Source organism: Bartonella sp. MM97QHHN (assembly GCF_042194285.1).
In the GTDB taxonomy this organism is placed as follows: domain Bacteria; phylum Pseudomonadota; class Alphaproteobacteria; order Rhizobiales; family Rhizobiaceae; genus Bartonella.
The window spans coordinates 173,014-230,684 of sequence record NZ_JBHIMS010000082.1; the positions used below are offsets into that span (position 1 = coordinate 173,014).

At 36.9% G+C, this 57,671-nt stretch carries 40 protein-coding genes, 1 tRNA gene and 1 pseudogene (2 of these 42 only partly in view); 22 read left to right on the forward strand and 20 right to left on the reverse strand.

The genetic code is table 11. The features are described 5' to 3' along the window. Window positions 1-182, reverse strand: partial view of a DNA topoisomerase (ATP-hydrolyzing) subunit B gene (gyrB, locus tag ACFIJW_RS06215; RefSeq protein ID WP_375617480.1) — the 5' portion only. It extends 2,251 nt beyond the left edge of the window; 182 of the gene's 2,433 nt are visible here — the first part of the coding sequence; it begins with the start codon at window positions 180-182; the stop codon falls past the left edge of the window. Between the two features lie 1,257 nt (window positions 183-1,439). On the opposite strand from gyrB, the gene ACFIJW_RS06220 reads away from it, so the two are divergent. After that, window positions 1,440-2,345 (forward strand): transporter substrate-binding domain-containing protein, encoded by a 906-nt coding sequence (locus ACFIJW_RS06220; protein WP_375633665.1) that lies wholly within the window; start codon window positions 1,440-1,442, stop codon window positions 2,343-2,345. Between the two features lie 11 nt (window positions 2,346-2,356). On the opposite strand, the gene ACFIJW_RS06225 is transcribed toward ACFIJW_RS06220, so the two are convergent. After that, the gene (locus ACFIJW_RS06225; RefSeq protein WP_375633666.1) at window positions 2,357-3,889 is read right to left on the reverse strand and encodes a YifB family Mg chelatase-like AAA ATPase; all 1,533 of its coding nucleotides are present in this window, start codon (window positions 3,887-3,889) and stop codon (window positions 2,357-2,359) included. 408 nt (window positions 3,890-4,297) lie between these two features. On the opposite strand from ACFIJW_RS06225, the gene ACFIJW_RS06230 reads away from it, so the two are divergent. From ACFIJW_RS06230 to ACFIJW_RS06240, 3 genes and pseudogenes are all read left to right on the forward strand, one after another. Beyond that, window positions 4,298-6,262, forward strand: coding sequence for an autotransporter assembly complex family protein (locus ACFIJW_RS06230; protein WP_375633667.1), 1,965 nt, complete (start codon window positions 4,298-4,300; stop codon window positions 6,260-6,262). Continuing rightward, a complete protein-coding gene (locus ACFIJW_RS06235) occupies window positions 6,262-10,920 on the forward strand; it encodes a translocation/assembly module TamB domain-containing protein (RefSeq protein ID WP_375633668.1) in 4,659 nt (1,552 codons plus the stop codon). The genes ACFIJW_RS06230 and ACFIJW_RS06235 overlap by 1 nt, the downstream gene beginning before the upstream one ends. A gap of 455 nt (window positions 10,921-11,375) precedes the next feature. After that, window positions 11,376-11,653 (forward strand): annotated as a pseudogene (locus ACFIJW_RS06240) (Arm DNA-binding domain-containing protein); the annotation flags it as partial. A 1,239-nt stretch (window positions 11,654-12,892) separates the two neighbouring features. Here the strand turns inward: ACFIJW_RS06240 and ACFIJW_RS06245 are convergent. The 3 genes from ACFIJW_RS06245 to infC form a co-directional block, all read right to left on the reverse strand. Next, window positions 12,893-13,030, reverse strand: a complete 138-nt coding sequence (locus ACFIJW_RS06245; RefSeq protein WP_375620869.1) for a hypothetical protein — start codon at window positions 13,028-13,030, stop codon at window positions 12,893-12,895. 151 nt (window positions 13,031-13,181) lie between these two features. Continuing rightward, window positions 13,182-14,948 carry an ABC transporter ATP-binding protein gene (locus ACFIJW_RS06250; protein WP_375620868.1) on the reverse strand — a complete coding sequence of 589 codons (1,767 nt, stop codon included), beginning with the start codon at window positions 14,946-14,948 and terminating at the stop codon, window positions 13,182-13,184. Between the two features lie 597 nt (window positions 14,949-15,545). Next, window positions 15,546-16,064 carry a translation initiation factor IF-3 gene (gene infC, locus ACFIJW_RS06255; RefSeq protein ID WP_375617486.1) on the reverse strand — a complete coding sequence of 173 codons (519 nt, stop codon included), beginning with the start codon at window positions 16,062-16,064 and terminating at the stop codon, window positions 15,546-15,548. A 196-nt stretch (window positions 16,065-16,260) separates the two neighbouring features. Between infC and ACFIJW_RS06260 the strand changes: the two genes are divergently transcribed. From ACFIJW_RS06260 to dapE, 3 genes are all read left to right on the forward strand, one after another. Continuing rightward, on the forward strand, window positions 16,261-17,040 hold the full coding sequence (locus ACFIJW_RS06260; protein ID WP_375633669.1) for an alpha/beta hydrolase: 780 nt from the start codon (window positions 16,261-16,263) through the stop codon (window positions 17,038-17,040). Window positions 17,041-17,071: 31 nt separating this feature from the next. Further along, complete coding sequence (locus ACFIJW_RS06265; protein ID WP_375611379.1) at window positions 17,072-17,818, forward strand: M48 family metallopeptidase; 747 nt, start codon at window positions 17,072-17,074, stop codon at window positions 17,816-17,818. A 222-nt stretch (window positions 17,819-18,040) separates the two neighbouring features. Beyond that, on the forward strand, window positions 18,041-19,213 hold the full coding sequence (dapE, locus tag ACFIJW_RS06270; protein WP_375617489.1) for a succinyl-diaminopimelate desuccinylase: 1,173 nt from the start codon (window positions 18,041-18,043) through the stop codon (window positions 19,211-19,213). Between the two features lie 1,624 nt (window positions 19,214-20,837). On the opposite strand, the gene hemW is transcribed toward dapE, so the two are convergent. Then, window positions 20,838-22,037, reverse strand: coding sequence for a radical SAM family heme chaperone HemW (gene hemW / locus ACFIJW_RS06275; RefSeq protein WP_375633670.1), 1,200 nt, complete (start codon window positions 22,035-22,037; stop codon window positions 20,838-20,840). Beyond that, on the reverse strand, window positions 22,034-22,681 hold the full coding sequence (gene rdgB / locus ACFIJW_RS06280) for an RdgB/HAM1 family non-canonical purine NTP pyrophosphatase (RefSeq protein WP_375633671.1): 648 nt from the start codon (window positions 22,679-22,681) through the stop codon (window positions 22,034-22,036). Before rdgB ends, hemW begins: the two co-directional genes overlap by 4 nt. A gap of 514 nt (window positions 22,682-23,195) precedes the next feature. On the opposite strand from rdgB, the gene hrcA reads away from it, so the two are divergent. Continuing rightward, window positions 23,196-24,266, forward strand: a complete 1,071-nt coding sequence (gene hrcA, locus ACFIJW_RS06285) for a heat-inducible transcriptional repressor HrcA (protein ID WP_375633672.1) — start codon at window positions 23,196-23,198, stop codon at window positions 24,264-24,266. Between the two features lie 124 nt (window positions 24,267-24,390). Then, on the forward strand, window positions 24,391-25,053 hold the full coding sequence (grpE, locus tag ACFIJW_RS06290) for a nucleotide exchange factor GrpE (protein ID WP_375633673.1): 663 nt from the start codon (window positions 24,391-24,393) through the stop codon (window positions 25,051-25,053). A gap of 106 nt (window positions 25,054-25,159) precedes the next feature. Here the strand turns inward: grpE and thpR are convergent, their stop codons facing one another. From thpR to ACFIJW_RS06320, 6 genes are all read right to left on the reverse strand, one after another. Continuing rightward, a complete protein-coding gene (thpR, locus tag ACFIJW_RS06295; RefSeq protein WP_375633674.1) occupies window positions 25,160-25,699 on the reverse strand; it encodes an RNA 2',3'-cyclic phosphodiesterase in 540 nt (179 codons plus the stop codon). 625 nt (window positions 25,700-26,324) lie between these two features. Beyond that, window positions 26,325-26,618: an HPr family phosphocarrier protein gene (locus ACFIJW_RS06300; protein WP_012754483.1), complete on the reverse strand. Its 294-nt coding sequence runs from the start codon at window positions 26,616-26,618 to the stop codon at window positions 26,325-26,327. A 17-nt stretch (window positions 26,619-26,635) separates the two neighbouring features. Next, the gene (locus ACFIJW_RS06305; RefSeq protein WP_375606142.1) at window positions 26,636-27,034 is read right to left on the reverse strand and encodes a PTS sugar transporter subunit IIA; all 399 of its coding nucleotides are present in this window, start codon (window positions 27,032-27,034) and stop codon (window positions 26,636-26,638) included. Between the two features lie 136 nt (window positions 27,035-27,170). Continuing rightward, complete coding sequence (locus ACFIJW_RS06310; RefSeq protein ID WP_375633675.1) at window positions 27,171-27,635, reverse strand: HPr kinase/phosphatase C-terminal domain-containing protein; 465 nt, start codon at window positions 27,633-27,635, stop codon at window positions 27,171-27,173. Between the two features lie 23 nt (window positions 27,636-27,658). Further along, window positions 27,659-29,443 (reverse strand): stimulus-sensing domain-containing protein, encoded by a 1,785-nt coding sequence (locus ACFIJW_RS06315; protein ID WP_375617497.1) that lies wholly within the window; start codon window positions 29,441-29,443, stop codon window positions 27,659-27,661. Window positions 29,444-29,482: 39 nt separating this feature from the next. Continuing rightward, a complete protein-coding gene (locus ACFIJW_RS06320; protein WP_005774392.1) occupies window positions 29,483-30,205 on the reverse strand; it encodes a response regulator transcription factor in 723 nt (240 codons plus the stop codon). A gap of 386 nt (window positions 30,206-30,591) precedes the next feature. On the opposite strand from ACFIJW_RS06320, the gene lysM reads away from it, so the two are divergent. Then, window positions 30,592-31,047, forward strand: a complete 456-nt coding sequence (lysM, locus tag ACFIJW_RS06325; RefSeq protein WP_375606145.1) for a peptidoglycan-binding protein LysM — start codon at window positions 30,592-30,594, stop codon at window positions 31,045-31,047. Between the two features lie 110 nt (window positions 31,048-31,157). Here lysM and ACFIJW_RS06330 read toward each other — a convergent pair whose 3' ends face one another. Then, complete coding sequence (locus ACFIJW_RS06330; RefSeq protein ID WP_375633676.1) at window positions 31,158-31,712, reverse strand: copper chaperone PCu(A)C; 555 nt, start codon at window positions 31,710-31,712, stop codon at window positions 31,158-31,160. A 959-nt stretch (window positions 31,713-32,671) separates the two neighbouring features. Between ACFIJW_RS06330 and dnaK the strand changes: the two genes are divergently transcribed. The 5 genes from dnaK to lepA all read left to right on the forward strand — a co-directional run bounded on the left by dnaK (window position 32,672) and on the right by lepA (window position 42,442). Next, window positions 32,672-34,564: a molecular chaperone DnaK gene (dnaK, locus tag ACFIJW_RS06335; protein WP_375633677.1), complete on the forward strand. Its 1,893-nt coding sequence runs from the start codon at window positions 32,672-32,674 to the stop codon at window positions 34,562-34,564. A 158-nt stretch (window positions 34,565-34,722) separates the two neighbouring features. Beyond that, window positions 34,723-35,865, forward strand: a complete 1,143-nt coding sequence (dnaJ, locus tag ACFIJW_RS06340; RefSeq protein WP_375611466.1) for a molecular chaperone DnaJ — start codon at window positions 34,723-34,725, stop codon at window positions 35,863-35,865. A gap of 1,730 nt (window positions 35,866-37,595) precedes the next feature. After that, window positions 37,596-38,501 (forward strand): acetylglutamate kinase, encoded by a 906-nt coding sequence (gene argB / locus ACFIJW_RS06345; protein ID WP_375633738.1) that lies wholly within the window; start codon window positions 37,596-37,598, stop codon window positions 38,499-38,501. Window positions 38,502-38,533: 32 nt separating this feature from the next. Beyond that, window positions 38,534-39,448: a DMT family transporter gene (locus tag ACFIJW_RS06350; RefSeq protein ID WP_375617501.1), complete on the forward strand. Its 915-nt coding sequence runs from the start codon at window positions 38,534-38,536 to the stop codon at window positions 39,446-39,448. Window positions 39,449-40,636: 1,188 nt separating this feature from the next. Next, window positions 40,637-42,442: a translation elongation factor 4 gene (lepA, locus tag ACFIJW_RS06355; RefSeq protein WP_375633739.1), complete on the forward strand. Its 1,806-nt coding sequence runs from the start codon at window positions 40,637-40,639 to the stop codon at window positions 42,440-42,442. 571 nt (window positions 42,443-43,013) lie between these two features. On the opposite strand, the gene dapD is transcribed toward lepA, so the two are convergent. Next, window positions 43,014-43,862 carry a 2,3,4,5-tetrahydropyridine-2,6-dicarboxylate N-succinyltransferase gene (gene dapD, locus ACFIJW_RS06360; RefSeq protein ID WP_375633678.1) on the reverse strand — a complete coding sequence of 283 codons (849 nt, stop codon included), beginning with the start codon at window positions 43,860-43,862 and terminating at the stop codon, window positions 43,014-43,016. Window positions 43,863-43,968: 106 nt separating this feature from the next. Between dapD and ACFIJW_RS06365 the strand changes: the two genes are divergently transcribed. Further along, complete coding sequence (locus tag ACFIJW_RS06365) at window positions 43,969-44,832, forward strand: LOG family protein (RefSeq protein WP_375633679.1); 864 nt, start codon at window positions 43,969-43,971, stop codon at window positions 44,830-44,832. 32 nt (window positions 44,833-44,864) lie between these two features. Here ACFIJW_RS06365 and truA read toward each other — a convergent pair whose 3' ends face one another. Genes truA through def form a run of 3 tightly spaced genes read right to left on the reverse strand, consistent with a single transcriptional unit; the run spans window position 44,865 to window position 47,075 of the window. Next, entirely contained in the window at window positions 44,865-45,608 is a 744-nt protein-coding gene (gene truA, locus ACFIJW_RS06370) for a tRNA pseudouridine(38-40) synthase TruA (RefSeq protein WP_375633680.1), read from the reverse strand. A 1-nt stretch (window position 45,609) separates the two neighbouring features. After that, the gene (gene fmt / locus ACFIJW_RS06375; RefSeq protein ID WP_375633681.1) at window positions 45,610-46,539 is read right to left on the reverse strand and encodes a methionyl-tRNA formyltransferase; all 930 of its coding nucleotides are present in this window, start codon (window positions 46,537-46,539) and stop codon (window positions 45,610-45,612) included. Then, window positions 46,539-47,075, reverse strand: coding sequence for a peptide deformylase (gene def / locus ACFIJW_RS06380; RefSeq protein ID WP_375620854.1), 537 nt, complete (start codon window positions 47,073-47,075; stop codon window positions 46,539-46,541). Before def ends, fmt begins: the two co-directional genes overlap by 1 nt. A 90-nt stretch (window positions 47,076-47,165) precedes the next feature. Between def and ACFIJW_RS06385 the strand changes: the two genes are divergently transcribed. Beyond that, window positions 47,166-48,347 carry a DNA recombination protein RmuC gene (locus tag ACFIJW_RS06385; RefSeq protein ID WP_375612812.1) on the forward strand — a complete coding sequence of 394 codons (1,182 nt, stop codon included), beginning with the start codon at window positions 47,166-47,168 and terminating at the stop codon, window positions 48,345-48,347. Window positions 48,348-48,458: 111 nt separating this feature from the next. After that, on the forward strand, window positions 48,459-49,046 hold the full coding sequence (locus tag ACFIJW_RS06390) for a hypothetical protein (RefSeq protein WP_375612813.1): 588 nt from the start codon (window positions 48,459-48,461) through the stop codon (window positions 49,044-49,046). Between the two features lie 1,599 nt (window positions 49,047-50,645). Here ACFIJW_RS06390 and ACFIJW_RS06395 read toward each other — a convergent pair. Together ACFIJW_RS06395 and ACFIJW_RS06400 are read right to left on the reverse strand one after the other, a co-directional pair. Next, window positions 50,646-50,721: transfer RNA gene (locus ACFIJW_RS06395), tRNA-Ala, on the reverse strand. Window positions 50,722-50,838: 117 nt separating this feature from the next. After that, the gene (locus ACFIJW_RS06400) at window positions 50,839-51,219 is read right to left on the reverse strand and encodes a TIGR02300 family protein (protein ID WP_375611400.1); all 381 of its coding nucleotides are present in this window, start codon (window positions 51,217-51,219) and stop codon (window positions 50,839-50,841) included. A gap of 187 nt (window positions 51,220-51,406) precedes the next feature. On the opposite strand from ACFIJW_RS06400, the gene aroA reads away from it, so the two are divergent. The 4 genes from aroA to ACFIJW_RS06420 form a co-directional block, all read left to right on the forward strand. Continuing rightward, on the forward strand, window positions 51,407-52,735 hold the full coding sequence (gene aroA, locus ACFIJW_RS06405) for a 3-phosphoshikimate 1-carboxyvinyltransferase (RefSeq protein ID WP_375633682.1): 1,329 nt from the start codon (window positions 51,407-51,409) through the stop codon (window positions 52,733-52,735). Next, window positions 52,732-53,379 carry a (d)CMP kinase gene (cmk, locus tag ACFIJW_RS06410; RefSeq protein ID WP_375633683.1) on the forward strand — a complete coding sequence of 216 codons (648 nt, stop codon included), beginning with the start codon at window positions 52,732-52,734 and terminating at the stop codon, window positions 53,377-53,379. Before aroA ends, cmk begins: the two co-directional genes overlap by 4 nt. A gap of 133 nt (window positions 53,380-53,512) precedes the next feature. Beyond that, on the forward strand, window positions 53,513-55,213 hold the full coding sequence (gene rpsA, locus ACFIJW_RS06415) for a 30S ribosomal protein S1 (protein WP_026500132.1): 1,701 nt from the start codon (window positions 53,513-53,515) through the stop codon (window positions 55,211-55,213). A gap of 226 nt (window positions 55,214-55,439) precedes the next feature. Next, on the forward strand, window positions 55,440-57,671 hold the beginning of the coding sequence (locus tag ACFIJW_RS06420) for a GH36-type glycosyl hydrolase domain-containing protein (RefSeq protein WP_375633684.1). The gene runs 6,339 nt beyond the window's last position; only the first 2,232 of its 8,571 coding nucleotides appear in the window; its start codon is at window positions 55,440-55,442; its stop codon lies off the right edge, out of view.

The following is a 57,671-nucleotide window of genomic DNA, read 5'->3' on the forward strand; positions in this document are numbered from 1 at the left end:
AAAGCTTCATCGATAGCATTGTCTACAACTTCATAGACCATATGATGTAACCCCGATCCATCATCAGTATCACCGATATACATACCAGGACGTTTGCGTACAGCATCAAGACCTTTGAGAACTTTGATAGAAGCGGCATCATAGTTATTGCTTTGTGCTGGTGAGGTTATTTCATCACTCATAAGTTAGTCCATTCCTGTGTTCAATTTACAATATTTTATCCGCTTTTTTTAAAGCTCAATGTTCTGATCAGTTATTTATGGAATAACCACATTAAATATTTACCGTATATCAGATCTAGATTCAATATCTGTCGATATATAATGGAGAGAATGATAAAATGATAGTGTACTGTTATGCTGTAAAACACTAGGGCGGTGATATAAGGCGAATAAACACTTATGACTTATACAAAAAGCTGTTTCATAAACGATGCTATTTACTTTGTTTATTTTTGCATATACGTTCTGTTTCAGAATTAGTTATGCATTTTGTGTTACACTAATAAAGGTCTCACTTGTTTTATCCATAAATCAATTTTTCAATCCTAATTCTACCATATATTTAAAACAAAGGTTGCGAGCTCTCTAAGCAGTTCAAACTTTTGTATGTTAGATTGAGGCGAAAATATTATGTATATTGGTTTGTGTCATCTTTAAAATGTGAAAAAAGCTTTATTTGAGGAAAATATAAATGCGTAAATGTAAAAACATGTTTCCACGATCATCTTTATATTCAACTTTACAATTTAAAAAAAACGTCTTACGGTGATGTTTTTGAATAAGGAGGGTAATGACGCATTATCTTACGCTTTTGTTTCTTGTATTCTCGTGAGGTTGCATCGCTCATTCAAAACAAAACGCCATTGTACTGTTTATTCACGCACTTTTTTAAGGAGCATCTCTCAATGTTCCCAAACTCATTTTACAACGATATTTGAATAGTATAACGCAAAATACCCTGTGAATACTACAAGATTTATGTCCCCCATCTTTCCCATCGTGACAATAAAGTGCAAATCAGAATCATCATTTTATTTTTCAGCTCTTAAATGTTGGTGCAACCTTAATGTTGAGAAAACCCTCGGCATTTGAGGGGTGTTTTTACTCTTTTCTTCAATAGTATCTATATACTTCCCAGGTTGTGATACGCAAGGAAATGGTCTTAATATTTTAAGGTACGCGGGATATTTTGATAAAATAAAGTGTACCACTAAAGTATATACAGCTTATTTCTTATATTAAAAAATTAAATCGCTTTTCTCTAAAATTACTTTTTATATATTCATTTTGGAAAATTAACATCAGAAATCTAAGCATTTTCAATGGTTTCAAAAATAGCAAGAATTTTATTTATTAAACGCCAGATATTTTGGTGAAGTGCGTTAGATAATAGTTAAGAAGTGTTGCATCTTAGTTTTGAAAAATGGGGGAGAGATTTTGAAAATAAAAAAATCTATATATGTGAAACATCTTCAATTGCGTTTACAGTACTTTTTATTCAATAATCCATACAATATTTTTATTCGTATTTTATTTGTAGCAGGGGGGATTCTATTTTCCTCTTACGCAGAAGCTGAAAGGCTGCCTTCTTTTTTTGATTCGCATGAACATTTGGTACAACCTGATACAACGGATATCTTTCGTTTGCGTTTTGTAACAAGTTTTGATTTTCCTCCTTTTAATTTTATTGATCAATCGGGGTATCTTGCAGGTTATAATATCGATTTATTGCGCGCTATTTGCTCAAAATTAAAATTAGAGAAGCTTTGTGAAATAGAAGTGATTCCTTGGAAAGAGCTTGTAGAACATGTTAAAAATGGTGGTGCAGAAGTCATTATTGCGGGTTTAAAAGAAACAAGTAAAACCCAGCAAGATCTTGTTTTTACAAAGTCATATTTGCGCTTTCCAGCGCGATTTGTTGCTTCTCGACGTTTAAATCTCGATGAGCCAATAAGCGATCAATTGATACATTTAACCAGTGGTGTTTTGTCTAAAAGTGTTCACGAAAAACTCTTTCAACATTATTTTCCTAAAGCCAAATGGCAAGGGTTTAAAAAGAGAGAAGAGCTCTATAAAGCATTACAAGAGCGTAAAATTGACCTTATTTTTGATGATGGATTTGCTTTATCATTATGGTTCAAAAAACAAAAATCTGTTGATTGCTGCCATTTTGTTGGGGGGGCATATATGGCGCCACAGTTATTGGGGCAAGGAATGCAGCTTGCTGTTGCAAAAAAGAATGAAAAATTGGTTGATATACTCAATTATGCGCTGAAATCTCTAGAAGAGGATGGTAAACTTACAGAACTTTATTTGCGTTATTTTCCAATAAGTTTTTATTGATGAGTAGTTTTTTAATTAAGGGCTGTTAATCTTTCTGCGCCTAGTCGATAGGAAATAGCTTCTGCGAGATGATAGCGTGAAAGAGTATCTGATCCGTCAAGATCAGCAATTGTGCGTGCAACTTTGAGAATGCGATGATAAGCGCGTGCAGAGAGGTGCATTTTTTCACTCACATCTCGTAAGAGTATGGTCGCACTTTTATCAGGAATGGCAATCTGTTCTATAATTTTGGCAGGGCAATCGCCATTGGTACGAATATGATCAAACCCCATTGTTGAAAAACGTTTAGCTTGAATGGTACGGCACCGTGCGACGCGTTTGGCAACGTCACAGCTTTTTTCTGATTGTTCTGGTTGCATAAGGTCCATAGCCGTCAAAGCAGGGACATCAATCCGTAAATCAATTCGGTCAAGCAGAGGACCAGAAATACGGGACTGATAATCGATTTGACAGCGTATCCCTTTAGGGCAAACATGGTCTTTTTCGCCTGCCATACCACAACGGCAAGGATTCATTGCGGCAATAAGTTGGAAGCGAGCAGGATAGCTAATATGGTGATTAGCGCGGGCGATAACTGACACCCCACTTTCTAAAGGTTGACGAAGAGAATCAAGAACCTGTGGAGAAAATTCAGGCAATTCATCAAGGAATAACACACCATTATGAGCAAGGGAGATCTCTCCTGGTCGTCCTTTAAGCCCTCCACCAATCATTGCGGCCATGGAAGCAGAATGATGTGGGGAACGAAAGGGGCAATGAAGTGAAATGGTATTATGAACCGTTTCTCCTGTAATAGAAGCAATCAGAGAGACATCTAAAAGCTCACGGCTATCAAGAGGTGGCAAAATGGAAGGTAAGCGTTGCGCTAGCATAGATTTTCCAGCACCAGGGGGACCTACAAACAAAAGGTTATGGCGTCCAGCAGCACAAACTTCTAAGGCACGTTTGGCTGTTTTTTGTCCTTTGATTTCGCAAAGATCTGGAAGTCCAGTTTCGATAGTATATTGGCGCGGTTGTGGACGTTTTTGAATTTGGGTTCCTTTGAAATGGTTGACTATAGTGAGCAGAGTCTCTGGGGCAAGAATATTTATTTCTGCATTTGCCCATGCTGCTTCAGGTCCACATTGGAAGGGACAAATCAGTCCTTTATCGAGTGATAAAGCTGTCATGGCAGCTGGTAAAACACCATTAACAGCGGTAAGTGAACCATCCAGTGATAATTCTCCTAAAATGATATAGTCTTGAGCTACTTCGGGAGGGAGGATTCCCATAGCAAGCATTAAGCCTACAGCGATTGGCAAATCATAATGCGATCCCTCTTTAGGCAAATCAGCTGGTGCAAGATTAATCGTAATTCGTTTAGTAGGCATAGAAAGTCCACAAGCGTGGAGGGCTGCTTGTACACGTTCACGGCTTTCTGCAACTGCCTTATCAGCTAATCCAACAATAGCCATTCCTATTTTACCAGACGAAATCATAACCTGTACATCGACAGGTACTGCTTCTAGACCGCGAAAAGCAACAGTTGTAATACGTGCGATCATTTATTTATTTTCCCCCTTTAGACTTGGTAGAGACAATCATATCTATTTATAAAAATCAAGAAGCATCTCTATAGCTTTTTTTATAGAGAGAACTATATACGTGGGCAGTTTTTTAGCATTCCCATGGAAAGTCATTTGTACAAATTTAACCATGATGATATGGGACGCAATAAAACATTTATAATAAGCTAAATAAATATGTTAAGAAAAAAAGAATGAGGCTGTTCGTGTTATACAACAGTGCAGAATTTTATGAAAATATAAGGGGAGGATAACGTTATGTATCGCAGAGTGTTATTTGATGTGATAAAACGTGTAAAATGTGCAAAGTAATTATATTTACCTTTCTTATTTTTATATTATTTAAAGCGTAGTAGATGCAAAGTGTATTATAAGGTATCTGATTTTATGGTATACCAGACAAGAATTTTGTTAAAATCAGGGACTGTGCGCTGTGTATTTATAGGCTTGTGTTTTGCTTTTTCTTTTCCACAGCCACTTGCTGCATTTGATTTTTTCGGCATCCCTCTTTTTGGTCAAAAGAAAACAAATTCTTCTTCACATTATGCCAAAAGTACAGAGAAATTTTATAAAGTTGATGTTGTTGCACCGCCAGGTGCACCATTAGAAGGTATAAAAATAGTTAAATCTGTTTCTTCTCTTGTTGCTGATAAAGAGAAAGCATCCGCCAGTTCTTCTGGTTTGCTCGCCAAGGCGCGTTCAGATTATCGAGCAATTCTTTCTGCTCTTTATGCTGATGGACGCTATGGTGGTGTTATTAGTATTAAAATTAATGGCTTAGAAGTCGCTGATTTAAGTCCGGTAACTCAACTTCCAGCACGGTCTAATATTGTTATTACAATTAATGCTGGTCCACAATATGTTTTTAGTATTGCAAATATTGATAAAGTAGCTCCGTTTGAAAAACGTAAAGCGCATAAAATGCCCACAATTGAAGAATTGGGCTATAAAGTTGGGGCTATTGCTAAATCTGAAACCATTTTGAAAGCAGAAAAATGGGCGATAGAAGGATGGCGGCAACAAGGTTATGCTAAAGCTAAAATTATGAAGAGTGAGGTCGTGGCTGACCATGCTGCGTTGCGTGTTGAAGGACGGATTGTTGTTGCTCCTGGACAAAAGGCTTATTATGGTCCTTTAAGTGTGCGTAATATAAGTAAGAAACCACGTGTAGATTCAGCTTATATCGCGTGGATGACCGGATTGAAACCAGGGCAGATATACGATTCTGATGCGTTAGCTAAGGCAAATGAACGTCTTGCGCGCCTTGGTGTTTTTCGTGCTATCAATATACGTGAGGCTGATACTATTAATCTAGATGGTAGTTTACCGCTTGCACTTGTTGTACAAGAACGTAAACCGCGTCGTTTTGGTGTAGGCGGTAGCTATTCAACTTTAGACGGTGCTGGTTTTGAGACTTATTGGATGCATAACAATCTTTTTGGTCATGCAGAGACTCTTAAAATTGAAACAAAAATAAGTGGTGTTGGTAGCAATAAAAAGCAATCATATAATTTTAAAAATTTTGATTATCTTTTCGGTGGCACATTTATAAAGCCCGGTGTACTCACGCCAGATACAGATTTCAGGTCAGAATTAAAAATACAACAAGATGTTTTAGAAAATTATACGACAAAAGCCATCAAAGGAAAATTAGGTATTACGCATATTTTTAATGGTAATCTATCGGGACAGGCTGCTGTAGAAGTTTCAAATGGTTATTCACGCGATATCTATTTTGGGAGCCGTAATTTTACAACAATCGGTTTCCCTAGCGGTTTGATTTACGATAGTCGTAATAATAAGTTTAATGCAACAAAAGGTTTATATGGTGAAGTTTTCATTGAGCCTTTTTATGAGATGCGTTTTAGCAACTTTGTTGCAAAAGTAACAGCAGAAGGTCGTTCTTATTGGGCGTTGGATGAAGGGGATCGTTTTGTTGTTGCTGCGCGGGCAAAGCTTGGTACAATTCTTGGGAATGATACAGCACAAGTACCCGCAAATACGCTTTTTTTTGCTGGTGGTGGGGGCTCTGTTCGTGGTTATGCTTACCGTAATATTGGTATCAAAACAGAAAATGATGGGGTTGTTGGTGGACGGGCGCTTATTGAGGGGTCAGCAGAATTGCGTGTTTCTTTAAATGATAAAATAGGGTTTGTCAGTTTTCTTGATGGAGGTTTAGTAGGGGAAAAGACGAATTTTGATTTTTCTCAAAAAATTAAATGGGGAGCCGGTATAGGAGGTCGTTATATGACGGGTCTTGGTCCTTTACGCGTTGATTTAGCCTTTCCTTTAAAGAGAGAGAAGGGTGACCCTCGCATTGGTTTTTATGTGGGTATAGGGCAAGCATTTTAATGAAAAAAGGTGTACGTTTATCAGCTTTCTTCTTTGTATTTTTGTTTTTTTGGGTGGGTGGTTTTGTTTTTGCGCAAAGAGGAGACATTCTTCCCTCTAGCGAAATGAAAACAGATGATCGCTCATGGTTTGTTTCTTTAATTGAACGAAAGCTTTCAGCACCTAATCGTCAAGTTCGTTTACACAATATGCAAGGGACACTGTCTTCTCAAACATCAATTGATACTATTACTGTCAGTGATAAAAAAGGGGTTTGGCTTAAAATTACCAATGCTAAAATGGATTGGAATCGTCTAGCGTTGCTGAGAGGGCGGATGGATATTAACCAGCTTTCGGCAGAACAGGTTACATTTTTACGCAAACCGCAAGGCAATTCTTCTTTTGTTTCTTCCCTTGAGACGGGTAAGTTCTCTTTACCAAAATTGCCGCTTGCTCTTTCTATCAATACGCTTACAGCTCAACATGTGACATTTGAACAGAATCTTTTTGGTTTTTCTGCTGATATGTCCTTAAAAGGCAATTTCACCTTGGCTGGTGGTAATTTTGATGTCGATATAGCGGCGCATCGTTTAGATGCACCGGGTTCTTTTTCTGTTCTCACCAAGATATCTGATAGTAATCGTACAGCTCAAATTGATATTTCTGCTAACGAACCACAAAACGGTATTTTGGCGAATATTTTTAACATTGAACAACGTCCAGCATTAAGTCTCGTCGTGAAAGGTGATGGTACTTTTGATGATTTGGTTATCAAACTTTCTTTAGAGTCCGATCATCATTCTATTTTAGATGGTAATGTTATTCTTGCAAGTGTTCCAGAAGGACAGAGTTTTTCTACGAAATTAGAGGGAACACTGAGCCCTTTAATACCTGTTCAATATCGTAATCTCTTCGAATCTGATATAACATTAAAAGCAAAGGCAAGAAGAACAAAAGAAGGTGTGACACACCTTGATCAGATGGTTATTCAGAACAAAGCAATGAATGTTATAGCCAATGCTGAAATAACCGCCGATGGATTCTTGCGACGGCTTTTTGTTGATGGCAAAATGGCTCTTGATAACGAAAAGGAGTCTGTTCATTTACCTATATCAGAAGTGCCAAAACATGCGAATACTCTTGCTTTGAACATTGACTATGGTCGCGAAGGTCAACAATCTTGGAATGGGCGGTTGGTTGTAAATCATTTAAGCAATAAAAATATTTATATTCGCGATGCAATTTTTGATATGGGAGGAGTAAGCGAAAATCTTGATAATGCAGCTTCTCGTCATGTTGGTGTTCAGGTTAAAGGGACGCTTCAAGGGGTTAAAAAGATTAAGGGAGCGTTAGTAGAAAATTTAAGCCAAGCGGTTCATGTGCATTTAGATACGGATATTGTTTCGAACAAACCAATTTTGATTCATGATCTGAGTGTTACGGCTCAGGGTTTTTCTTCTTGGTTAAAAGGGACAATGGAGAATTTTGTTTTTAAAGGCGATCTCGGTTTAAAAGCTCAAACATTAACTCCTTTGGAAGTGTTCAGTAAACAATCACTTTCTGGTAGTGCAGATATTAAAGCCAAAGGAACGATCAATTTATTGAGTGGCATTTTTGATCTCCAATTATCAGGAATGGCTGACGATATGAAAATAGGCGTGCAGTCTTTTGATCGTTTATTCAAAGGAAATACTACTCTTTCAGGTGGCGCTGCTCGAAATACGAAGGGCTTCACTTTACGTCATTTTAATTTGAAAAATCAATATACAAACATAAAGGCTAATGGTTATTTTTCAGATGAAAGCGCTAAAATGGATCTATCTGCTCAAATATCTGATTTGTCCAAATTAGACTCAAAGATAAGTGGTGCACTTACAATTCAAAGTACGGCGAGAGGGCGCAATAGCCATATAAAACTAAATACACGTGCCCATATTTCTGAAGCATTAATTGTAGGGAAGAAACTTCAAAACACAACATTTAACATAGATGCATTTGTAGATAATACAGCACCAGTTACTGCTTTAACGGGGGTGGTAAAGGGTGAAGGAATTTTTGCTAAGAAACCTTTGCATTTATCGGCCTCTTTTGAAGATTCTCATAAAATTCGAAAACTTGAAAATATTGATATTAGAGGGGGAAGTGCAAAAATAACGGGTGATCTTTCTCAACAACTTGGCGGTTTTTTGAAAGGAGCGCTGCATATTGATGCCGATGATATTTCCGTACTTTCAGCGTTATTTTTGCAGGATGGTAGTGGAAAAGTAAAAGGAGATTTTATTTTTGATGAACAAAATGGCAGACAAAAAACCAATGTGAAGGCGCATGTTAACCATTTGAATTTTTCCAAGAATAAAATAAAAAAATTGGCAATAGATGCTGACATATTCGATCCTTTTGGCATGACTCAGTTTGAAGGAGTTATCAATGCAGAACATATTCAAACACCTTTGGTAATGGTCAATCGTTTAAATGCTCACGCCGATAGGAATAATGGACAAACGGTTTTTACTGTCCAAGCGATGTTGCATGATACTCTCAATGCAAGGCTTTCTGGTCGTTTAATGGTTGAGAAACTTCCAGAAAGTATAAAACGAGAAGTGCAAATTGAAGCTGTGGACTTAAAACAACACACTTTTCATGCAACATTGCCGAAGCCATCTATAATTTCTTTTGATAAAGATGGAATGACAATCAATGAATTAGGAATTGCAATAAATGGGGGCAACATCATCTTAGCAGGAAATATTCAAGATACCCTGAATTTACAACTTACAATGAATGCCCTTCCTGCTACTTTAGTTAATTTGTGGAAATCCGATCTTGGAGCAGCAGGGAGTGTAACAGGGCAGGTTATGATTCGTGGTCATTTAAAAAAAACTGATATAACTTACGATATAAAAGGTGAGGGACTGACAACCGTTGCTTTTCAAGATAAAAAAATTATGCCTTTTTCTTTTTCTGCTACGGGAAACACTGTAGATCAAAATCTTACTTTGAATGCAAATTTAACAGGAGAAGGAGTACAAGCACAAGCTCAGGGGCGTGTATCTCTAGAGAAAAATGCGCTTGATCTTCATATTAATTTGCAAAATTTATCTGCACGTTTGGCGAATGGTTTTATTGCAGGACAAGCGCTTGATGGGACAGTAATAGGTAAAGTTGATATTGATGGAACAATGAAGGATCCATCTGCTCATTTTGAGCTTTCTAGTCAAAATTTAACCGCTATGACGCATAAAGGACCGATGTCAATCAATATAAATGCTCGTGGTTCTTATAAAAAATCGACATTTCATATTGAAAATATGATAGCTACTGGAGATAAAGGATTAGATCTTTCCATCCATGGGCCTTTATCTCTTAATGGTTCAGAGGCAAAATTAAACGTTAAAGGGATAATGCCTCTTGATTTTGTTAATCTCTTATTAGCTAAGCGTGGTGCACATATAACGGGTACAGCAAGAATTGATACAGCTCTTAATGGGTCATTATCAAAGCCACAATTGATAGGAAATATTTCTATAGGCGACGGTAGCTTTTTTGATTCACAAACAAATGTAGGATTGAATAATATAACGATTGAAGGCAAATTGAAAGGTGATCATATCCTTATAGAAAAAGCTTCAGCTTCTTCGTTTGAGGGGGGAGGAATTTCTGCTTCAGGTCGTATCTCTAATGGTCTAGAGACAGATTTGATATTTCATCTTGATAATGCCAATTATAATGATGGTTCTATGATTCTGGCAACATTATCAGGTGAGATGACAATGACAGGTCATTTTTTAAATAGTCTTGTTCTTGGTGGTGATATCATCGTTGAAAAAGCTGAAGTTTTTGTTCCTGATCATTTTAAAAGTGCCAAGTTTCTTGATGTTAGAAATAAGAATTTAACTAAATCGATTCAAACAACACTTGAACGTGCTGATGTTAAGAACACGAACAAAAGCAAAAGCCGTATAGTTACACAAGAATCTTCATCTGTCGTGCTATCAAATATGCGTATTACAGCACGCAATCAATTTTTTGTACGCGGAAAAGGCTTAGATGCTGAACTGGGAGGACGCATTAATCTAGCAGGTCCATTGAATGATGTGCATCCAGTTGGTGAATTTAGAATGATTCGTGGACGTTTTGATATCCTGTCGCAACGTCTTAATTTTGATCAAGGACAAGCGAGTTTTAGTGGTAATCTTAATCCTACGGTTTATTTTGTAACCAACAATAACAGTGGTGATATTCGCGTCACTGTAACTGTAAGTGGGACGGTTGATAATCTTGATATTAATTTTTCATCACAACCAAATTTGCCTCAGGATGAGATTTTGGCGCGTTTGATTTTTAATCGCTCTCTTAATGAATTATCACCATTTCAGATTGCTCAACTTGCAGCAGCAGCGGCTGATCTTGCAGGTAGTTCTAATACATCTTTGTTGAATACTTTACGAACTAAAATTGGACTTGATGATCTTGATGTTATCGTTAATGAGAAGGGGAATACAGGCTTACGTATTGGACGCTACATACACAATAATATTTATTTGGGCTTTGAAGCAGGGTCTGATGGAACGACGAAAGGGACAATTAATTTAGATATTTCGCGTCATCTCAAAGCTAAAGGTGCCATAGGAAATGAACAAAATTCTAGTATAGGTCTCTTTTATGAAAGAGATTATTAAAGATTGAATTTAAAAAAACAATTTCTTCGTTTTTTGTCTCTCATTTCTAAATCTGAGGAAGAAGAGATAGACTAGAAATCCTATAAAAGAAGAAGCTTTTTGTTGAGGCGTGAAGAGATATATCTGAAATATTCGATTTTTTGTTTATGCTATTCTCTAAAGGGAAAAAATCTTCACGAAAGATAGTATGTTATTTTGCTGCTATATATTTATTTTAGAGAAATACCTTACCTTGTTTTCAAGCCCATATCGTGCTGTTGCCTAAAGAATGGAGTGTGTGCAATATATTGATTTATAAAGATAATTTATTGTTATTCAACTTGAATTAGAACTTTGAATATTATATGATTCTCTCATTACTAATCTCTTTCGTATTGAATCAATCAAAACCATTCGGCTTGCATGCTACAAGCGGAGAATTCTGTGTGGATAAAACTATTAAGAAATGACTAAAAATGCCTCTTATGAATCATCTCGAGAACTAAGAGCTGTCGCAACATTAGGGACTGGCAGAATAGTGTGAATGGTGCCGGCTTGTTACTCCATAAGCGTAAAGATAGGGCAGCTTAATGGATTTATCATTATACAATTCACGGACGTTATCGCGAAATGGGCTTGGGGAAGACTTTGAGAGAGATTTCTTTAAAACAAGCACGTGAATTTGCAACACAATGGCATTCTGTTTTTATGTGAAGGACATGATTCCATTAAAGAACGTGATAAACAAAAGCGTTAAGCGGAGAATTCATAAGACATCGATTTTATTGTCAAACGCATTTAAAGCAATATTTTTTAATAATAAAAATTACCTATTATTTTAGATTTTTGTTTATTGTGTCTTGAATGAGATCACTTTTCTTATAACGAATAGCTCCGCGAACAGAATACTCCAAAATATAACATTATTGTATTGCAAGTTTATGTACTTGTTTTAAAGCAACATTTCTCAGTGTGCGCTTGAGTCTATTTCATAAGATTGCTTGTGAAATGGTATAAAGTACCTCTTATGAATGGTATAAAATCCACACTACCGTTATTAATAAAGGTATAAGTATTTACTAAAGCTATAAGCCGGCATTATCATTCTATTTTTCAGCTTCTCATGTTGCTGACAATCTTTTCACTTGAAAGTGTAGAGGTATTTTTATTGCTTATCTTAAGAGTTTTTATGCATATACCAATATCTCTTATGACGTACAACAAGCGCTTTTGATTGATTCATCATAAATATAAAGAAAATTTGCAATAAGCAAATTACATCTTATCTTTTGTTTAAGATGTAAAATAACAAATTATGATTATAAATCAAAGTATTAAAATGTATATTAAAAGATATTTTTGTAAAAATATTTATCAGAGTTATATGTCGTATTTTTCTATTTTAGCGGTTAAAAGAAAGAGGAATGTCATTTTGCTTTTCATCTGTTTTTTTGCATATTGAAATTATAGCCTTATATAAGCACTAACGTTGTGCATTTATAAACTCTTCAAGCAGTTAAAGTATTGGAGGAATATCATTTTAGTTTCTAAATGTAGAAAAAACAGCAAAGCTTGCTTTAAAGCAAGCTACAACAGTAAAAAAGTTTTATAATAAAACCTCTCTTATTTTTTCAATGTTTTTCTTTTAAACGGAGTGTATCTATAATTTGCAACACAATTTATAATTGTTAGCTTATTCTGTTGTACCATAAAAGACCGACATTTGAGGTGTGGTGATATAAGGTATGTAAGCCTTTTTGACACAGTATTCTGAAAGCACGTGGTGAATATTTAGGGTAAGCCTTGTATAAGTGAATCACATAAGTTGTTATCAAGTGGAATGAGCTCAATAAAAATCTAGATTGTTTACAGATCAGATTGGGTAGAGTCTTTGTCCTTTAAAAGTTGTGTGGAGAAAAAAATTATCAGTGCAGGGATAAACACGGATAAAGGTTGTATTGATCCAGATTCATTATCATCCGCGATAATTTTTTCAAACCTTGATGCTCTCTCTTTCAGGATTCACAACACTTATGAATGTTTCAACACTTATTTGAGGAAGGGAAGGGGTTTTTGAAATTTCATGGTTAAAGTCAATTGCATTCAACAAAATAGCGAGTAAAGTTTTCATTTAAATCCAAGAAGTTTATTTTCAATAAACCATAAATTCTTCGCAAACTTTGATTAAAGTAATGCTTTTTCTTGGTAACAAGTCTTTTTTATAAATGGAGCATTACCTTCTATCCATTTTTTATTTCAAATTTTATTTAAGGATCTAGAAATTAGGAGGTATGTTTTTTGAACTGGATATTATGAAGTTTTTTATAAAACCCATGTTCTTTTGCTAGCAATTCTTTTTGAGTACCTTGTTCAATTAGTTGTCCATTTTGTATGACCACAATTTTATGAGCACGAGCAATCGTTGAAAGGCGATGAGCAATAATGATCGTTGTGCGTCCTTTAGTAAGGTGATGAATAGCTTCATTAATTTGTGCTTCGGTGTGTGAATCGAGCGCACTCGTTGCTTCATCAAGAATCAGAATTTCACTATCGTGAATCATTGCTCTAGCGATAGCGAGTCGTTGTTTTTGCCCCCCTGAAAGATTACAGCCATTATCACCTATCTGTGTATCATAACCATTTGGCAAACTCATAATAAAGTCATGAGCATTTGCTGCTTTTGCTGCTTCGATAATTTCGTCATCACTAGCTCCTTCTTTTCCAAGTCCGATATTATATTTAACAGTTCCTTGAAAGAGAAAAGTATCCTGTCCTACATAGGCCATCAGGTTTCTCAGAGAGCGAAATGTTGTGTAGCGAATGTCTTGATCATTAATCAATATGCGTCCTTTTGTGGGGTCATAGAGGCGCATAATAAGGTTGATAAGGGTTGATTTTCCCGAACCGGATGGTCCCACCAATGCTGTCATTTTTCCGGCTTCTATTTCTAGGTTGATGTCTTTCAATATCATTTTGTTATTAGTGTATGCAAAAGAAACATGTTCGAAACGAATAGTTCCTTGCGTTTTATTCAGATCTTTAGCTTCTTTATGTTCTACAACTGTAAGGGGACAATCGAGTATTTCAAACATCGTACGGATATTGACCAAGCCAGATTCAATTTTAACACGTACATTTGCTAGTCTTTTTGCGGGTTCATAAGCTAAAAGTAAAGCAACAATAAAGGACATAAATTCACCTTGAACACCTGCGCGTTGGGTTGCAAGATAACCGGAAAAACAAATAATACCTGCAATGGCAACACCCGTGAGTGTTTCCATAATTGGATTGGTAATAGCTTCGAGTGTTGCAATACTGTTTGTTTGTTTTTCAACATCACAAATGGCTTTGTCCATCCGTTTTTTCATGACTTCTTCTAGTGAAAAGGCCTTGATGATTCGAATACCAACAGCCGTTTCCTGTACGATTTTGATAATTTCACCAAGTGAAAGGAGCTCTTTTTCCATCAAGCTGCGAACGCGTTTTAAAGCCATTCGAACGCCTAAAAAAGCTAGTGGTCCTACGATTAAAGTAATGGAGATTAACACAAAGTTTTGAATGAACATGACAAGCAACAGACCACTAACGGAAAGCAAATCACGTACAAAAGTTGTGATAATAGTATCAATTATATTACGTACGGCTGTCGCATTATGAGTTACACGAACAAGAAGATCAGATGAAGTGTTATTATGATAAAAAGAGACTCCTTGTTCCATAAGTCGTGCAAAAATTTTACGCTGTTGTTCAGCAATGATACTATTGCCTGCTTTGTTTAGAAAGTAAGTTTGGAAAAAAGTTGCAACTCCTTTGAGAATAAAGATAAAAGCAATGAAGCTAGAAATCAAAACAATCATAGGAAAATTTTGTGCATCAATAATCTGATTAACAACATCCCGCATAATCCATGCACTGGTTGCTGTGGTACAAGAAATGATGATCATTGAGAAGATAGCCGCACTATACCAACGCATATGTTTACGAAAATTTTCTCGCAAAAGGCGGATAATAAGATGTTTGTCAAAAGAGGAAATTTGTTTTTTAGCCATGAAGAGCTTCTATATTCTCTCATTATTTTATGCAAGATTGAAACACTCTTAATTAAGAAGCCCCTTAATCTTTTTTACAAAAATAGCTTTTTCTTTCAAGGTTCATCACATCAATTTCACGATGGTGAGAGTGAAGAATGTAGTGCAAAGTTTCTGTGAAAGGTATAACGAAAATTCGTTGTTCATCATTATTTTTAGTTTTCAATAAAAGGTACCGGCAAGTTTCACTATTGTATTTACCAATTTCCATATTGTGATAGTCTTTGGCACTTGAAATAGTTCACAAAAAACATTTCTGCTTTTTTGATAATTTTTATGTATCATCTCCATTTGTGATGTGTAAGCAAACAATTTTGCCGCATTGCATGATACAGAGAGCTTGAAATAAGAAGACCTTACGATGTTTGAGTTTTCTCATTTAATATGCAAAATAATGAATTCTTCTTATAAATCGATCAAGCATTATTAAACTCTTAAAAGGATTTATACACATTTATAAAACCTTAAAAGCACCACAAAAACTCTATGTGGTGCTTCTAAATAATACTATACACATCATTTTGATGAATTGCATGCGAATATTATTCCAATGCAAAACTATTTAGGTGCTATCACCATCATCATTTGCCGGCCTTCAAGCTTTGGCTCCAATTCGATTTTAGCAATTTCACTTGTATCTTCTTTCACACGCTGAAGAAGCTTTAATCCAAGATCTTGGTGAGCCATCTCACGACCACGAAAACGCAAAGTAATCTTTACTTTATCACCATGATCAATAAAGCGATGAACAGCCTTGAGTTTGACTCCATAATCATGGACATCAACATTTGGGCGCATCTTAATCTCTTTGATTTCGATGACTTTTTGCTTCTTACGTGTTTCAGCAGCTTTTTTTTGGGTTTGATATTTTAATTTTCCCAAATCGATGATTTTACATACAGGTGGCTCCGCATTTGGTACAATTTCAACCAAATCAAGTCCCGCATCTGCAGCCATAGCAAGAGCTTCTTGTATCGAAACAACTCCCTGATGTTGTCCCTCATCATTGATAAGCTGAACATGAGGTACCCGAATATCCTGATTTGAACGTGGTCCGTCTTTTTGGGTAGGTGTCATTTTAAACGGTTTACGAATGGTTTATGCTCCTTAAATTTTGATTCAACTACAGTTAATTTAATATACAATTATGTACCTAAAAACAACTATAATTCGTGTTATTTTCATTATTTGATTTATTACTTTTTGGAATGATTTAGATTATAAAAGTTTTTCTCTTAATTTAAAGAAATTGTTTTATGGAGGATAAAGAATCATGGATCAAAATATTCCTTGTCAGTTTTTTTCATTTGAGAACACCGCACTTGCAGTACGCTATCGCAAGGGGCGCCAATCTCCAGGTTTGGTTTGGCTTCCTGGCTATCAATCCGATATGTTAGGAAGTAAGGCAACGTTAGTTGATCAGTTTGCTCAGAAGAATGATTTGTCTTGTTTACGTTTTGATTATTCTGGACATGGAGAATCTGAAGGTGATTTTTTTCAAGGAACAATTTCGCGTTGGGTTAAGGAAAGTTTAGCGACTTTTGAAACCTATTGTGAGGGTCCACAAATTTTGATTGGTTCCTCTATGGGTGGGTGGATTGCGCTAAGGCTTGCTATGATGCTAGCACAGAAAAATAAGAAGCTTGCTGGCATGGTATTGATTGCTCCAGCACCTGATTTTACACAAACATTGGTGGAACCAAAATTAGGCCCAGAAGAATGGAAGATTTTGGAGGAGAAAGGCTATATTGAACGACCTGCAGTTGATGATACAGAGCCAATGCCCTTTACAAAAACATTGATTGAAGATGGGCGCGAAAATTGTGTTATGAAAGGATGCATTGATGTTGGGTGTCCAGTCCATATTCTACAAGGGATGGAAGATGAAGATATTCCCTATCAGCATACATTGACTTTACTTGATCATTTACCTCTCCATGATGTAACATTGACACTTGTTCGTGATGCAGATCATCGCTTTTCTCGTCCACAAGATTTAGATTGCCTTGAAACAGTATTGAGATCTTTTATTAATCAGATTAATGCAAAGTAAGGGGTACATTTATTGATGAAGATAAAAATATATGAGCATTTCTAAACAGCATTTTATTTTTTCTGAGCGCTCTGTACCTGTACGGGTGCGGGAAAATAAGTATGCGCGCCGTCTTACCTTACGTATTGATGCCAGAAGTCAGGAGATTTGTGTAACAACACCACCAGCAATAAATCTCTATGCGGTTGAAAATTTTATTGAAAAGCATCGATCTTGGATTGAGGCACGTCTTGCTCATGTACAAATCTCTCATAAAAATGCTTATCTCAAAGAGGGGGCGACAATTCCCTTATTGGGTGTTTCTCATACCATAAAACATAGAGAGGGACGTGGAGTAACAGAAATCATTACAGCAGATGCGGAGCAAGGGCCTGAAATTATTGTTTATGGTCAATTAGAATATCTTCCAAGACGCATTGCTGACGTTTTAAAAAAACAAGCGGCGCTTATTATAACGCCTTTGGTGGCACATTATGCTCATCAGGTAGAGCGTAAAGTCAAATCCATTTGTTATAAAGATACGAGAAGTCGTTGGGGCTCTTGTTCAATAGATAAGCGTCTTTCTTTTTCTTGGCGCCTTATTATGGCGCCAAAAGAAGTTGTGGAATATGTTGTTGCCCATGAAGTTGCTCATCTTGTTGAAATGAATCATGGGCCAAGATTTTGGGCTCTTTGTGAAGAGCTATGTCCTGATAGTAAAACATATCGTGCTTGGTTGAAAGAAAATGCTCCTAGACTGCATGCAATTAATTTTGATTCATATAATTTAGAGGCGTAAAAAACTTTCAAATGAAGGCAATATTTAACGGAACTTTTTGTTGAGTGTTTTGTTGTGTGTGTGCTTGCTCATGTATAATGAGGAAGCCATTGAAGCTCTCAGCACGATTGTTCTCCCCTGCTTGGTTTGCTGAGTGTCTTCAATGTTTTTACTTTATCTTTTTTGTAATTCAGCGTAATAACCCTAAGTTCCGATGACTTATAAAAAATGGGAAGGTTTTTTATGTCTGTTCTTACAGATCCACTTCAGCTATTACAGGCACTTATTCGTTGTCCTTCTGTTACACCTCATGAAGCAGGGGCGTTATCAACTTTGGAACAATTTTTGAAAAAAATGGGATTTCATGTCGAGCGCCCTATTTTTACGGATAAAAATACAGACAATGTTGAAAATCTTTATGCAAAAATGGGAAGTGAAGGACCCCATCTTATGTTTGCGGGTCATACGGATGTCGTACCGCCAGGTGCATTGGAAGATTGGACTTATCCACCTTTTGAAGCTGTCATAGATCAAGGAAAATTATATGGGCGGGGTGCTGTTGATATGAAGGGTGGAATCGCTTGTTTTATTGCGGCTCTAGCGCGAGTTTTTGAGAAACGACCCATTAAAGGAAGGGTAAGCCTTTTAATTACTGGTGATGAAGAGGGGCCTGCTGTTAATGGTACGGTAAAACTTCTCAAATGGGCAGAAAAAAAAGGTGAAAAATGGACTGCGGCTCTTGTGGGGGAACCAACAAGCGTAAAGACTGTTGGTGATATTATCAAAATTGGTCGCCGCGGATCGATTTCTGGTATTATTACCGTGAAGGGTTGCCAAGGTCATGTTGCTTTTCCAGAGCGGGCTGCTAATCCCTTGCCTTTGGCAAGTAAGCTTATTCAAGCATTGACACAAACTGCTTTAGATAAAGGGACAGAGAATTTTCAACCTAGTAATCTAGAGCTAACAAGCATCGATACCGGTAATTTAACAGTCAATATTATCCCAGCGCAGACAACAGTTCGTTTTAATATACGCTACAATGATCTTTGGACAAAAGAAACACTGGTGGAGGAAATTGAAAAGCGTCTTGCTTTGGTGCAATCAAAAAACAATGGTAACCAATATCCCTCTTATCAGCTTGAATGGATTCCAAGTTTAGGGGATGTTTTTTTAACCAAAAATGATAAACTTATTCAAACTTTATCCAATGCTATTAAAAGTGTAACAGGGAATATACCAGAATGTTCCACTTCAGGTGGTAGTTCGGATGCGCGATTTATTAAGGATTATTGCCCAGTGGTTGAATTCGGCTTACCAGGGCAAACGATGCATATGGTAGATGAGTGTGTGTCCCTTGATGCAGTGGAAACGCTTACTACTATTTATGAGCGTTTTATTATTGATTTTTTTTCATAAAGAAAAGATTGCTGGTTCAAAAATACTTTTATCTTGTTGTGCCATAAGATATTACCATTTAAGGTATGGTGATACGAGTTCCGTAAAACTTAATATATTAAGTGGTTTTAGAGTAAGTGATGAATATTCTTAAGTTGGGATTCTTGTCTGTAGAATCTTTAGTTAATTGAATTACATAATTGGAAAGCCAAAAGAGGACTGCTTGAAGAAGCAGAACTATTTAGACCATATTAGATTGAAAATATTCGTTCTTTAAGGTGTAGAAAGGCAGTGCAATCATATATGGAAAACAATGAATATTATATCATCATTGTGTAGTGACAGGTTGAAGCCATGAAGACACACAAAAACATGTTGCTATTGTAAAAAGTTTGTACAACATAAATGCGCTCATTCACAGCTCATGTTTTAATATGGTTTCTGAGCTCTCACAAAAGGTACCTCTTATTTCAATTAGACTCTCTTAGAATAAAGACTATAGGAAAAGCGCTTTAAGTTTATTTTATTTCATATATTTTGCTCTGCTTTTTTTGTCCCCAAGAACTTCCGTTGCAATATCATTACGAGATAGAAGGTGAGCTTATTTAATCAGCTTTAATATTGGTTATGATAAAGGTACACAGAAATTCTTTTGTAGCATCACGTTGACTTCTTTAGCCAAGGATTGTCCTAGTATTATTCTCAATTTTTTAATAAAATAACCTTAAAGGACGCGTATAGATACTCATAAGCATGTACGCATACAAGTGAAATTATATGGGATTAATGTCATTTCGCTCGCTAACAAAGCAATCTCGATTCATATTTGGTATATTTGCCATTTGAGTGCATTATTTGTGTAATAAAGCTCATGATGTTGCTGTTATCTATAAATCAACACCAATCATACAGCCGCGTATCTCAAATAAATATTGGTTCAGTATTTTTTGCGACAACAGCTTTTATATGCCAGAATAGGATAAAAGTATTGTGTATATCTATTTTTTATAATCTCTGAAACAGACATACAACCACAACCTGATTGAGGGAAAATATAAAAGGTATAAAGGTGAAAATCAGCGTGCTTTTTTACTCTCCTTTTTTATTCGGCTTTACGGTTTTCAAAAGTAACTAGAGTAATATCTTTTTAAATAATCAGAGACTGATGCATGGCTTCATGCTTATTTCTCTGGTTCTTTAAATGGTGCCACGATTTCATAAAGAACAATACATTATCGTATTATGCATTCACATACTTGTTTTAAAGAAATTTTCTCAATGTTTATCACATTTATGCCACTACGGTGCTTATGAATAGTGTAGTATAAAATTTTCCGTGAAGCGTATAAAGTCTACAGTGCCTCCTCATCTTTATGTTTATGAAAAATAAAGTTAGAGCACCATACATTTTCTAGCTCAAAATATTGCAATAGCTTTTAGCATTTAAGAGTGTTCATCAGAGGCCTTTTTACTCCTTTTTATAGTTTTTATCCACATGCTTCTCCCTTTTTAAGGTGTAAGCAAATGGCGGTAACTAGCTTGCTATAAATAGTTTTGAAATGAGAGAATCTCACGATATTCTAATCTCACCTTTGCTGTGAAAAATGATAATTATGATTAAAATAAGTATGTTGTTATAAAAACTTTAGTTTGCGAGTTGGCTGATGATGTGATCAAGAACAATACGTCCTTTGGTTGTTGCTTTTAAGCGTTGGTTATCCACCATTTCTATCAATTCTTGGTGTTGTAAATCGATCAGTTTTTCCATTGGAATGCGTTTAGGGCTTAAGGTTTCATAGCGTATAAGTTCTAAGCCTTCGCAAAGGCGTAATCCCATAAGGAGCATTTCATTTGCCTGTTGTTCAGTGGTTAAATGTTCTGTTTCAATACAGCCATGTCCTGTTGTTTCTACCAAATTAAGCCACTGTTCGGGATGCTTTTCATTTATTGTGACATAACGTTCGCGGTTTTCAAGGTGTGATGACAATGTTTTTGAACAGAAATAGGAATGATTCGGTGTATGCTCAATGAAACGTCCATGTGCTCCTGGACCAAAGCCTGCATATTGGTGATAACGCCAATAAAGAAGATTGTGTGCTGATTCGGCACCGGGCATTGCATGGTTTGAGATTTCATAGGCAGGAAGTCCATTTAGTGCCGTTATTTCTTGAGTAAGATGATACAGATCTGTTGCTAGCTCTGATGGGGGAAGGATAAGTCTTCCTGCATCATGAAGCCGTTTAAAGGCAGTTCCTTCTTCGATTGTCAATTGATAAAGAGAAAGATGGTCCGCTGCTAAATCAATTGCTTGTACAAGTTCAGATTTCCATTGTTCAAGGGTTTGTTCGGGACGGGCATAAATGAGATCAAAGGATAAACGTGGAAAAATTTTCCGTGCTAAAGTAATGGCGCAAAGAGCTTGTTCCACATTATGGAGTCGGCCAAGTTTGCGCAATGCTTTATCATTGAGCGCTTGTATTCCTAGAGATAAGCGATTAACACCTGCCGCACGGTATCCACGAAAGCGCTCTGCTTCCACACTGGATGGATTGGCTTCTAATGTAATTTCAACTTTATCATCGACTACCCATTTTTTTGCAAGTGCTTGCAATAGGGCATCGACAGTCTGTGGCTCCATAAGAGAAGGGGTTCCTCCACCAATAAAAATACTTGTAATATGGCGTGGGCCTATTTTGTGGTATTGCGTTTCTATTTCGCGCTTAAAGGCGGTGACAAAACGTGGTTGATCAACACCATGGATGCGAACATGCGAATTAAAGTCACAATAAGGACATTTAGCTGCACAAAAGGGCCAATGAATGTAAATGCCGAAAGGTTCATTCATGAGAATGCTAAAAGGTTTTCTGCCAAAAGTTTGAAAGCACGTGCGCGATGCGAAAGAGGGAGAAGATCATTACGTTTCCAGTTGTGTTTTTGCTCTGTTGACATTTCTCCAAAGGTATTTTCATATCCATCGGGTAAAAAAATAGGATCAAAACCAAAGCCTTTGTCTCCCCGTGGAGGCCAAATGAACGTTCCTTCAACGCATCCGCGGAAGTAATCTGCATGAGCATCAGGCCATGCAATGCAAATGATGGATATAAAACGGCATTTCCGTTGACTTTTTTCTCGTGCTCCGACTTTTTGGAGTTCATTTTCTATTTTTTTCATAGCTTTTGGAAAATTACGTGTACCATCGGCTTGAATTGCCCAATCAGCGGTATAAACGCCTGGCGCACCCTCCAATGCATCTACCTCTAAGCCTGAATCATCAGAGAGTGCAGGAAGTCCTGTTTTTTTTGCTGCTGAAAAAGCTTTAATATAAGCATTTTCTTCAAATGTTTTTCCCGTTTCTTTTGGTTCTGGCAAGCCCAGTTCTTTTGCCGATTGTATTATTAAACCGAAAGGCGTAATTAAAGTAGTGATTTCATGCAATTTTCCGGTGTTATGTGTAGCAATGACAAGTTTTTTATCTGCTATGCTTCTCATATAGATTTCTCCAAAAATGAAAGGGGAATTATTTTTGTGCTAAAAACCGGTTTAAATGCTCATACACACACATTCTGCTTGATTTTACATGATATGATTATTTTACACGTTTTATGATATTTTATTCCAATAAAAATTTTTATCTTGCACGAAGATAATCTTGCAAAGATAAGAAAGACATGTCTTTTTTATGATAGCATTTTATGGTAAATTTCCAATTTTCTGCTTGCTCTAAAGGGTGAAATTTTCTATTTACAGCGGTTTTTAATCAATCTAGATTTTCTTGACAAGTCCCTACAGCAGACCACTTTACAGATCAACTCTTAATCTTAAATATTTCTCACACACTCTAACAAAAAATATTTCCCGCGTAATTTATCAAGCATCACTCTGAAAGGTAGCATTTTACAGCTCAATAGGATAATATGTTTTTATACTACTTTAGACTATTTGACCAAACCTTGGCAAAACTTATATAAGAGATGAGGATTTTAGAAGTAGTGAAACAATTGTGATGAAGCACAAAACTATTGATAATGAACTAAAATATCTTGATGAACGTTCGCGTGATATTTTTCGCCATATTGTTGAAGCTTATCTTAATGATGGTGAACCTGTAGGATCACGTAATCTTTCGCGGCTTTTACAACAGACATTATCGCCTGCGACGATTCGCAATGTGATGAGTGATCTTGAACATCTCGGTTTGATTTATGCACCACATGTTTCTGCGGGTCGAATGCCAACACAATCAGGTTTACGCTTTTTTGTTGATGCATTTATGGAAGCGGGTGATTTGCCAAACGAAGAGCGAGAAAATATTGAAATGCAAGTCAAAGAGGCTGGTCATGCACAATCGGTTGAACATTTTCTTGTTCAAGCAAGCCGAGTTCTTTCAGATCTTTCACGTGGGGCAGGGCTTGTTTTAGCAACAAAACAAGAAGGAACATTGAAACATATTGAATTTGTGCGCCTTGATAGGGAGCACGCTCTTGCCGTTTTGGTGACTCAACAAGGTGAAGTTGAAAATCGTATTGTTCATTTACCAGAAGGGGTTACTCATGCACAATTGACGGAAGCAATGAATTTTCTCAATGCCCATATCCAAGGGCGTACATTGAGTGAAGCTAAAGGGGAAATTGCCCGCTTATGCGCAGAAACACGGGCTGCACTTGATGATTTATCGCATCATCTTGTTGAAACGGGATTAGCTCTTTGGGGAGGAGAAGGTGCTGATCATAAAATACACCTCATTGTTCGCGGGCGTAGCAATTTACTTGAAGATGTGAAAGCAGAAGAAGATTTAGAACGATTACGCCATTTGTTTGATGATCTTGAAACGCGTGAGAGTATGGCACAGCTTCTCGATTTAACGGATGAAGGTTCTGGGGTTAGAATTTTTATTGGTTCAGAAAATAAGTTATTTTCACTTTCTGGTTCTTCTTTAGTTGTAGCACCTTATCGTGATTCACAACAAAGAGTCATTGGTGCTTTAGGTGTTATTGGTCCTACACGGCTTAATTATGCAAGGATCGTGCCCATGGTTGATTATACAGCTCAACTTGTGTCACAGTTATTGCGTTAAAACGATGCAAGTAAGTATTTGTACTATAAAAGCTCATTGTATTATATACATCGATACCCCTTGATTTTTGTCTGTAGAATTTCGATATCGAGAATAACGAATCTTATGAAGGAATAAAATTTTTATGTCTGATGAAAAAAACAAATTTACTGACGCTTCATTTGAAAATTGTGATTTAAAAAATCCAGCTGATCGTAATACACTTAAACAGGCAGCCGATGAATTTTTAAAAACACATAAAACAGAGGAACACGAAGTCGTTGAAACTGAAAGCAATGAGATTAGTGATCTTTTAGCCTCTTTGCAGGATGAAAATAAAGAATTGAAAGATCAACTTTTACGTCTTGTTGCAGATATGGAAAATCTTCGACGCCGTACTATGCGAGATGTGGCGGATGCAAAGGCTTATTCCATTGCTAATTTTGCACGGGATATGTTATCGGTTTCTGACAATCTCAATCGTGCTTTGGAAGCTATTCCAGAAGGTGCACGGGAGAGTGATGCTGGTTTGAAATCATTGGCAGAAGGCGTTGAAATGACTGAACGTGCCATGATGGCAGCATTAGAACGTCATGGGGTGCAAAAAATTCATCCAGAGGGGCAAAAATTTGATCCTCACTTTCATCAAGCGATGTTTGAAATTCCCAATGCTGATGTTCCAGATAATACTGTTCAACAAGTGGTTCAGGCAGGTTATATTATCGGGGAAAGGGTGCTGCGTCCAGCTATAGTGGGTGTAGCTAAAGGAGGAGCAAAAGAAGCTTCTGTTGAAGCTGATTCGGATTAAAACACATCAATAATAAATCTCTAACATAAAATGCAGTATTCCCTGCAATCACACATATATGAAGTCTTTTCTTAAAGGGGTTTTAAAGGGTGTTATAAACACCCTTTTATCTTTGAAGCGCCCAACTTCCTTTTACAATATAGGGAGCCTTATTTAAGGGAGAGGCCGATAACAATAAAACAAAATGATCAACCTCAAAAGGAGGAACAAAAAAATCATCTTGAAAAGATAGATAATAAGAAAGATCTTTAAGATTAATATCAAATATTCGTGCAAGAGTGATATGCGGAATAAATAGTCTTTTATCAGGCTTTAACTCTAATTTATTCCGGATATATTGCGTCTTTTCATGTAAAAGAATAAGCTTTTCACAAGGTTCAATGCGAACCACAAGAGAATGAGGAGCATTTTCTGAACCAAAAACTTCAAAACCTTTTATCTGTAGCGTAAAAGAAGGAAGTTCTATAGTGTTAAAGGTATGCATAATTTCATCTGCTAAGGAGCTTTCAACTTCGCCAAAAAAAGATAAGGTGACATGAAAATTTTGCGGGTTGATCCATTGCGCTTTTGGTAAGCCATTTTGCAATGATACGAGGGCTTTTGTTGTTTGTTGAGGAATCTGAAGAGCACTAAATAGACGACCCATGATATTATCTCCTTATAATGAAAGATGCTATCTCAAGCGCAATATAGATAATAAGGGCGGGGCACGTATCACAGAAAACAAGGCAATAGTATAGAAAAAGAATGTCTAAAAAATGCTTACTATAATTATGAGCGTACAAAGCTTATTCGTTTTAAGAAATGGTTATGACATTGATAAGAATTGCGTTTTCAGGATCTGTATCACAATGATGTGCAATGGAAGATTACTTGTGTATTATAAAGGCTACAAAGTTAGCAGAAAATAAGAAAAGTTGATAGATTTTTGATGTGCGAAATTATTTTGACGTTTATCTTTAGTCTAAAATAAAGCATACTTTAATACAAGGTGAAGAGTTCTCTTTTCTGTAAAAATTTAATTATATGATTAAATCGGGGAATAGCCATAATACGCAAAACTATTCAAATTGGTCAAATAATGTTAGGAAAGGAAGAAAAAAATCGAGCATAACAAAATTACTATAAGCTTTTACATTTATGATAATTATGCCAATCTATAATGGATATGAATATTGGTATAAAAGCGGGAAGAGAAATTAAAATTCAAAATAATGATGGAAAGTTCCTATTTTCTAAGAATCATCATCCTTGTTTATGATGAAAAAGCACTAGTTTTCCTCTCCAAAGTTGTTATTGATGAGCTTTTCAAGAGCATTAAGAGCATCTGTTGCTTCTGGTCCTGAAACACGAATGGTGAGGTTGCAACCGGATGAAGCCGCTAGCATCATAAGTCCCATAATTGATGATCCGCCAACAATTTTTCCGTCCTTTTCAACTTCAACAGTAACATTAAAATTGTCAACAGTTTGTACAAATTTTGCAGAAGCACGTGCATGCAATCCACGTTTATTACAGATATTGAAATGACGACTTATACATGGGAGGGTATCTTTGGAAAACATTGGTATTTTATTATCCGCTATAAAATTATACTTGGTACATTAATGTATTTACGCCCTGCTTCTTGTGCTATTCTTAACGCGTCTGATAATGAAATATCAGGACATTTGCGAATAGAAATCAGTTTAATAAGCATGGGCAAATTAACACCCGCAATCATTTCAACGCGTCCTTTTTCAATAGCAGGGATAGCTATATTTGATGGTGTTCCACCGAACACATCTGTTAATATGATGACGCCATGATCCGTATCTGTATCGGTTACTGCGGCTATAATATCACCTCGGCGCTGATCTATATCGTCATCGGGATAAACGCATATTGTTGCGAACTTTTCTTGTACTCCAACAACATGTTCCACGGCATGTAAAAATTCGACAGCCAGCTCACCGTGCGTTACAAGCACGAGTCCAATCATTTACGCAAACTCCTGTTAACTAATAAGACCCGACCATAGTTGGTGGGAAAGACATTGTACAAGGCTTTATCTTGCTGCCAAGAAAAATTTGCAAAAAAAAGGCAAAAATTGTGATTTTTTTATCTTTAGAAAAAAATTAGACAGATTTTTGCCATATTTTTCTAAACAAAAATGCTTCAATAGCTTGACAAATGGCTGTACAATCGGCTTCACGAAGAGAGGGAAGTTTTAAAAGAGGAATGTGCAAATTTTCAAATTGAAAAGTTTTATTTGTGGAAAAACGTTCATATTCCGGACCGAGAAAAATAACGCAATCGATAGTTGTGTGCTTTTTAAATTCTATCATATAAAGACCAACGCCACGAATCTCGATGCCGCCCTCTAAATTATCAGGAGTGTATCCGTGAAGCTTTCCATTTTCCGCACGCAACATTGTATAATCATCACTGATAAGCTTCGCTTCACGTTTTGACCACTCAGCGCGGTCAAGCAAAGAAATGGTAAGGGTTGATTTTCCTGATCCCGATGGACCTATAATTAACAGCCCCTTGCCGCCCAGTTGAAGGCAATTTGCGTGGAGTATTTCACATTTTGTTTTCATGTCTTTTACTTTGGATAAAAGATTTATTTAGCAAGCGGAAGTATAATAGTAAAACGTGCACCAGTTTTACACTTCCCAAGTGTAGGATCAATAATATTTTCGGCTGTAATTGTCCCATTATGAGCTTCGATGATTTGCCGACTAATAGAAAGGCCAAGTCCAGAGTTTTGTCCAAAAGCATCTTCATTTGGTCGATCTGTGTAAAAACGTTCAAAAATGCGTTCAATATTTTCTGAACGAATACCTGGGCCATTATCTTCAATGGTTAAAATAAGGGTTGAAGCATGACTTTTCATAGTAATGCAAATTTTGCCACGATTCCGAGGAATAAAAGAACGCGCATTTTCAAGAAGATTTGAAATCACTTGTCCTAAACGAAGTTCATGTCCCAATACAAGATAAGCTTTTCCATGAGGACGTGGGACAATATTAAGGCTTATATCAATAGTTTGCGTATTACGATACACTTCCTGAACAGCATGAACAAGACTTTCCAAAAGCGGTGTCATATCAACAATCTCTGCGGTTTCTCGTGCAAGCTCTGCATCGAGTCGCGATGCATCAGAAATATCTGTAATCAACCGATCAAGGCGGCGCACATCATGTTGAATAATTTCCAGCAATTTCTCTTGTGCTTCTTCATTTTTAGCCAGAGGGAGCGTTTCAACAGCACTGCGTAGAGAGGTGAGAGGATTTTTTAATTCGTGGCTTACATCAGCAGCAAAGCGTTCAATGGCTTCAATACGCATATAAAGGGCATTAGTCATATCACGAATAGAAGTTGAAAGGTGACCAATTTCATCTTCACGCATTGAAAAATCAGGAATTTCTACACGCTGATTATTGCCATTACGCACTCGATTAGCCGAGGCAGATAATTTACTTAATGGATGGGCAATCGTATGGGCCAAAAAGAGAGAAAGAACCAAAAGTACGCTACCTACAACGGCAAAAACTTTAAAGATAACCAGTCTTTCGCCTTTTACAATGTTATCAATATCGGAACCAGTGGTTGAAAGAAGAAGAGCTCCAACCACTGCGCGATAGCGTTGAACAGGAACGGCAACAGAAACAATTAATTGCCCTTGTCTGTTGCGTCTTTTAGCCGTAGCAAGAGATCCGTTTAATGCGCGGTACACTTCTGGATAAGCAATACCACTGGTTTTTGTTTGTTCTCTGTCAAGAGCAATACCTTTGCCATAAAATGCGCTTGAATACCATGAAGTAAGGCGATCCCACATGTTTTGTTCTGTTTTAAGTGGGGGTAAATCATAACTAAAAACTTCTCCACTAGAATAAAGAACGCGCGAATCAAGAAGGAGAGTAGCATCACGATCATAGATACGTGCTCTTGTCGTTTTAGGTGTAATAAGACGCCGTAAAAGAGGGGCAACTTGCTCAGGGTTAATAGGAAAATCCCAAGAATCGGTTGATTGAGGAGCGGGTGTAACGCTTTCACCAGTCTGTAACTCTAAGAGTTTTTGAGGGTCAATGAGGATAGAATTTGTATCTACTGTTGCAGAAGCAGCAATAGCCCCAGCAATAATTTTTCCTTGGGTACATAAACTTTTGATTTTTGCTTCAATTAAACCATCGCGAAATTGGTTAAGGTATAAAATGCCTGTAACTAAAACGGCAAGAGCAGCAATGTTTAATATAACAATGCGACGTGTGAGGCTGGAAAAAAGCAATTGTCTAAAGAGACGTTGTGTTCGAAGATGCAAACGAGCGAACATAAGAAATGGCGTTGAGGATGTACCATTAACGGTTGTTTTTTGTAAAGTTTCCAGTTGAAAATTGTCTGTCATCGATTTGATTGCCATTCAAATTTTTGCGACAAAGTAGTTTTATACCTCGTGGAAACGATAACCTACACCATAAAGTGTTTCAATCATTGCAAAATCATCATCCACTTGTTTAAACTTTTTACGCAGACGTTTAATGTGACTATCAATGGTGCGATCATCTACGTAGACTTGATCACTATAAGCAGCATCCATTAAAGCATCACGACTTTTTACAACTCCTGGTCTTTGTGCTAAGGTTTGCAGAATCAAAAATTCCGTAACGGTTAAAATAACAGGTTTATCTTTCCATGTACAGGTGTGGCGTTCTTGATCCATCACAAGATCTCCGCGTTTGAGAGAAGAGGTGGAAGAAGTTCCTGTAGAAAGCGGTTGGTTACGTGCATTAGAACGGCGTAAAATAGCTTTCACGCGTTCAATAAGAAGACGTTGGGAGAAAGGTTTAGTAATAAAATCATCAGCTCCCATTTTGAGACCAAATAATTCATCAATTTCATCATCTTTAGAGGTAAGAAAAATAACTGGAAGATCAGATTTTTGACGCAAACGACGCAAAAGTTCCATCCCATCCATTCGGGGCATTTTAATATCAAAAATAGCTAAGTGTGGAGGGTGAAGTGTGAGACCCTTGAGTGCAGATGCTCCATCTGTATAGCTTTCAACCCGATATCCTTCTGTCTCAAGCGCAAAAGATAAAGATGTCAAAATATTGCGATCATCATCAACAAGTACAATCGTTTGCGTGATTGTTGGTGTATCTTTCATGGTTTCTTAGACCTTTCTATTGCTGTGGTAGCAAATTACCCACACTTATTTATATGGGAGTTCATATTTTTTTTGCAAAACAAATATGATACAAATTGTAGCAAAGTAAAAAACCTTCTGTCATTACTGTAAAATCTTGTTTTGCTTTCATAATTTATAATGTTTTTACGTCTATTAAGATCCCTTCATTTGAGAGAAAATTTTCATAAAGGCTTTTTTTATCAAGGTTTATTACAAAGTTTATTATTGTATTTGTCTCATAATTGAACAGATGTAGTTTTGATTGTTGAAGTTTAGAAAATCTGCCTATGTGTTTTAAGAGCAAAGAAAAGAATGTGGCAATATATGCACAAAAATTTGTTTCTGCTACACGAAAGGAGGTCGTAATGGGATTTTTTAATTTTATTAAAACTGTAGGGGAAAAATTAGGTATTGGGGACCATGAACCAAAAGAAAAGGATTTTAAGAGAGCATTTGATCATTTTCAACTCGGTACAGAAAAAGTCAATATTCAAGTTGAAGACGGTAAAGCTATTTTAAGCGGTGAAGTTCCAGATAGGGAAACACTTGAAAAAGCACTGCTGGTTGTTGGCAATTCACAAGGTATCTCTTCTGTAGATGTTGATCAATTAAAGGTTATAGATACAACGCCTAGAAAAACTTCTCGCTTTTATGAGGTTAAATCTGGTGATAATCTTTGGAAAATTGCTGAAGAGGTTTATGGAAAAGGGCAAGGTAATAAAAACACATTTATTTTTGAAGCCAATAAGCCAATGCTAAAATCTCCCGATAAAATTTATCCTGGACAAGTTTTACGTATTCCTGAAATTGACCATAGTTAATTCATCAAAGGGGATAATTTTTTACTGATGGCATTAAACAAAAAATAAAGAAGCGTAAAAAATTTCACGCTTCTTCATTTTATAAAGTGTGTATTTATAATAAAAGGAGCTTAGTGAACAGGAGAGGATTTAGAAGGTGATGGTACTTTCATAGCGTTTACAGAGAAATCAACATCAATGGTTCCTGCTTTCTCAAATGTTAATTTTGCGCTAATTTTATCACCTAACTTAAATGGTTGTGAAAGCCCCATGAACATAATATGATCACCGCCAGGCTTAAGCGTGATTTCGCCATTTCCCGGAATTTCAATGCCATTGTGCATTTTTTCCATTTTCATAATATCATTAACGACAGCCATAGAGTGTATCTCTGTTGTTTTTACTCCGTTTGTGGAAATAGAAACCAAACGGTCTGGGGTATTACTGTGATTAATAATGTAGAGATAACCGCTACCAACTCTTATACCTCTAAGTGTTTCGCGTGTCCAAGGATTGAGAATTTCTATGTCGCCAAGTTTATATTGCTGAGCACCTGCTGGCAGGGTTATACCAGCAAAGAGAAGAGCACACACGATATTTATGATAACCTTTTTGTATGGATATTGTGTATGTATTATATTCTTAAAGATGAGATTTGTTATTTTCTTAATAATAGATGTCATCATTGATTTACCCTCCTTCATAAGATTCACACTTTGAATATTTTTTATTTTAGCAGAGCTTTTATTTAAAATAAAAGAAAGAAATGCTAAAATGAAATTGATTTGAATATAAAAATCATAGAATTCTTGAAATTTAAAAGAAGACAGTAAGATTTACAATGACAACACACCTCTTAACGCTTCCGTGTTCATCTCATAAATAGTATTTGCAAATGGTATAAAATCTATGATGCACTACTATTTTACTTAATGAAGATATAATACAGAACAATCATCAACCACTTTACCAATTTTTAATATTATGACAGCTCTTGGCATTTTAAAGCGTTTATACAGAGGTATTTTTAATATTTTCAAAGTTCAAAATTATACAGTTAAGAAAAAACGCTTTAGGTGAATTTAAAGCACAGATTTCAAAAGCCGCAAACAATGAGACCGTTAGAAGGAGAATTTTTGAAAGGAGATCGATAGATAATACCTTTACTGATATGAGCATTAGATATGATGACTATTTTAGTCCAAGGAAAATTTATAATATTTGTGATATAAATTATTCGCCTTTTAAAAAGCTTTTACGTGAGTATGATTTTATCAATGATGAGAAGATCAAGAGCGAGAGTGCAATCATTCTTTTATTTTTTAATTTTTATAGAAAGATATATTTTTTAAGAATCGCAAGAAAAATATATTATACTCTCAAGTCTCTCATAAATATGGTATTTATGGGTCATTAGCGTGCCTATTTTAAAATAAATTTTTTATTTTGGAGATGTTTCTCTCATTATTCTCTTGTAGCAATAAAAGCCTGTTCTTATATACGAGGCAGCAAGGCTTGTTGCGACTTGCAGTTTATTATTATTTATGTTGCTTGAAGCAATATACGGGCTTTAGGTGTTATGAGGAGCTATCTTAAAAAGATGCTTTATGAAGGTTGAGGTAGCTTGCTGAATGGAGATTATAATATGGCAAAAGTAATTGGTATTGATTTGGGGACAACGAACTCTTGTGTGGCTGTTATGGATGGCAAAAACGCAAAAGTTATTGAAAACTCAGAAGGAGCGCGAACAACACCTTCCGTTGTTGCCTTTACTGATGGGGGGGAGCGGCTTGTTGGGCAACCTGCTAAACGGCAGGCGGTGACAAATCCTGAAGGGACAGTTTTTGCAGTTAAACGTTTGATAGGGCGCCGTTTTGATGACCCTATGGTTGAAAAAGATAAAGCGCTTGTTCCTTATAAAATTGTTAAAGGTGACAATGGTGATGCATGGGTTGAAGAGGCGGGAAAGAAATATTCTCCGTCACAAATTTCAGCTATGATTTTGCAAAAGATGAAGGAAACAGCAGAATCTTATCTTGGTGAAAAAGTTGAACAAGCCGTTATTACGGTTCCTGCTTATTTTAATGATGCGCAACGTCAAGCCACGAAAGACGCAGGTAAAATTGCTGGACTTGAAGTTTTACGGATTATTAATGAGCCAACTGCTGCTGCTTTAGCTTATGGTTTGGACAAAAAGGACGGAAAAACAATTGCTGTTTACGACCTTGGTGGTGGTACATTTGATATTTCAGTCCTTGAAATTGGAGATGGCGTTTTTGAGGTTAAGTCAACCAATGGGGATACATTTTTAGGGGGTGAAGACTTTGACATGCGCTTGGTTGGTTATTTTGCCGATGAATTCAAAAAAGAGCAAGGAATTGATCTGAAAAATGATAAACTCGCTTTACAGCGCTTAAAAGAAGCGGCAGAAAAAGCAAAGATTGAGCTTTCTTCATCACAGCAAACAGAAATTAATTTACCATTTATCACGGCAGATCAATCAGGTCCCAAGCACTTAACAATGAAATTGACTCGGGCAAAATTTGAATCTCTCGTTGACGATTTAGTGCAGCGTACCATCGAACCTTGTAAAGCTGCGTTGAAAGATGCTGGATTAAAGGCCGGTGAGATTGACGAAGTTGTTTTAGTGGGTGGAATGACACGTATGCCCAAGATTCAGCAAGTTGTGCAGAGCTTCTTTGGTAAGGATCCACACAAAGGCGTTAACCCTGATGAAGTGGTCGCAATGGGTGCTGCCATCCAAGGAGGTGTATTGCAAGGCGATGTCAAAGATGTGTTGTTGCTAGATGTAACACCTTTATCTTTGGGTATTGAAACCTTGGGTGGGGTTTTCACACGCCTTATTGAGCGCAATACCACTATCCCGACGAAAAAATCGCAAGTTTTTTCGACAGCTGATGATAACCAGAGTGCTGTAACGATTCGTGTTTTCCAAGGTGAACGGGAAATGGCAAGTGATAATAAGTTATTGGCTCAATTTGATCTTGTTGGTATTCCTCCAGCACCACGTGGTATACCTCAAATTGAAGTTACTTTTGATATCGATGCGAATGGTATTGTTAATGTTTCGGCCAAAGATAAGGGAACAGGTAAAGAGCATCAAATTCGTATTCAGGCATCAGGTGGTTTAAGTGATGCTGATATTGAAAAAATGGTAAAGGATGCAGAAGAGCACGCGGCTGAGGATAAAAAACGCCGTGAAGGTGTTGAAGCTAGAAATCAAGCGGAGGCTCTTATTCATTCAACTAAAAAGTCGCTCAATGAATATGGCGATAAAGTATCAGCTGAAGAAAAGGGACAGATTGAAACAGCAATATCTGATTTGAAATCTGCGCTTGAAGGCAGTGATACGGAAGAAGTAACAACAAAGATGCAAAAATTAGCAGAAGTCAGTATGAAACTTGGACAGGCTATGTACGAAGCCTCACAAGCAGCGAGCGCTGACACTGAAACAGAGGCAAAGAATGATGATGTTGTTGATGCTGATTTTGAAGAAGTTAATGATAAGAAGAAATAGTGTCAGCATATGTGTTGATTAATTGATAAACCCGGCCTTTGAAATATAAGGCGGGGCTTTATTATTTGAGATAAGTTGCAACTTTGTTGCTAAAAATATAAATTAAAAGCAATATTATCCATAAAGATGGATGACAGAAAAATTATCAGGAATACATGATGAAGGTTGACTATTATGAAATTCTTGGCGTGACTCGCGAATGTGATGATAAAAAGTTGAAATCTGCTTTTCGTAAGTTAGCAATGCAATATCATCCTGATCGCAACGCGGGGGATAAAGAGGCAGAGCGAAAATTCAAAGAAATTGGCGAAGCCTATGAAGTTCTTAAAGATCCCCAGAAGCGTGCTGCTTATGATCGATTTGGCCATGCGGCCTTTGAAAATAGCGGTGGTCAAGGGGGAGCAAATCCCTTTGGTGGTTTTGCTGCTGGTGGTGGATTTGCGGATATTTTCGAAGACTTTTTTGGTGAGATTATGGGAGGGACACACCGTAAGCGTGGTGATAGTCGCGAACGTGGCGCAGATTTGAGTTATAATATGGAAGTGACTTTAGAAGAGGCATTTTCAGGAAAAACTGCAGAAATTAATATTCCCAGTTCCGTTACGTGTGATGTTTGTGAAGGATCAGGAGCGAGAAAAGGCTCTAAGCCGCAAGTTTGTGGAACATGTCATGGATCTGGTCGTGTGCGTGCTGCACAGGGTTTCTTTTCTATTGAGCGGACATGTCCTACATGTCATGGACGTGGTGAAACTATTACGGATCCATGCCCCAAATGTCAGGGGACACGGCGTATAGAGAAAAAACGTTCATTAAGCGTAAATGTTCCAGCTGGTATTGAAGATGGAACGCGTATTCGCCTTTCTGGTGAGGGTGATGCTGGTATTCGTGGTGGCCCCAATGGTGATCTTTATATTTTCCTTTCCATTAAACCGCATGAGTTTTTTCAGCGAGAAGGAGCAGATCTTCACTGTCGCGTTCCTATTTCAATGGTAACAGCTGCTTTAGGAGGAGAGTTTGAAGTTTCCGACCTTGATGGTGTTAAAGCACGCGTTAAGATTCCAGAAGGGACACAAAATGGACGTCAATTCCGCCTTAGAGGCAAAGGTATGCCTATGTTGCGCCGTCAGCAAGCAAGGGGTGATCTTTACATCCATATCACGATTGAGACACCGCAGAAATTAACACAAGAACAACGTGAATTGTTGCAAAAATTTGAGAAACTCTCAAATCATGAAAATTCACCGCAATCACATGGTTTTTTTTCACGTATGAAAGAATTTTTTGAAAATATTTCTGGTTAAAATATGTGAATGTTCTCAGAATAATTAGAGAGAACTGTGGGAAAGTTATTTTCATTAAGCTTTCTATTGTCTCATTATCTTTGAAAAGCATTTTTTCTTGAAAAGAAAAGAGAGAGACAGCTAATTTAGGATAAACTCCTGCTGCTGATAGTTTTTATATTTCATGAATTTTATGGATAAGTCTTATTTTTGAGTGTCTATGACATTTTAAAAAGGGCTTATCCATATAAGAACGCAATTGAGTGATTGATAATAAATATTGCCAGTGTCATGATAACTGCCTTTATGCATTCAGTATTTTTTGTGTTTATTTTTTCACTCAAAATTTCTTTTTAAAGGCTCTATAATAAAACTATAAAATAGGTAGCGGCTTGCCAAGAAACGCTAAATAAGCTGTTAGGCAATCCATCTTTTTCAAATAAAGTATCAACTTCTTATAACCGATTTTATTTTTGGCATTTTTCATAGTTTTAATCACTGCTTCCTTTAAAATAAGGGTTATTTTATTCGGAATAGCTTTTACATGCCTCATCTTAGCTTTTAGCAGTAATCATGTCTTTTTAGATGCGGATTTAGTTTTGTATTTCTGATGTCATAAATAGTTCTTCCAGATAATAAAAAACGCTATAATCAAGTTTATTTTGTTCCAAAGAAATTGTGGAATGAGATAATGTGTGTTGAATGCTAAAGAAGACATAACAAAACAAGTTTTGAGGTATTCGATGTATCTCTCTTGTGGGGAAACAGATTCGATGGAATTCACTTAATTGAATTTATTGGCATAATAAAAAGTTGGTGGGAAGATAGAGGAAGTTACCTTTAAAAAGAAAAAATAAATACAATAAAAAATAGCACAATATGCTTAGAAAACAGCACGATATATTGTTGAAATTGATTAGTGATATGGAAAGGGAAATTTACGAAATGAATCTTTTTTCATAAAATAACATAATTAAAAGAATTAAAAATTCTAAAAAACATTGAATAATTCAAGCATGTATCGCTATGCAGAAAGAAAAACTTAATGACAGATCATGAAAAATGAGAAGTTTTATAAAACCTTACGAAGAGAGTAATCTAAACAATTAAATGCTTTTACGAAAATGCTTCTGAAGAGCTACTCGCAATAAAATCAAAATATATGATAATTTTGCAAAGCCTTTTTTCAATTTTACGATATAAAAAGATAAATTATTATTATAAATCAATTTATTATAATTCTCCATGAGGAGCGTTCAGTTGACATTTCCTCATGTTTAATGATTGAGAAAAAGTCAAATTTTTAAAACCAAAGTTATAGTTTATTGAGATAAGCTATAAAGCGGTTGAGTGATTTCTTATCTTGGGAATATGTTAATTTTATTATGATAAGAAACTTTATTTTTATCTTACAAAATCAATGGTTGTATATATTCCTATTCATTGTTAAGTATCCATAGGGATAAACTAATGAGTTGAATGTACGGCTTAGCTTCAAAATTTTGCTTTTCAATTTTATATATAAGATCATAAAATAATGACATTTTTTTACGTCTATTTTGTTTAATTTTTCGCTGTCAATTTTTAAAGGAAGTATTTTGTATTTCATTTCGTTATTCCTTTTTCGTAATTTAGAGGAAAATTGACGATTTTCAGGGGAGGGGGTGGATAGAGTAAAGTTTGGTTTTATTGTTTTCACTTTTCCTAAATTTCATTAAGAGATGGTAAAAAGTGATGAGGAGGCTCTATTGATGGATGATGCTAAAAACGGTGATGTAGATGTTTTGGAAAAACAAGCAGCATTTTTATCGTCTGCTTTACCTTATATGCAAAAATATGAAAATGAAACGGTCGTGGTAAAATATGGCGGCCATGCTATGGGTGATCCTGATTTGGGGCGAGCATTTGCGCGTGATATTGCTCTATTAAAGCAATCGGGAATTAATCCTGTTGTTGTTCATGGTGGTGGGCCTCAAATTGCTGAAATTTTAATGAAAATGGGGATTGAATCGCGATTTGAAAACGGACTACGGGTAACCGATGAGCGGATCGTTGAAGTGGTTGAAATGGTTTTAGCGGGTTCCATAAATAAAGAAATTGTTGCTCTCATCAATGCTGAGGGTGAATGGGCAATAGGATTATGCGGCAAGGATGGCAATATGGTTTTTGCCGAAAAGGCTTATAAAACTGTCATTGATCCTGATTCGCATATTGAACGTGTTTTAGATTTGGGGTTTGTTGGTGAGCCTGTTGAAGTTGATCGCACATTGCTAGATCTTTTAGCATCTTCTGAAATGATACCAGTTCTTGCTCCTGTAGCTCCAGGACGCGATGGTAAAACTTATAATATCAATGCTGATATTTTTGCTGGAGCTATTGCTGGTGCATTAGAGGCTAAACGCCTTTTATTTCTCACTGATGTTCCTGGTGTTTTGGATAAACAGGGTAAACTTTTAAAAGAATTGACAGTTTCTGAAGCTGAAAAATTTATTAAAAATGGGACAATTTCAGGAGGTATGATTCCAAAAGTAGAGACTTGTATAAAAGCCCTTCAAAATGGTGTGGAAGGTGTTGTCATTTTAAATGGTAAAACTCCTCATTCTGTTTTACTAGAGCTGTTTACCGAACAGGGAGTTGGAACGCTTATTGTTTCATAAATTGTGGGGAAAATTGGAAGAGAAAGTTTTTCATGGTGAATCTAAAACAGTTTAAATATCCTTTATTAAGTAAGCCAGAATTGGCAATATTTACTGCGACAATATTGTGGGGCATTACATTTTTAGTCATTCACATTGCGGTACGCTATAGTGGTCCTCTGTTTTTTGTTGGATTTCGTTTTATTGTTGCATCTCTTATATGTGGGGTAATTTTTTGGCGCTCTATAAAAGGTATAACTGTTTATGAAGTTTTCGCTGGGATGGCGATAGGTTTAGCCATGTTTTTTGGTTATGCTTTTCAAGCAGCTGGACTTCAAACAATTATTAGTAGTCAGTCAGCTTTTATCACAGCGCTTTATGTACCGATGGTTCCAATCTTGCAATGGATTGTTTTTAAAAAACCTCCCCGTTTAGCTTGTTGGATTGGTATTATTTTCGCTTTTATTGGGCTTGTATTGATTTCAGGACAAAAGCCGGGAAATTTTGATTTTTCAAAAGGCGAAATTTTAACTTTGTTAGGCGCTTTAGCGATTGCTGGAGAAGTCATACTCATCGGAATTTTTGCGAACAAGGTTGATAGTCGGCGTGTAACCATTATTCAGTTATTTTTTAGTGGTTTTTTTTCATTTGCTTGTATGCCTTTGATGGGTGAAAGCATTCCTGAATTTTCGTGGGTGTGGTTTAATATTGGTATAGGATTGGCATTAATGAGTGCCATTATTCAATTAGCTATGAATTGGGCACAAAAGTCTATTTCCCCTACGCGTGCGACACTCATTTACGCAGGTGAACCAGTATGGGCTGGTATTGTTGGGCGTTTGGCTGGAGAACATTTATCTCCCTTAGCTTTATTAGGCGGTTTGCTTATTCTGATTGGGATCATTGTGGCTGAATTACAACCTTCACAATGGCGTAAAAAAAATAAAGCAATTAAAAAAATTGATTAGCTATACATTTTTTTATTATGATTTTATTGCATGAGATTTTTTCTTGTAGAGTTTTCATTTTTAAGGCTTTTTTAATATTAAGATGATTAAGAAGTTCTATAAGTTATTCCAGCTTTTGCATGCCAAATTGGAGAAATAGTATGCTTCTATCTGTTTGCCTAACTTCTGAAACGGGCAGACAACCTTTATTGAGCCAAAGCATGAGGTGATATAAAGGTAAAAATTAACGCCTATATTTAAATTCGGCTTTACAACTTTCAAAAACATCTACGGTAATGTTTTTGAATAATGAAAACTATGCACTGTCGCACGTTATTTCTTTTGTCCTTTAATAGAGTTACGCTTCTCACGCAAAATAGAACGTCCAAAGTACCCCATAACGTTGTACATTAAATCGTTTTTTAAAAGATAATTTTCTCAATATACATCATATTCATTGACGGTCCACATGAAGTATAGAAAAACCACAGAGCATCATTATAAATCAATGCGTTATCCAATGAATCAAAGAGGATTGGTGTGTTTTATCTTTAATAGAGGAAGGAAGGAGTTATATAAAAACATCACTCAATAGAGCATATTTCTAAAGTTTTAAAAATTGAGAAGAAACTCCCTCGATATTCATGTTATCTTATATAAGATTGCTAAAAAAGAAGATTATTGCATACAAATAAAAAAGCATTTCTTGCGAATTTATTGCAAGCCTAAATGATATACACGCCCATCATATAAATATGATAATACATTGATTTATAATTATAATATATCATTATTCACATTGAGTTAGAACCCTGAATACTGTAAAACTTTCTCACTTCAAATCATTTTCATGTTAAATCAATCCAAATCACTTGCTTACACATCACAAGTGGGTGGGGGGCATGTGGGTAAAGACTGTACAAGAAAGGCATATCTCTTATAAACTTTTTCAAGTGTAAAGGATCGTCGTAATATTGGAGGTTGGCAAAGTGTGTGATGGTGCCAGCTTACTACAGCATATGAGTTATCAAATAAGATGTGAAAGGATCATTTTAGCACCCTTGGATTTAATTTAGCAAACAAAAGCCTCATTTTTTAGGCTATAAAAAGTTGTGTTTTGAGAAGCTTTTTAGGTTTATATTCTTTTGATAGAAGCCGGAGCATAATTGGTCTTTGCGTTTTGTATTATTCTTTGCTAAATCGCCTTATATGACAATAGATCGTAATTATATTCGTAATTTTTCCATCGTGGCGCATATTGATCACGGCAAATCCACTTTAGCTGATCGTTTGATTCAAATAACAGGTGGGCTTGATACACGTGAGATGAAAGAACAAGTACTCGATTCCATGGATATTGAGCGTGAACGTGGAATTACTATTAAAGCACAGACGGTACGTTTACACTATAAAGCAAAGAATGGTGAAACCTATATTTTAAATCTTATGGATACACCTGGTCATGTGGATTTTGCTTATGAGGTTTCGCGTTCATTGGCAGCTTGTGAAGGTTCTCTGTTGGTGGTGGATGCAAGCCAAGGCGTAGAGGCGCAGACGTTAGCAAATGTTTATCAAGCCATTGATAATTCCCATGAGTTGGTTGTTGTTCTCAATAAAGTTGATCTTCCAGCAGCAGAACCTGAGCGTGTTAAAGAACAAATTGAAGATGTGATAGGCATTGATACATCTCAAGCAGTAGAAATATCAGCAAAAACAGGTTTGGGTGTTCCTGATGTTCTAGAGGCAATTGTTGCACAATTACCACCTCCACATACAGGCGATGTTGCAAATCCCTTGAAAGCAATGTTGGTTGATAGCTGGTATGACGCCTATCTTGGTGTCATTGTTTTGGTACGGGTGATAGATGGTATTTTAAAAAAAGGACAAACCATTCGTATGATGGGTACAGGAGCAAAATATCCAGTTGAGCGCGTTGGGGTTTTTACACCTAAAATGGTACAGGTTGATGAATTAGGACCAGGCGAGATTGGTTTTATCACTGCTTCTATCAAAGAGGTAGCAGATACACGGGTTGGGGATACGATTACTGAAGAGCGTCGTCCTTGTGAAAATGCTTTGCCTGGTTTTAAGCCGGCGCAACCTGTTGTCTTTTGTGGACTTTTTCCAATTGATGCTGCCGATTTTGATGATTTGCGTGCAGCCATGGGCAAATTACGCTTAAATGATGCGAGTTTTTCTTTTGAAATGGAAACGTCTGCGGCTTTGGGGTTTGGTTTTCGCTGTGGTTTTTTGGGACTTCTGCATCTTGAAATTATTCAAGAGCGATTAGAGCGTGAGTTTAATTTAGATTTAATTGCGACAGCACCTTCAGTTGTTTATCGCATGAATATGAATGATGGTTCTGTTAAAGAGTTGCACAATCCAGCGGATATGCCTGATGTGGTTAAAATTTCTTCCATAGAAGAACCATGGATTCGAGCGACAATCATGACTCCTGATAATTATCTTGGGTCAATTTTAGAGCTATGCCAAGAGCGGCGTGGGGTACAGGTTGGTTTGTCCTATGTTGGAACCCGTGCTATGGTAACGTATGATTTACCACTGAATGAAGTTGTTTTTGATTTTTATGATCGGCTAAAATCGATTTCAAAGGGTTATGCTTCTTTTGATTATCAAATGACAGATTATGCAGAAGGTGATTTAGTTAAAATGTCTATTTTGGTGAATGGAGAGCCTATTGATGCATTATCGATGCTTGTTCACCGCACGATTGCAGAAAAGCGCGGGCGTTCAATGTGTGAAAAACTGAAAGATCTTATTCCTCAGCATATGTTTCAGATTCCAGTTCAAGCGGCTATTGGTGGTAAAGTTATAGCGCGCGAAACGATTCGTGCTTTGCGTAAAGATGTAACAGCGAAATGTTACGGGGGTGATGTTACGCGTAAGCGCAAACTTTTGGAAAAGCAAAAAGAAGGCAAAAAGCGGCTGCGCCAATTTGGAAAAGTAGAAATTCCACAATCGGCATTTATTCAAGCGCTCAAAATGAACAAATAATGAAAAAAGGGTATTTTCTCTCATTGATTGCGCTTTTGCTTTTGTCGATTGGTTCAGGTGTTTAAAGGATACTTTAAATAGAATTGCGCCGTGCTTCATGTTTTTGTGTATTGCGTAATGGTGTCACTTTCTCACGTAAAACAGAATGCTTTAAACAAAATACATTTATGTTGCATATTGGCGTGCTCGTTTTCGTAAATCATCACTCAATACATCAAACTCCATTTCACAACGGGGCTATGAAAAATATAACGTAAAATACACTGTGAATGATATAAAATCCATTTGGCATTACCGCTTTTACGCGTCAGAAAGGTGCAAAGCGTACCCATCATACTCTTTTTCAGCTCAAAATATTATGACAGTCCTTATCATTTGAGAGAATTCATTAAAAGTATTTCACTCTTTTCTTAAAGTGTTTCTTACCCACACACCAACTGCGTTTGTAATGTGTAAGGAAATGATAGTGATTGATTCACTATGAAAGGATTTGAAATGAGAGAATCCTTGTATTCGAGGTTATTATTCAAGTTAAAAAACGATGAAATATTATTATGCATTAATCTTGTGTCTAAGAACGTAAAAGATCATTAATGGATGTTTTTTCTCGTGTTTTTTGATCAACGCGTTTTACAATAACAGCACAATAAAGGCTAGGTCCTGCTTCACCATTTGGTAAAGGTTTTCCAGGGAGAGAACCTGGTACAACCACTGAATAGGCTGGTACTTCACCAATAAAAATTTCACCTGTTGTACGATCAATAATCTTTGTTGATTTTCCAATAAAGACTCCCATTCCCAAAACAGCACCTTCACGGATAATACAGCCTTCAACAATTTCAGAGCGAGCACCGATAAAGCTATGATCTTCAATGATTGTTGGATTTGCTTGCAGTGGTTCTAAAACACCTCCAATACCAACACCGCCAGAAAGATGGACATGTTTACCAATTTGTGCACAAGAACCAACGGTGGTCCATGTATCAACCATTGTGCCCTCATCGATAAAAGCACCAAGATTGACAAAGGATGGCATCAATATAACATTGGGTGCAATGTAAGCAGAATGACGTACAATGGCTCCAGGAACGGAACGGAAATCAGCACTTTTAAAATCTGCCTCTTGCCAACCAGAGAATTTTGAAGGAACTTTATCCCACCAATGTGTCCCATTGATTCCACCAGTAATAATTTGCATAGGATTAAGCCGAAAAGAGAGCAAAACCGCTTTTTTCAACCATTGATGAACATGCCATTGTCCATTTTTTTGTCGTTCTGCAACACGGATTTCACCTTTATCAAGAAGGTTCAATGCATGTTCAACACTCTCACGTATTTCGCCTTTTGTGGTAGTATCGATGGAATCGCGATCGTCAAAAGCTTGTTCGATAATAATTTCAAGTTGTGTGATATGGGTCATGACGAGAGTTCCGTTAAACAAGTTGAAAGCTTCAAGATTTATTCTCTATGAACTACGCGAAGAAATGTGTTCAGTCAATAAAACGATGAGGAAGTAGGACAGGTGCATGAAAAAAGGCTGTAAAGAAAAAAGAAAAAGGGAGCAAGAAAACTGGACACCACTTCTCCATACGAAGGATGCTCTACAACAGATCCATAAAGTCTCTAATTCAGCACAAGTGCGTTCGTCTACTTATCGTTTAGCCTATATCGATCAAGATTTTATGATGCGTCCAGAGCTGCGCTCACAACGTATTAGTCTTGAATTTTTAAAGCCGGAAATAACCCTTAAAGAATATGATATTCAATCAACAGTTGTTTTGTTTGGTGGTGCGCGTATTCCTGAACCTGGGCAAGCAGCGTGGGCTGCAAAGAATGAAATACAAAAGAAAAATTTGCATGCTATGTCACATTATTACGATGAAGCAAGAGAGTTTTCACGTTTGTGCTCACTTTATTCTGCTACGACACAATATCGTGAATTTGTGGTTGTTACGGGGGGCGGACCAGGAATCATGGAGGCGGGAAATCGTGGTGCTTGTGATGTTGGTGCTCCAACGATTGGCTTGAATATTATTTTACCACATGAGCAAGAGCCTAATTCGTATGTGTCGCCGCATTTATGTTTCAATTTTCATTATTTAGGGATGCGCAAAATGCATTTTTTAGTACGAGCGAAAGCCCTAGCCATTTTCCCTGGAGGATTTGGGACTCTGGATGAACTGTTTGAGACATTAACTTTAGTACAGACGGGGCGTATGAAACAGGTACCAATTTTATTGTTTGGCAAAGAATTTTGGAGCAATACTGTCAATTTTGAGTATCTGTCTGCACAAGGTACAATTTCTCCTACTGATATTAATTTTGTAAAATTTGTTAATACAGCAGCAGAAGCTTTTGAAGAAATTCGTTCTTTTTATAAACTGCTTTAACGACTTTTGAGATGTTCACTCTTGAAGGATCATTAATACTCTACTTTGGTTAAATAAAGTCCTGCGGGGGGGGCAACAACACCACAACGTTTACGATCTTTAGCATGAAGAGCTGTTTCGAGATCTTGAGCTGTCCAACGTCCAATACCCACTTCCATGAGGCTTCCTGCGAATGAACGGATTTGATGATGAAGAAAAGAACGAGCTTGTGCATAAAGGAAAATTTCTTCACCTTCTCTTTGAATATCGAGGCGTTCAAGGGTGCGAATAGGGCTTTTGGCTTGGCAGTGTGCTGAACGGAAAGTTGTAAAATCATGTTGTCCTACAAGCTTTTGCGCTGCTTCATGCATGGCGTCAGCATTAAGAGGCTTTGGCAACCACCACACGCGTTTGGCATTTAAGGCTGGTGGAGAGCGACGATTAAGTATTTTAAAAAGATAATGGCGTTTTATAGCGGAAAATCGTGCATCAAAGTCATCAGGGACATTTTCTACGTTTAGGATTGAAATTGCTTCTCCCTGTTTTCGTAAAAGAGCATTGAGCGCATCACGTACAGTATGGGGATGCCAGTTTTTTTCAAAATCAACATGCGCAACTTGTCCCGTAGCATGTACTCCTGCATCCGTTCGTCCTGCTGTTGTTATGGTCAATTGTTGTCCACTAAAGGAAAAGAGTGCTTGTTCAAGAGCTCCTTGTATAGTGTGAAGTTTTGCTTGACGCTGCCAACCAGCATAATTTGAACCATCATATTCAAGAGTGAGTTTAAAACGTGGCATCTTAAAAAACAGCAGAAATATGAGCACCTCGCAAAAATGTTGCGCACTCAAGAATTTTACCGCCAGATCTTTGGAGAGAGGTTATTTCTATCCGTCCTTGCCCACAATGGATAATCAAAGAATCTGGTTCTATCCGTCCAATTTCAAGAGAAGGACCTGTTGTTAAGCGACTATCAAGAATTTTTACACGTTCTTCTCGTCCACCGATATTCATGTTGCACCAGCAACTAGGAGAGGGAGAGAGCGCGCGAATATGCCTATGAATAAACTCTGCAGGTTTTGTCCAATCAATGCGGGTCTCTTCTTTTCTAATTTTGGCCGCATAGGTAATGCCTTCCTCTGATTGTGGGGTCAGTTTAAGTTGTCCTTTTTCAAGAGTTGATAAAGTCTCTACCATAAGTTCTGCGCCAATATGTGAAAGTCTGTTTGAAAGCTCAGCAGTGGTGGTGTTATCAGTAATGGGGATGGAGCGAGAAAGAGCGATAGGCCCCGTATCAAGTCCTTCATCCATTTTCATGATCATGATACCTGTTTCTTTATCACCAGCCATAATTGCTCGTTGAATAGGCGCAGCACCACGCCAACGTGGTAAGAGTGAAGCGTGGGCATTAAAACAACCAAAACGCGGCGTTTCGAGAATAGCTTTAGGTAAAAGGAGTCCATAAGCCACGACAATAGCAGCATCAACAGAAAGTGCTGCAAATTGCTCCTGTTGTTCGGCTGTTTTAAGTGTTTGAGGCGTGAAGACAGGAATGGATTTCTTTTTTGCTACATTGTGAACAGGTGAGGGGATTAATTTAAGCCCTCGACGTCCTGCTGGGCGAGGGGGTTGACTATAAACAGCAACAACATCATGACCTGCATCCAGTAAAGCATGTAAAATAGGAACAGAAAAATCTGGTGTTCCCATAAAACTTAATCGTAAAGCCATTACAAAACTGCTTCCTGCATGTTTTTTTCTTTTGCGCGTTTTTTAAATTTTCGTATCACCATATCGCGTTTGATCTTTGAAATGTAATCAATAAAAAGGCGCCCATCTAAATGATCAATTTCATGCTGCAAGCAAGTTGCTAAGAGATCGTCTGCTTCAATTTCTGTTTGTTTTCCTTCACGGTTCTGATAGCGAACACGAAGGCGTTTAGGACGTTCAACCTCTGCAAAATAATCAGGAATAGAAAGACAACCTTCTTTGTAAATATTACGCTCATCTGAAAGCCATAAAATTTCAGGGTTGATAATAACAAGTGGTTTTTTCTGCTCATCTTCAGAATTTCCAGAGACATCTATAACCAACATACGTAGCGGTATACCAATTTGAATAGCAGCAAGACCAACGCCCTTAGCATTATACATGGTTTCCAACATGTCATCCGCAAGTTTTTGGAGAGCTGAATCGACCTGCTCAACAGGTTTGGACACTTCCCGTAAAATCGGATCAGGTAAAGTAACTAAAGATCTCATTGGCATAAGTAGAGATTAATCAATGGTTTGTTATTGGTCAATATTGAATAACGGATTCTTGCGTTTTTTTACAATAAGAGCGTTATATTACAATTTATGTTTGATTCGTTTTTTTCCATACTCGCTGGTGATTTTTTTTCTAAACTAATGCTTTTGCTTTTATTTATACTTGTCTGTTTGGCATTTTTTATGTTGATACATTCTCATCGAAAAAAAGCATTTTTGGAAAATGAAATTGCTGAACGCGCACGTGAGGCACAAATGCAGATGGCTACTTTGCTGAAAACACAAGCTGAAATGCAAGGACGAATGCAAACGATGGCGGAAATTTTTGGTCAACGGCAAGCTGAATTGAATAAATCACTCAGTGAGCAACTCAATGGGATGACAACAAGCTTAGGCCAAACACTTCAGGTACAGACCAAATCCACTTATGAAAATTTGAATCGTTTGCAAGAACGTTTAGCAGTGATTGATGCAGCACAAAATAATATTCAATCGCTTACGGGACAAGTTGTTCAGTTGCAGTCCATTTTAAGCAATAAGCAGACGCGTGGTACTTTCGGTCAAGGGCGGATGGAAGCAATTATTGCCGATGCCTTACCAACAAACGCTTATGCTTTTCAGGCTGTTCTTTCCAATGGAAAGCGCCCAGATTGTCTCATTCATATGCCCAATAAAGCTCCTTCTCTTGTTGTTGATGCTAAATTTCCTCTGGAAGCTTGGAATGCTATGCGTAAGGCAGAATCAGCGCAAGAGCGTCAAGAGGCAGAACGCCAATTTCGTACCGATATGGAAGTTCATATTCGTGATATTGCACAAAAATATTTGATTCCTGGAGAAACCCATGACACTGCTTTCCTTTTTGTGCCATCTGAATCGATTTTCGCAACAATTTATGAGGACTTTGAGGCATTGGTACAAAAATCCAATAGAGCCCATGTGATTATTGTTTCACCATCTTTGTTGATGCTCTCTGTCCAAGTGGTACAAACCATTATGAAAGATGCGCGGATGCGTGAACAAGCGCATTTAATTCAATCAGAAGTAGCAAAATTGATGGAAGATTTTGGACGAATGGATACGCGTGTTCGCGCACTACAGAAGCACTTTCATAAAGCAGGTGAAGATATAGAGGGAATTTTGATATCGTCCTCCAAAATCATGAAACGGGCAAATCGCATTGAAACTGTCGAATTAAAAGAAAATTACTCTGAACCAACAAAAATGACAACATTGGCTCAGTCGCAAACATTGCGTTTTGCTGATGAGGAATAAAGCAAAGCAAGCTTCTTAAATATTACAAGTTAGATCATGTTCTTTATTGATTGGTAATCATTTTTTAGTATCTCTATCTTGTTTTATTTCTTAAACGAGAGGAATAGGAATATGCGACACCTTTTGTTTTTAGGGGCACTGGTGTTTTTGCTAGAGGGATGTGCAACAACCACTCCCATCCACACAAATAATGCTTGTGCTATTTTAGCACAAAAAAATGGTTTTTTTGACAATTGGGGTAAGGTGTCTCAAAGAGCGGAAATGCGCTATGGAATTCCTATGCCTATTATTCTTGCAACCATTAAGATGGAATCGAGCTTTCGTCACAATGCACGTCCTCCACGCAAAAAACTACTTGGTTTTATACCATGGAAGCGTCGGTCGACAGCTTATGGTTATGCTCAAGCGCTTGATAGTACATGGGCAATGTATCTTCGCTCTACAGGAAAGTCTTTTGCATGGCGTACGAATTTCGCAGATGCTGCTGATTTTGTTGCTTGGTATCATAGCCAAAGTGTTCAACGCAATGGGGTGAGGTTTGATGATGCATATAGCCTTTATTTAAATTATCATATGGGGCATGGTGCTTATGCACGTAGTGGTGGGCATGTCAGTGCTGCGCTTTCACAGACAGCACAGCGCATGGCAAGGATATCGAGGCTCTATGAACAGCAATTAAAAAGATGTGGATGGCATTAGGGAAGATTTTTGAAAATCTCAATCAGGGAATTGATGGGATAAAATTATTCAAAAGCAAAATTCCACACAATATGATAAAATAGTGTCGTTTTTCCGATCGTTCAATGAAATAAATTGTTATTTTTTAGAATAAACTCAAGCGACAGAAAGCTTTTGCAATACACAATATATTTGAAGATACTCTCGACATTTTTACCTCCTTTGTTAAAAAAATTTATAATAGAAACCATCTTCTATTTAGTGTTGGCATTTCGCATTGGGCTAAGTACTAGAGGTTATTGAAGAAAAATTTTAAAATATAATATCATTTTTTATTTTCATTATGCGTATTACTGGCTGATTATTATATGAATATTTTCTTTGTTAAGCGTATAAAATAGCAATTAAAACAAATGCAATTCGGGCATCATAAAAAGGGTAAAATATTCAATATAAAAAAACGAGAAATGCATTAAACGAAAAAACGTTGTTTTGTATAAAGAGGGCGCTACAGTCTTCAAAAAAACTAAGTGTATTTAGTATTGTATGAAATAAAACATACTCGTCCATCCAGTTCATCTTAATTGAAAGAAGTTATCTTATTGTATTGTAAAAACACTCCCGTTTATAGGATGATAAGGTATATGCAACTTTACACACAATGAATACTCAGGGTAGGGAGTATTCAGAGAAAGATTTGTAACGCCTATGAAGTAACAAGTCAGTCTCCAATGTTGTGATAGCTTTTGCATTTGAGAATATTTATGAGAAGCATTTTTATTCTTTTTCTTAAATGGTTTAAGATGTTGATTTATAAAGATAATATATCGTTATTCATATTAAAGTAAGAATCTCGAATGGCGTAGGGTTTTATCGTTTCAGATTTCTTGAGGCTGAATCAATAAAACCATTGGCTTGCACATAACAAGCACAATGGGTATGTGGATAAAAACTGTGAAAGAAAAGACTAAAAATGTTTTTTTATGAACATACATTCTCAAATGTAAGAATTATCCGTAACATTGGGAATTAGCACATATAATGATGGCACCACTTTGCTCTTACACCTCGACCTTGTTTGTGACGTGCAAGGAAAAAATTAATTGATTCAATATATTATTTAAGTGTTAATATACCTTAGTATTGAGCAGGTATACGCTACTCAAGGTGGATAATTTTTAATTGGCAGAACATCTGATCAGGCTAAAAATACTCGAAAAAAGTTCTGATTCGCAATAATTGAGAAGTATATTTTAATATTTTATTCTCTACTCTTTGTTTAAGTACTTCATATCTTTTAAAAAGATACCGGTAACCAACATATTATGATATTTGTGGAAATATTGTGGTAAAGGAAATTCAAATTTTGTCCTTTAAGACAAGGCGCAGGTTAAACAGCTCATTTTCTATTTCTGTGCAAAGCATAAAAAAATTATCTACTTTCACGGTTGCGACAGTAAATTTTATAATCCAACAAATGATTAAAAATGTATTATAATATCATTAAAATGCAAGGAACAGGCGCTATTGGAATGATAATTAAATAGCACATAAACCTTTTAAATTGATGCACACATCTTTTATTATAATTGATTCCCTTGATAGAACAGTTGGTCTTTTTGGTGGAGCTAAGCGGGATCGAACCGCTGACCTCTTGCATGCCATGCAAGCGCTCTCCCAGCTGAGCTATAGCCCCTATAAAAACAAATTGTCCCAAAAAGACAGTATACAATTCCAGCTTTTCTAGAACGATCAAAATTGAAGATCAAGAAGAATTTACATTCAATGGAAAAGATGTCCTCTTTTACTTCTTTTAAGCATCGTCATCATTAGAAACACCGCCTCCGAGAATATCAGTAACGTCATCATCTTCATCGTCACCATCATGAGACAAAAATGTATCATCATCATCACCAAGATCTACATCACTATCTTCTAAATCAGGAAGATCGTCATCTTTAGAATCCACATCATCATCTTCAAGAAGCATAAAAGCAGATTTTTCAAGTGCTGTATCAAGCTCTTCAGTATCAACTTCTTCTTCATTATTTGCTTCAGCTGCTGCAACTTCAAAGTAAGAACGCGGATAAGAAATTCCTGTATAGGGCGACACAATAGGATCGCGATTTAGATCGTAAAATTTTTTTCCTGTTTCTGGATCAACACGTTTAGTTCCAAGTTCTTGTTTTGCCATAAACCGTGCCTCTTTGATTAACTATTATTCCATTAAAAGATAAATTTTATGGTGCTTAATCGAAAAATAATACCTTTGTCAAAGATAAATACACTGTTCCACAGTGATTTTTTCATGACGTCTTTTAAAGCATGTGCTAAAGGATGCACAATTTGATAAAAGTTAGATAGAATTAAATAGAATTTCCATGCAAAAAGCAATCCCTATAACCACCTATAAATCGAGTAGTCTCTCTGGAAAAATTCAAATACCAGGAGATAAATCAATCTCTCATCGCTCTCTTATATTGGGAGGATTAGCAAGTGGTGAGACATATATTCATGGATTACTTGAAAGCGCTGATGTACTCAATACAGCTGCTGCTATGCAAGCTATGGGTGCCTGTATTATTAAAAAAGAAGACTTCTGGATCATACGAGGAACAGGGAATGGTTGCCTTTTAGCTGCACAAAAACCTTTAGACTTTGGAAACGCTGGAACAGGTGCTCGTTTGGTTATGGGAATGGTTGGTCCGTATCATATGAAAACAACCTTTATTGGTGATGCTTCTCTCTCTAAACGTCCAATGGGACGTATCCTTGATCCACTGCGTCTCATGGGGGTTGAAATTGAGGCAACGCGCGACGATCACCTTCCTTTAACGCTTTATGGTCCGAAAATGGCTAATCCGATTCGTTATCGTGTTCCAATAGCTTCCTCCCAAATTAAATCAGCAATCCTGCTTGCTGGACTCAATACCGCCGGCACTACAACTGTTATTGAACCAGTTCTGACACGAGATCATACGGAAAAAATGTTAAAAGCATTCGGTGCGCAACTTGAAATAGAAAAAGATAACGAAGGTGCGCGTTTGATTCATCTTAATGGTCAACCCCATCTTACTGGACAAACGATTCATATTCCGGGTGATCCTTCTTCTGCTGCTTTTCCAATTATCGCAGCCCTTCTTATAGAAGACTCTGATATCACCATTGAAAATGTTTTGATAAATAACTCTCGAATAGGACTTATCGAAACATTGTGGGAAATGGGTGCTCAAATTGAATTTTTGAACCGACGTCAAACAGGTGGAGAGGATGTTGCTGATCTACGGATAAAATCATCGGTCCTTAGAGGCGTTACGGTGCCCAAAGAACGTGCTTCATCGATGATAGATGAATATCCTGCTTTGGCAGTAGCAGCAGCCTTTGCAGAAGGCAAAACAGTTATGCTAGGAATTGAAGAATTGCGTGTAAAAGAATCAGATCGATTGTCTGCTGTTGCTCAAGGATTAAAAATTAATTGCGTAGACTGTGAAGAAGGTCAAGATTTTCTTATTGTTTATGGAAAAGGTTCTGCCAAAGGTTTGGGGGGTGGGTATGTTGCCACACATCTTGATCATCGAATTGCTATGTGTTTTCTCATTTTTGGGCTTGTATCAGAAAAACCTGTTACCATTGATGATAAACGAATGATTGCTACGAGCTTTCCAGAATTTATTCCTTTTATAAAACAACTTGGGGGAAAAATCGCGTGAAGCCTTTTGTTATCGCCATTGATGGACCTGCTGCCTCAGGCAAAGGAACCTTAGCATGCAAAATTGCTGCACATTATCGCCTTCGTCATCTCGATACTGGTCTTACTTATCGTAGTGTTGCTCATACGCTTTTACAGCAAAATTTAGCTCTTAATGATGAAAAAAATGCTATTATTTATGCTAAAGGACTTGATTTTAACACCTTAAATCCTGCTCTTCTTTCTTCTCATGAACTTGGTGAAGCGGCTTCAAAAATAGCAATTAACCCTGCTGTACGCAAAATTCTTGTCGAAAAACAACGCAACTTTGCTAAAGTTTTGCCCGGCTGTGTGCTTGATGGGCGTGATATCGGAACGATTGTTTGTCCTGATGCCGATATCAAGTTTTATATTCTAGCCAATGTTCAAACACGCGCCAAACGCCGCTACCAAGAGATTTTAAAAAAAGGTGTTCAAGCAAATTATCATGAAATCCTAGCTCAACTTGAACAGCGCGACAGTCGCGATATAACGCGCAAACAAAGTCCACTAAAACCAGCAAAAAACGCCCACTTGCTTGATACGTCAGAATTGAGTATAGAAGCAACATTTGAAATTGCATGCAGCTTTATTGATCCAATCATAAAAATGCATATAATTGGATAAATTCGTTAAGGTAACTTCCAGCCTAGCGCTAACTTTTTTTCCTTTATTCAAGGAAAAAGGCTAGGGAGTTATTTATGTTAACACTAACCTAGCGCTCATACCTTATAATACAAGGTATATATTAGGAGTTCCTATGTCACAATACAATCCCACAACAGCGGATTTTGAAGCCCTTTTAACAGAATCTTTTCAAACTAATGATCTTAATGAAGGATCTGTTGTTAAAGGTCGTGTTATTGCAATCGAAAAAGACATGGCCATTATTGATGCTGGTCTTAAAGTCGAAGGACGTATTCCTCTCAAAGAATTTGGAGCTAAAGCAAAAGATGGTTCTTTGCAAGTTGGCGATGAAGTTGAGGTTTACATTGAACGCATTGAAAATGCGATGGGTGAAGCTGTTTTATCGCGTGAAAAAGCACGGCGCGAAGAAAGTTGGGTCCGTTTGGAGGAAAAATTCAATGCTGGTGCACGCGTTGATGGAGTGATCTTTAGCCAAGTAAAAGGTGGTTTTACAGTCGATCTTGATGGTGCCGTTGCTTTCTTGCCTCGCAGCCAAGTTGATATTCGTCCCATTCGTGATGTTTCACCTCTCATGCATAATTCACAGTCCTTTGAAATTTTGAAGATGGATCGTCGTCGTGGCAATATTGTGGTCTCACGCCGCACTGTTTTAGAAGAAAGTCGCGCTGAGCAACGTTCAGAAATCGTACAAAATCTTGAAGAAAACCAAATCGTTGAAGGTGTGGTGAAAAATATTACAGATTATGGTGCCTTTGTTGATCTTGGTGGGATTGATGGTCTCTTGCACGTTACAGATATGGCATGGCGGCGTGTTAATCACCCATCTGAAGTGCTCACAATTGGCCAAACGATTAAAGTGCAGATTATTCGCATTAATCAAGATACGCACCGTATTTCTCTTGGAATGAAACAGCTTGAAAGTGATCCTTGGGAAAGCATCAGTGTCCGGTATCCGATTGGTAAAAAAATTACGGGTGCTGTTACCAACATTACTGATTACGGTGGTTTTGTTGAAATTGAACCAGGAATTGAAGGGCTGATCCATGTTTCTGAAATGAGCTGGACAAAGAAAAATGTTCATCCTGGAAAAATTCTGTCTACATCACAAGAAGTAGAAGTGGTTGTTCTTGAGATTGATCCTTCTAAACGGCGTATTTCTCTTGGCTTAAAGCAAACATTTGAAAATCCATGGGAAGCTTTTGCCAATAAATTTCCTGTCAATTCGCAAATTGAAGGAGAGGTCAAAAATAAAACAGAATTTGGTCTGTTTATTGGGCTTGAAGGCGATGTTGACGGTATGGTTCATTTGTCTGATCTTGATTGGAATCGTCCTGGTGAACAAGTTATTGATACTTACAATAAAGGCGATATCGTTAAAGCTGTGGTCCTTGATGTTGATATTGAAAAAGAGCGCATTTCTCTTGGAATTAAGCAGCTTTCCAGTGATAAAGTTGGAGAAGCAGCTGCTTCTGGCGAATTGCGAAAAGGTGCAGTTGTAACATGCGAAGTGATTGCTGTTAACGACAATGACATTGGTGTGAAATTGATTGACCACAACCTTGAGACAACCATTCGGCGTGCTGATCTTGCGCGTGATCGTGATGAGCAACGTCCTGAGCGTTTCGCAATTGGGCAAAAGGTTGATGCTCGCATCACAGCATTTGATAAAAAAACACGTAAAATTTCAGTATCGATTAAAGCTTTAGAAATTGCAGAAGAAAAAGAAGCTGTTGCACAATATGGTTCTACAGATTCAGGTGCTTCTCTTGGTGATATTTTGGGTGCAGCTTTGAAAAAACAAGAACAAGATTAATCATCAATCATTAAAGTTGGTTTTATTATTAAGGTCACTCATTAGGAGTGACCTTTTTATTTTCTAAAAAAATTGTCTGCTTATTTTTAAATTATTGAAACAAAAATTATAAATGCTTGCAAATAAAAACAAAAAGTTTGTTTTTTATCTAACAACGGTTCACTATTCAGATAAAATGCTTAAAATTTAAATAAAAAACGATGTAATTGAATAACAATGGGACACTATGACGTGCATAATACCTTTCATAAAGTGCTTTTTTTCTCAAAAAGAGAAAAAAGATCATTTTATTAATACGGATTTTCCTCTTCGTGCAATTTATAAGGTACAGGAAGATCTTTATAACTTAGGGCATGATATAGCTTCTGGTAAAGAAATTTTACTCCCTGAATATGAAGGAGTAGGAGATTTTCGCAAGAGATTGAATGAAAATGCTAAACTTATTCTTCATGCCTTTCATACCAGTGATTTTGCTGCTCGAAATGATGAAACTATCGCACCATCTGCTCAATGGCTCATTGATAATCATTACACCATTGATAAAACCATACAAAAGCTACGTTGTAATCTACCCAAGTCCTTCATAAAGCAACTTCCTCTTTCTACACACAAAGCCGGAATACCACGAATTTTTGCTTTAACTTGGCTTTATATTGCGCATACCGATAGCAGCTTTTCACAAGAAACACTCACTGCTATGACCAACGGATTTCAAGAAGTTTGTGCGCTCACAATTGGTGAATTGTGTGCTCTTCCTTCAGTTATGCAAATGCTGCTCATTGAAAATGTCCGTCGTCTTTCAGTACGTATCGAAAAAGCACGACATATGCGCCATCTTGCTAGTCAAGTTGCAGATAAAATTTCTCTTGTAAAAAATAAAACAAATCTACACTCTCTTTTTACGCAGTATAAATCATTTATTGTTGATCCAACTTTTTCAGCACATTTATTCTATCGCCTGCGCAGTGCATCTGTCGATTCAACCGTAGCATTAACTTGGCTTGAAAAGCAATTGAAAAGCCAAGGCAGTAGCTTAGAGATTGCAACAGCCGATGAACATACCCGACAAGCAGCAGATGGTGTGACCATGGGTAATATTATCCGTGCTCTTAAAGCTATAGATGATGTTGATTGGACAGCATGGTTTGAAACAGTGAGTTGTGTCGATTCTATTTTGCGTAAAAATAGTGATTTTTCTGAAATTGATGCTCACTCACGCAATATTTATCGACAAGTCATTGAAAAAGTTTCTCGCTTTTCGCCTCTTAGTGAACTGGAAGTTGCACATAAAGTTGTAGAAATGGCAAATTCCACTTCTAAAGATATGCCTCATCATTCTTGTGTGGGGTGGTACCTTGTTGATGATGGTTGTGGTATATTTGAAAAGGCTTGTGGATATATTCCGCCCTTTCTCATAAAATGGACACGCGCTTCCTGTTGCTCAAAATTGAGAGTCATCGCCATTCCTGTCTCTTTTCTGACGCTTGCTCTTTTGCTTGTAATTTACGCCCTTTTACAGCTATCTGGCATGACACAATGGATGTCTTTTTGCTTTACTGTATTGGCGCTTTTTCCTGCTATCGATGCTGCTTTTGCTTTATTTAATACTGTTGTTTCGTGGTTTGTCCCATCAAGACAACTCATTGGTTATGAATATAAAGAAGGTATTCCAAAACATGCACGGATAATGGTTGTTGTACCTACTTTGATGACATCACGCGATGATATTGATGAACAAGTGCGCAATCTTGAAGTGCACTATCTTTCCAATCCTAAAGGTGCCATTCATTTTGCACTCATTACAGATTGGGTGGATGCTCCATTGAGAGAAACGCAAGATGATCTTGATTTATTGCACTATGCGCAAAAGAATATTGATAAACTCAATAATCGTTATCATCGTGATGAACTTCCGCTTTTTTTCCTTTTACATCGCCGACGCCTTTATAATACAAGCGAAAAATGTTGGATGGGATGGGAACGAAAGCGAGGAAAACTTCATGAACTTAATCGACTCTTAAGAGGCGATAAAAATACAAGCTTTTATCCTCCCAATCCACGTCTTCCTATGGATTGCCGTTTTGTTATGACGCTGGATTGTGATACACGTCTTACTCCAGAGAGCGTCGCGAAACTTGTTGGAAAGCTTAACCATCCACTCAATCATCCCGTTTTTGATCTACAAAGTGGAAAGGTTGTAAAGGGCTATAGCATTTTACAACCACGCATTATTCCTTCTCTTACAACAGGAAAAAAAACATCAATTCTCCAACGGGTTTTTTCTATAAACCGTGGCATTGATCCTTATGTTTTTGCTGTTTCTGATACTTATCAAGATCTTTTAGGAGAAGGCACCTTTATCGGTAAAGGTCTTTATAATATTGATGCATTTGAACAAGCGCTTGATGGCAAAATTAAAGAAAATACTACTCTTAGTCATGATCTCTTAGAAGGAGGT

Bases quoted from the DNA above. Each gene is read 5' to 3' on its own strand.
- ACFIJW_RS06225 (WP_375633666.1), bottom strand. From the start codon at position 3,889: ATGATCGCACGTATTACAACTGTTGCTTTTCGCGGTCTAGAAGCAGTA.
- ACFIJW_RS06230 (WP_375633667.1), top strand. From the start codon at position 4,298: ATGGTATACCAGACAAGAATTTTGTTAAAATCAGGGACTGTGCGCTGT.
- ACFIJW_RS06235 (WP_375633668.1), top strand. From the start codon at position 6,262: ATGAAAAAAGGTGTACGTTTATCAGCTTTCTTCTTTGTATTTTTGTTT.
- ACFIJW_RS06245 (WP_375620869.1), bottom strand. From the start codon at position 13,030: ATGAAAACTTTACTCGCTATTTTGTTGAATGCAATTGACTTTAACCAT.
- ACFIJW_RS06250 (WP_375620868.1), bottom strand. From the start codon at position 14,948: ATGGCTAAAAAACAAATTTCCTCTTTTGACAAACATCTTATTATCCGC.
- infC (WP_375617486.1), bottom strand. From the start codon at position 16,064: ATGACACCTACCCAAAAAGACGGACCACGTTCAAATCAGGATATTCGG.
- ACFIJW_RS06260 (WP_375633669.1), top strand. From the start codon at position 16,261: ATGGATCAAAATATTCCTTGTCAGTTTTTTTCATTTGAGAACACCGCA.
- ACFIJW_RS06265 (WP_375611379.1), top strand. From the start codon at position 17,072: ATGAGCATTTCTAAACAGCATTTTATTTTTTCTGAGCGCTCTGTACCT.
- dapE (WP_375617489.1), top strand. From the start codon at position 18,041: ATGTCTGTTCTTACAGATCCACTTCAGCTATTACAGGCACTTATTCGT.
- hemW (WP_375633670.1), bottom strand. From the start codon at position 22,037: ATGAATGAACCTTTCGGCATTTACATTCATTGGCCCTTTTGTGCAGCT.
- rdgB (WP_375633671.1), bottom strand. From the start codon at position 22,681: ATGAGAAGCATAGCAGATAAAAAACTTGTCATTGCTACACATAACACC.
- hrcA (WP_375633672.1), top strand. From the start codon at position 23,196: ATGAAGCACAAAACTATTGATAATGAACTAAAATATCTTGATGAACGT.
- grpE (WP_375633673.1), top strand. From the start codon at position 24,391: ATGTCTGATGAAAAAAACAAATTTACTGACGCTTCATTTGAAAATTGT.
- thpR (WP_375633674.1), bottom strand. From the start codon at position 25,699: ATGGGTCGTCTATTTAGTGCTCTTCAGATTCCTCAACAAACAACAAAA.
- ACFIJW_RS06300 (WP_012754483.1), bottom strand. From the start codon at position 26,618: ATGTTTTCCAAAGATACCCTCCCATGTATAAGTCGTCATTTCAATATC.
- ACFIJW_RS06305 (WP_375606142.1), bottom strand. From the start codon at position 27,034: ATGATTGGACTCGTGCTTGTAACGCACGGTGAGCTGGCTGTCGAATTT.
- ACFIJW_RS06310 (WP_375633675.1), bottom strand. From the start codon at position 27,635: ATGAAAACAAAATGTGAAATACTCCACGCAAATTGCCTTCAACTGGGC.
- ACFIJW_RS06315 (WP_375617497.1), bottom strand. From the start codon at position 29,443: ATGACAGACAATTTTCAACTGGAAACTTTACAAAAAACAACCGTTAAT.
- ACFIJW_RS06320 (WP_005774392.1), bottom strand. From the start codon at position 30,205: ATGAAAGATACACCAACAATCACGCAAACGATTGTACTTGTTGATGAT.
- lysM (WP_375606145.1), top strand. From the start codon at position 30,592: ATGGGATTTTTTAATTTTATTAAAACTGTAGGGGAAAAATTAGGTATT.
- ACFIJW_RS06330 (WP_375633676.1), bottom strand. From the start codon at position 31,712: ATGATGACATCTATTATTAAGAAAATAACAAATCTCATCTTTAAGAAT.
- dnaK (WP_375633677.1), top strand. From the start codon at position 32,672: ATGGCAAAAGTAATTGGTATTGATTTGGGGACAACGAACTCTTGTGTG.
- dnaJ (WP_375611466.1), top strand. From the start codon at position 34,723: ATGAAGGTTGACTATTATGAAATTCTTGGCGTGACTCGCGAATGTGAT.
- argB (WP_375633738.1), top strand. From the start codon at position 37,596: ATGGATGATGCTAAAAACGGTGATGTAGATGTTTTGGAAAAACAAGCA.
- ACFIJW_RS06350 (WP_375617501.1), top strand. From the start codon at position 38,534: ATGGTGAATCTAAAACAGTTTAAATATCCTTTATTAAGTAAGCCAGAA.
- lepA (WP_375633739.1), top strand. From the start codon at position 40,637: ATGACAATAGATCGTAATTATATTCGTAATTTTTCCATCGTGGCGCAT.
- dapD (WP_375633678.1), bottom strand. From the start codon at position 43,862: ATGACCCATATCACACAACTTGAAATTATTATCGAACAAGCTTTTGAC.
- ACFIJW_RS06365 (WP_375633679.1), top strand. From the start codon at position 43,969: ATGAAAAAAGGCTGTAAAGAAAAAAGAAAAAGGGAGCAAGAAAACTGG.
- truA (WP_375633680.1), bottom strand. From the start codon at position 45,608: ATGCCACGTTTTAAACTCACTCTTGAATATGATGGTTCAAATTATGCT.
- fmt (WP_375633681.1), bottom strand. From the start codon at position 46,539: ATGGCTTTACGATTAAGTTTTATGGGAACACCAGATTTTTCTGTTCCT.
- def (WP_375620854.1), bottom strand. From the start codon at position 47,075: ATGCCAATGAGATCTTTAGTTACTTTACCTGATCCGATTTTACGGGAA.
- ACFIJW_RS06385 (WP_375612812.1), top strand. From the start codon at position 47,166: ATGTTTGATTCGTTTTTTTCCATACTCGCTGGTGATTTTTTTTCTAAA.
- ACFIJW_RS06390 (WP_375612813.1), top strand. From the start codon at position 48,459: ATGCGACACCTTTTGTTTTTAGGGGCACTGGTGTTTTTGCTAGAGGGA.
- ACFIJW_RS06400 (WP_375611400.1), bottom strand. From the start codon at position 51,219: ATGGCAAAACAAGAACTTGGAACTAAACGTGTTGATCCAGAAACAGGA.
- aroA (WP_375633682.1), top strand. From the start codon at position 51,407: ATGCAAAAAGCAATCCCTATAACCACCTATAAATCGAGTAGTCTCTCT.
- rpsA (WP_026500132.1), top strand. From the start codon at position 53,513: ATGTCACAATACAATCCCACAACAGCGGATTTTGAAGCCCTTTTAACA.